This is a genomic window from Streptomyces sp. NPDC006798 (assembly GCF_040635975.1).
Taxonomy (GTDB): Bacteria; Actinomycetota; Actinomycetes; order Streptomycetales; family Streptomycetaceae; genus Streptomyces.
In genome coordinates, this window is record NZ_JBEYIS010000053.1 from 1 (window position 1) to 48727 (window position 48727).

Annotated in this window: 41 protein-coding genes and 1 pseudogene; 23 read left to right on the forward strand and 19 right to left on the reverse strand. The window is 74.0% G+C overall.

Features of this window, described 5'->3' with window-relative positions; genetic code table 11:
* Positions 1 to 91: 91 nt before the first annotated feature.
* A pseudogene (locus ABZ714_RS28200) lies at positions 92 to 673 on the reverse strand (hypothetical protein); the annotation flags it as partial.
* Between the two features lie 230 nt (positions 674 to 903).
* Here ABZ714_RS28200 and ABZ714_RS28205 point away from each other — a divergent pair.
* Positions 904 to 2415 (forward strand): helix-turn-helix transcriptional regulator, encoded by a 1512-nt coding sequence (locus tag ABZ714_RS28205; protein ID WP_358828162.1) that lies wholly within the window; start codon positions 904 to 906, stop codon positions 2413 to 2415.
* Positions 2416 to 2422: 7 nt separating this feature from the next.
* Here ABZ714_RS28205 and ABZ714_RS28210 read toward each other — a convergent pair whose 3' ends face one another.
* Positions 2423 to 2977, reverse strand: a complete 555-nt coding sequence (locus ABZ714_RS28210; protein ID WP_358828163.1) for a GNAT family N-acetyltransferase — start codon at positions 2975 to 2977, stop codon at positions 2423 to 2425.
* 107 nt (positions 2978 to 3084) lie between these two features.
* The gene (locus tag ABZ714_RS28215) at positions 3085 to 4140 is read right to left on the reverse strand and encodes an Rv2578c family radical SAM protein (RefSeq protein WP_358828164.1); all 1056 of its coding nucleotides are present in this window, start codon (positions 4138 to 4140) and stop codon (positions 3085 to 3087) included.
* Positions 4141 to 4355: 215 nt separating this feature from the next.
* On the opposite strand from ABZ714_RS28215, the gene ABZ714_RS28220 reads away from it, so the two are divergent.
* The gene (locus tag ABZ714_RS28220; protein ID WP_358828165.1) at positions 4356 to 4805 is read left to right on the forward strand and encodes an SRPBCC family protein; all 450 of its coding nucleotides are present in this window, start codon (positions 4356 to 4358) and stop codon (positions 4803 to 4805) included.
* 118 nt (positions 4806 to 4923) lie between these two features.
* Here ABZ714_RS28220 and ABZ714_RS28225 read toward each other — a convergent pair whose 3' ends face one another.
* Positions 4924 to 6144: an LLM class flavin-dependent oxidoreductase gene (locus ABZ714_RS28225; protein WP_358828166.1), complete on the reverse strand. Its 1221-nt coding sequence runs from the start codon at positions 6142 to 6144 to the stop codon at positions 4924 to 4926.
* Between the two features lie 277 nt (positions 6145 to 6421).
* Complete coding sequence (locus tag ABZ714_RS28230) at positions 6422 to 7111, reverse strand: type 1 glutamine amidotransferase domain-containing protein (RefSeq protein WP_358828167.1); 690 nt, start codon at positions 7109 to 7111, stop codon at positions 6422 to 6424.
* A gap of 472 nt (positions 7112 to 7583) precedes the next feature.
* Here ABZ714_RS28230 and ABZ714_RS28235 point away from each other — a divergent pair, with 472 nt between their 5' ends.
* The 7 genes from ABZ714_RS28235 (at position 7584) to ABZ714_RS28265 (ending at position 19415) form a co-directional block, all read left to right on the forward strand.
* A complete protein-coding gene (locus tag ABZ714_RS28235; protein WP_358828168.1) occupies positions 7584 to 10055 on the forward strand; it encodes an MFS transporter in 2472 nt (823 codons plus the stop codon).
* 347 nt (positions 10056 to 10402) lie between these two features.
* Positions 10403 to 13078, forward strand: coding sequence for a SpoIIE family protein phosphatase (locus ABZ714_RS28240; RefSeq protein WP_358828169.1), 2676 nt, complete (start codon positions 10403 to 10405; stop codon positions 13076 to 13078).
* Between the two features lie 192 nt (positions 13079 to 13270).
* On the forward strand, positions 13271 to 14110 hold the full coding sequence (locus ABZ714_RS28245; RefSeq protein WP_358828170.1) for a class I SAM-dependent methyltransferase: 840 nt from the start codon (positions 13271 to 13273) through the stop codon (positions 14108 to 14110).
* Positions 14111 to 14220: 110 nt separating this feature from the next.
* Positions 14221 to 15063 (forward strand): M55 family metallopeptidase, encoded by an 843-nt coding sequence (locus tag ABZ714_RS28250; RefSeq protein WP_358828171.1) that lies wholly within the window; start codon positions 14221 to 14223, stop codon positions 15061 to 15063.
* Positions 15056 to 16408, forward strand: coding sequence for a M20/M25/M40 family metallo-hydrolase (locus ABZ714_RS28255; protein ID WP_358828172.1), 1353 nt, complete (start codon positions 15056 to 15058; stop codon positions 16406 to 16408). The genes ABZ714_RS28250 and ABZ714_RS28255 overlap by 8 nt, the downstream gene beginning before the upstream one ends.
* 14 nt (positions 16409 to 16422) lie before the next feature.
* The gene (locus ABZ714_RS28260; RefSeq protein WP_358828173.1) at positions 16423 to 18441 is read left to right on the forward strand and encodes a prolyl oligopeptidase family serine peptidase; all 2019 of its coding nucleotides are present in this window, start codon (positions 16423 to 16425) and stop codon (positions 18439 to 18441) included.
* A complete protein-coding gene (locus ABZ714_RS28265; RefSeq protein ID WP_358828174.1) occupies positions 18438 to 19415 on the forward strand; it encodes an LD-carboxypeptidase in 978 nt (325 codons plus the stop codon). Before ABZ714_RS28260 ends, ABZ714_RS28265 begins: the two co-directional genes overlap by 4 nt.
* 430 nt (positions 19416 to 19845) lie before the next feature.
* Here ABZ714_RS28265 and ABZ714_RS28270 read toward each other — a convergent pair whose 3' ends face one another.
* Both ABZ714_RS28270 and ABZ714_RS28275 read right to left on the reverse strand, forming a co-directional pair.
* Positions 19846 to 20919: an adenosine deaminase gene (locus tag ABZ714_RS28270; protein WP_358828175.1), complete on the reverse strand. Its 1074-nt coding sequence runs from the start codon at positions 20917 to 20919 to the stop codon at positions 19846 to 19848.
* A gap of 88 nt (positions 20920 to 21007) precedes the next feature.
* Positions 21008 to 21754 (reverse strand): GntR family transcriptional regulator, encoded by a 747-nt coding sequence (locus tag ABZ714_RS28275; RefSeq protein ID WP_358828176.1) that lies wholly within the window; start codon positions 21752 to 21754, stop codon positions 21008 to 21010.
* A gap of 145 nt (positions 21755 to 21899) precedes the next feature.
* On the opposite strand from ABZ714_RS28275, the gene ABZ714_RS28280 reads away from it, so the two are divergent.
* From ABZ714_RS28280 to ABZ714_RS28300, 5 genes are all read left to right on the forward strand, one after another.
* Entirely contained in the window at positions 21900 to 22169 is a 270-nt protein-coding gene (locus ABZ714_RS28280) for a LapA family protein (RefSeq protein WP_358828177.1), read from the forward strand.
* A gap of 79 nt (positions 22170 to 22248) precedes the next feature.
* On the forward strand, positions 22249 to 22815 hold the full coding sequence (locus ABZ714_RS28285; RefSeq protein WP_358828178.1) for a GNAT family protein: 567 nt from the start codon (positions 22249 to 22251) through the stop codon (positions 22813 to 22815).
* Positions 22816 to 22969: 154 nt separating this feature from the next.
* Positions 22970 to 23629: a lysophospholipid acyltransferase family protein gene (locus ABZ714_RS28290; RefSeq protein ID WP_358828179.1), complete on the forward strand. Its 660-nt coding sequence runs from the start codon at positions 22970 to 22972 to the stop codon at positions 23627 to 23629.
* Positions 23630 to 23660: 31 nt separating this feature from the next.
* Positions 23661 to 24569 (forward strand): arginase family protein, encoded by a 909-nt coding sequence (locus ABZ714_RS28295; protein ID WP_358828180.1) that lies wholly within the window; start codon positions 23661 to 23663, stop codon positions 24567 to 24569.
* 631 nt (positions 24570 to 25200) lie between these two features.
* On the forward strand, positions 25201 to 27171 hold the full coding sequence (locus ABZ714_RS28300) for a DUF5107 domain-containing protein (protein ID WP_358828181.1): 1971 nt from the start codon (positions 25201 to 25203) through the stop codon (positions 27169 to 27171).
* 102 nt (positions 27172 to 27273) lie between these two features.
* Here ABZ714_RS28300 and ABZ714_RS28305 read toward each other — a convergent pair whose 3' ends face one another.
* The 3 genes from ABZ714_RS28305 to ABZ714_RS28315 form a co-directional block, all read right to left on the reverse strand.
* The gene (locus ABZ714_RS28305) at positions 27274 to 27624 is read right to left on the reverse strand and encodes a VOC family protein (protein WP_358828182.1); all 351 of its coding nucleotides are present in this window, start codon (positions 27622 to 27624) and stop codon (positions 27274 to 27276) included.
* A gap of 130 nt (positions 27625 to 27754) precedes the next feature.
* Positions 27755 to 28561 (reverse strand): methyltransferase domain-containing protein, encoded by an 807-nt coding sequence (locus ABZ714_RS28310; RefSeq protein WP_358828183.1) that lies wholly within the window; start codon positions 28559 to 28561, stop codon positions 27755 to 27757.
* 160 nt (positions 28562 to 28721) lie between these two features.
* Positions 28722 to 30206 carry a phosphatase PAP2 family protein gene (locus tag ABZ714_RS28315; protein WP_358828184.1) on the reverse strand — a complete coding sequence of 495 codons (1485 nt, stop codon included), beginning with the start codon at positions 30204 to 30206 and terminating at the stop codon, positions 28722 to 28724.
* A gap of 447 nt (positions 30207 to 30653) precedes the next feature.
* Between ABZ714_RS28315 and ABZ714_RS28320 the strand changes: the two genes are divergently transcribed.
* Positions 30654 to 31868, forward strand: coding sequence for an aminotransferase class I/II-fold pyridoxal phosphate-dependent enzyme (locus ABZ714_RS28320; RefSeq protein WP_358828185.1), 1215 nt, complete (start codon positions 30654 to 30656; stop codon positions 31866 to 31868).
* 35 nt (positions 31869 to 31903) lie between these two features.
* Here ABZ714_RS28320 and ABZ714_RS28325 read toward each other — a convergent pair whose 3' ends face one another.
* Complete coding sequence (locus ABZ714_RS28325; protein ID WP_358828202.1) at positions 31904 to 32527, reverse strand: VTT domain-containing protein; 624 nt, start codon at positions 32525 to 32527, stop codon at positions 31904 to 31906.
* A gap of 41 nt (positions 32528 to 32568) precedes the next feature.
* Positions 32569 to 33348, reverse strand: coding sequence for an MBL fold metallo-hydrolase (locus ABZ714_RS28330; protein ID WP_358828186.1), 780 nt, complete (start codon positions 33346 to 33348; stop codon positions 32569 to 32571).
* A gap of 448 nt (positions 33349 to 33796) precedes the next feature.
* Here ABZ714_RS28330 and ABZ714_RS28335 point away from each other — a divergent pair, with 448 nt between their 5' ends.
* The 3 genes from ABZ714_RS28335 (at position 33797) to ABZ714_RS28345 (ending at position 37025) form a co-directional block, all read left to right on the forward strand.
* Positions 33797 to 36049: a phage holin family protein gene (locus ABZ714_RS28335; RefSeq protein WP_358828187.1), complete on the forward strand. Its 2253-nt coding sequence runs from the start codon at positions 33797 to 33799 to the stop codon at positions 36047 to 36049.
* A 305-nt stretch (positions 36050 to 36354) separates the two neighbouring features.
* A complete protein-coding gene (locus ABZ714_RS28340; protein ID WP_358828188.1) occupies positions 36355 to 36717 on the forward strand; it encodes a hypothetical protein in 363 nt (120 codons plus the stop codon).
* A gap of 113 nt (positions 36718 to 36830) precedes the next feature.
* The gene (locus tag ABZ714_RS28345) at positions 36831 to 37025 is read left to right on the forward strand and encodes a hypothetical protein (RefSeq protein WP_358828189.1); all 195 of its coding nucleotides are present in this window, start codon (positions 36831 to 36833) and stop codon (positions 37023 to 37025) included.
* Positions 37026 to 37133: 108 nt separating this feature from the next.
* On the opposite strand, the gene ABZ714_RS28350 is transcribed toward ABZ714_RS28345, so the two are convergent.
* A complete protein-coding gene (locus ABZ714_RS28350) occupies positions 37134 to 37616 on the reverse strand; it encodes a peroxiredoxin (protein ID WP_358828190.1) in 483 nt (160 codons plus the stop codon).
* Positions 37617 to 37955: 339 nt separating this feature from the next.
* On the opposite strand from ABZ714_RS28350, the gene ABZ714_RS28355 reads away from it, so the two are divergent.
* Positions 37956 to 38381, forward strand: coding sequence for a hypothetical protein (locus ABZ714_RS28355; RefSeq protein ID WP_358828191.1), 426 nt, complete (start codon positions 37956 to 37958; stop codon positions 38379 to 38381).
* A 108-nt stretch (positions 38382 to 38489) separates the two neighbouring features.
* On the opposite strand, the gene ABZ714_RS28360 is transcribed toward ABZ714_RS28355, so the two are convergent.
* Positions 38490 to 39293 carry a helix-turn-helix transcriptional regulator gene (locus ABZ714_RS28360; RefSeq protein ID WP_358828192.1) on the reverse strand — a complete coding sequence of 268 codons (804 nt, stop codon included), beginning with the start codon at positions 39291 to 39293 and terminating at the stop codon, positions 38490 to 38492.
* Between the two features lie 127 nt (positions 39294 to 39420).
* Positions 39421 to 40047 carry a hypothetical protein gene (locus ABZ714_RS28365; protein ID WP_358828193.1) on the reverse strand — a complete coding sequence of 209 codons (627 nt, stop codon included), beginning with the start codon at positions 40045 to 40047 and terminating at the stop codon, positions 39421 to 39423.
* Between the two features lie 592 nt (positions 40048 to 40639).
* On the opposite strand from ABZ714_RS28365, the gene ABZ714_RS28370 reads away from it, so the two are divergent.
* The gene (locus tag ABZ714_RS28370) at positions 40640 to 42235 is read left to right on the forward strand and encodes an ATP-dependent DNA ligase (RefSeq protein WP_358828194.1); all 1596 of its coding nucleotides are present in this window, start codon (positions 40640 to 40642) and stop codon (positions 42233 to 42235) included.
* A gap of 102 nt (positions 42236 to 42337) precedes the next feature.
* Here ABZ714_RS28370 and ABZ714_RS28375 read toward each other — a convergent pair whose 3' ends face one another.
* Positions 42338 to 43216 carry an NmrA family NAD(P)-binding protein gene (locus ABZ714_RS28375; protein ID WP_358828195.1) on the reverse strand — a complete coding sequence of 293 codons (879 nt, stop codon included), beginning with the start codon at positions 43214 to 43216 and terminating at the stop codon, positions 42338 to 42340.
* Positions 43217 to 43318: 102 nt separating this feature from the next.
* Between ABZ714_RS28375 and ABZ714_RS28380 the strand changes: the two genes are divergently transcribed.
* Positions 43319 to 44335: an AraC family transcriptional regulator gene (locus ABZ714_RS28380; RefSeq protein WP_358828196.1), complete on the forward strand. Its 1017-nt coding sequence runs from the start codon at positions 43319 to 43321 to the stop codon at positions 44333 to 44335.
* Positions 44336 to 44439: 104 nt separating this feature from the next.
* Entirely contained in the window at positions 44440 to 45345 is a 906-nt protein-coding gene (locus tag ABZ714_RS28385; RefSeq protein ID WP_358828197.1) for a class I SAM-dependent methyltransferase, read from the forward strand.
* Positions 45346 to 45614: 269 nt separating this feature from the next.
* Here ABZ714_RS28385 and ABZ714_RS28390 read toward each other — a convergent pair whose 3' ends face one another.
* The 3 genes from ABZ714_RS28390 to ABZ714_RS28400 form a co-directional block, all read right to left on the reverse strand.
* The gene (locus tag ABZ714_RS28390) at positions 45615 to 46067 is read right to left on the reverse strand and encodes an RICIN domain-containing protein (protein ID WP_358828198.1); all 453 of its coding nucleotides are present in this window, start codon (positions 46065 to 46067) and stop codon (positions 45615 to 45617) included.
* 89 nt (positions 46068 to 46156) lie between these two features.
* The gene (locus ABZ714_RS28395; protein WP_358828199.1) at positions 46157 to 46984 is read right to left on the reverse strand and encodes an aldo/keto reductase; all 828 of its coding nucleotides are present in this window, start codon (positions 46982 to 46984) and stop codon (positions 46157 to 46159) included.
* 251 nt (positions 46985 to 47235) lie between these two features.
* Complete coding sequence (locus ABZ714_RS28400; protein ID WP_358828200.1) at positions 47236 to 48285, reverse strand: LLM class flavin-dependent oxidoreductase; 1050 nt, start codon at positions 48283 to 48285, stop codon at positions 47236 to 47238.
* Between the two features lie 182 nt (positions 48286 to 48467).
* Here ABZ714_RS28400 and ABZ714_RS28405 point away from each other — a divergent pair, with 182 nt between their 5' ends.
* The gene (locus tag ABZ714_RS28405; protein WP_358828201.1) at positions 48468 to 48626 is read left to right on the forward strand and encodes an endonuclease/exonuclease/phosphatase family protein; all 159 of its coding nucleotides are present in this window, start codon (positions 48468 to 48470) and stop codon (positions 48624 to 48626) included.
* Positions 48627 to 48727 lie beyond the last annotated feature (101 nt).

Below are 48727 nucleotides of genomic sequence, written 5' to 3' on the forward strand. Positions count from 1 at the left end.
CCTCCGGGTCCGCAGGGGCCGGTTTCGGCCAAGTGTCGATCCGGTCCGATCCGGCCGGAGCGGCGCCGCGCGGGGCCCGGCGATGCTCGCCTCGGTTGACCGCCGTCGTCGTGGTCTTCTGGAACGCCTTGACCGCCGCGTCCGACGCGTCCCCGAGCTGGCCCCAGGCCACCACGGTCACCGTGCGGCCGTCGCGGCCCACGGAGTACAGAGATACGTCGTTCGCGCCGCCCACCGGGTCGAAGGTGTCGATGCTGTAGACATGGGCGCCCTCCTCCACCGGCAGGGCGCCCCAGTAGAACGCCTCGCCGTCGAGGTTCGGGTTCTCCGCCCGCAGCCGGTCGAAGCAGGTCTCGATCCGGTTGCGGAGGTTGGTGACGAGCTGCTTCGCCTTCGCCTCGCTCGCCGCCACGGTGATGGTCTGGCGGGCGTTGGTGTCCAGTTCGGTATGGAACAGGCGGTACTTGCTGGCGGCCTTCGGGGCCGTGTTGCCGGTGCAGAAGTCGTCCGGGACACCGGCCGTCACCGGGCCCGCCGTCCAGGCGGTGAGGGACGGCGGCAGCTGGGACGCGGCGAGGAACGCCGGTCCGGGGGCCGCGCTCGCCCAGGAGAGCGAGGTGAACGTGAGTCCGACGGCCGCGGTGGACACGGCGGCGGAGCGGAGTGTCTTCATCTGATGATCCCCGTTTGCTCGATCGCTGAAGGCGCGAAGGCCCCGCCCGGCCCGGTCGCCGGGCGCCGGTGCGCCGTGGAGTGACCATCAGCTTCGGGAGCGCGGGGGCCCGTTCACAAGTCTCCGCGCCGCTGGAACCGTTCCACCCCCACTGACGTGGGAGAAGACAGAGGGGTGGAACGCCGCCCCGGAACGCGGTAGGCGCTACGCGCGGGGAGGGTGAGGCGCTCGTGGGGACGCCGGACGACCCGGCCGCCGGGGAGCTGGCCCGGCGGCTGCGGGAGCTGCGCGACGGATCGGGGCGGAGCTACGGCTCCCTCGCGCGCCGGATCGGTGTCAGCGCCTCCACCCTGCACCGCTACTGCTCGGGCGCGACGGTCCCCGCGGAGTTCGCCCCGGTCGAACGGCTCGCCCGGTTCAGCGGCTGTACGGGGGCCGAACTGGTCGCCCTCCACCGGGCCTGGGTGCTCGCGGACGAGGAGCGGACCCGCCGCCGGGAGGCGGCGTCCGCCACGCCCCGGGCCGCGGCCTCTCCGGTCGCACCGGCCCCTCCGGAGGAGCCGGAGACCTCCGCCGAAGTCCCCGCCCCCGCCGCCGGGTTCCCCGCCGAAGCCCCCGCCCCCGTCATTACCGTTGTTCAGGGTGATCCGCCCCCGGCCGAGACCCGGCTGTGGGGTGTCGTACGCCGGACCAGGGTCGCCGTCGTCGTGATGGTGCTGGCGGTCGGTCTCGTGGTCGGGCTCGTCGGGTACGGGAACCGGCCCGACGAGCGGTCCGTGGCCGGGGCGGAGCGGGGCGAGGGCGGGCGCGGTGGCCCGGGTCCGGTGCCGGCTCCGTCGGCGGGCCCGTCGAAGTCACCGGCCGCCGGATCGCCGTCCGGAGCCGTCGGCAGCGCCGGTGGCGGTGGTACGAAGAGCGCCCCGGGCACATCGCCGGGCACCGGCCCCGGCACCGGCACGAGCGGCGGCGGCACCGATGACGGGCCCGCCGCCTCCGGAGGGCGTACCCCGGTCGAGGGCGCGCCGTTCACCTGGACGGCCGACCAGCATGTCTGGGCGTACGGCTGCGATCACGCCTATCTCGTGGGCCGGGAGCCCTCGGACGTGCCCCCGCCGCCCGTCGAGGCCGACGCCCCGCAGTGGGCCCGCGCGGCCGGGGCCGTGCACGGCGGGGAGACCCGGGTACGGATCACCCTTCAGGGCACCGACGAACGGGCGGTCGTCCTGCACGGCCTCCAGGTGCGGACGGCGGCGCGGCGCGAGCCGCCGGGTGCGGGCCGGGTGTACCGGATGGGCGGGGGCTGCGGGGGAGTGCTGACGCCCCGTACGTTCGCGGTGGATCTCGACCGGCGGCGGCCCCTGGCCCGTTCCGTGCCGGGACACGGCGAGAACGGCCCGATCCCCGCGGTCTCCCTCCCCTACCGGGTATCGGCGTCCGACCCGGAGATCCTGCTGGTCACGGCTTCGGCACGGGAGTGCGACTGCGACTGGTACCTGGAGCTGGAGTGGTCGAGCGGCGGGCGCCGGGGTGTCGTACGGATCGACGAGGGCGGGCGGCCGTTCCGTACCAGCGGGGTCGCGGGGCGGCCCGTACACGAGTACGACACGGCGGCCCGGCGCTGGATCCCGGCCGGAGGCCAGGACGGCACACCGGATCCGGCGGCCGTCGGACCGTCGGCGGCGGCGGGCCGCCCGGAGGGCCCGGACCCCGATACGGATCCGGCCCGGCGGCCCGGCTCCTGACCGGGGTTCAGGGCGCCCCGGCCGGTGTCGCGGGAGCGGGGGCGAGGTCGCGGACGTACCGCACCTCGGGGATCCGGGCCCCGCTCACCTCGAACGGCTCCTCGGCGCCGTCGGGGCGGAACCCGGCCCGCTGGTAGAAGCGGCGGGCCCGGGCGTTGTCGCGGAGGACCCAGAGCCGTATCGCGGAGTGTCCGGCGGTCTCGGCGCGGGCGGTGAGTTCGGTGAGGAGGGCCCGGCCGACGCCGGTGGAGAGCTGGGCCGGGCGGACGTAGAGCGCGTACAGCTCGGTCTCGCCGGGCGGCGTGTCGTCGTCCCGGGCCGGGCCGGTACAGCCCCAGCCCACCACCGTTCCGTCCCGTTCGGCGACGAGATGGCTGACGGCGGCGCCGGCGCCCGCGACCAGGCCGCGCAGCCGTACGGTCTCCTCGGCGACGTCCATCGAGTCGAGGTAGGGCTGGGGCACCAGACCCGCGTAGGCGTACTGCCAGCCCCGGACCCGGATCTCGGCCACCGCCCCGCAGTCGTCCGGTGTCAGCGCCCTGATCAGGAGGTTCGTACTCATCCCGGCATCCTCGCCCGGACGCGGCCGGGTGAGCCAGTGGATTACGGAGGCCCCGGGGCCGGGACGGGGCACGGGAGCGGGGACCCGGCGCGGGGCGGGCGGCGGTCTCACAGCAGGGTGAGCTGGGTGGGCCCGGAGGGCGCGGCCTCCGGGGCGGGGACCGGCCGCTGCGGCGGGGCGATCCGGCGGGACGCGCCCCGTCCGGCGGGCCCGATGCCGTACTCGGCGGCCAGTTCGTGCACCTGCCGGGTGATCCGCCGCTGGTACCAGGTGGGGGCGTAGGACCCGGAGGCGTACATCCGCTCGTACCGGGGGACCAGACCGGGGTGGTGGCGGGCCAGCCAGGCCATGAACCACTCGCGCGCGCCGGGCCGCAGATGCAGTACCAGCGGGGTCACCGAGACCGCGCCCGCCTCGGCGATCGCCCGGACCGTGGCGCGCAACTGCTCGGGGCGGTCGCCGAGGAACGGGATCACCGGCGCCATCAGCACCCCGCAGCCCAGGCCGCGGGCGGTGAGCGCCCGGACCACGTCCAGCCGGCGCTCGGGGGCCGGGGTGCCGGGCTCGACCGTGCGCCACAGCTCGGCGTCGAGAAAGCCGACGGAGACGGATATCCCGACGTCGGTGACGTCGGCGGCGCGGCGGAGCGCGTCCAGATCGCGGAGGATCAGTGTCCCCTTGGTCAGTACGGAGAAGGGGTTGGCGTGCTCGCGCAGGGCGTCGATGATGCCCGGCATCAGCCGGTACCGGCCCTCCGCCCGCTGGTAGCAGTCGACATTGGTGCCCATGGCGATATGCGCGCCCCGCCACTGGCGGGAGGACAGCTCGCGCCGGAGCAGTTCGGGGGCGTTGACCTTCACCACGATCTGCGAGTCGAAGCCGATCCCGGTGTCGAGGTCGAGATAGCCGTGCGTCTTGCGGGCGAAACAGTACACACACGCGTGCGAGCAGCCCCGGTACGGGTTGACCGTCCATTCGAACGGCATCCGGGACGCCCCGGGCACCCGGTTCACGATCGAACGCGCCCGTACCTCGTGGAAGGTGATCCCCCGGAACTCGGGGGTGTCGAAGGTACGGGTCGTCACCGCGGACGTACCGAACAGGGCGGGGTTCACGGCCCCCGCGGCGGGGGTGGGGTCTTCGGCCAGGTGGTTCCAGCGCATCGGTCGGCCTCCTCGGTGGTGCTCGAACGACACAATAGAACATATGTTCCCATGATCGCCGTGGGGCGGGCCGGGCCCGGGCCGGGGGTACGCCGCCCGGCGCCCGATGGCGCGGCCCCGGCGGGACCCGTCCCGGGACCCCGGATTTGGGCGCGTGGGGGCGAGGTGGTTGGCTAGCGGCACCCCCGGAAGTACCGAAGGCTGGAGGAACGGCAATGGCGCAGGTCGAGGCCACCACGGAACGGATCATCGCGGCGAAGGCGGAGACCGTCTTCGACACCCTGGCCGACTACGAGAACAGCCGCGGCAAGCTTCTGACCGAGCACTTCAGCGAGTACGAGGTCCGGGAGGGCGGCGACGGCGAGGGCACTCTGGTCCACTGGCGGCTCCAGGCGACCAGCAAGCGTGTCCGGGACTGCCTGCTGGAGGTCACCGAGCCCACGGACGGCCGGCTGGTCGAGAAGGACCGCAACTCCTCGATGGTGACGACCTGGACGGTCACCCCGGCGGGCGAGGGCAAGTCGAAGGCCGTCGTCACCTCGGTCTGGAACGGCGCGGGCGGGATCGGCGGCTTCTTCGAGCGCACCTTCGCGCCGAAGGGGCTGGCCCGGATCTACGACGGTGTGCTGGAGCGCCTCGCCGCGGAGGTCGAGTCCGCGTCCTGACCCTCCTCGCCCCCGCGCCCCGGAGCCCCTCGGCCCCGGGGCGCGCCCTTATAGCGGAGCGACCGCCGGGCCGGGTCGACAGCCGGCGGCGACGTCGGAGTTCTGTTCCTGCGGGCCGTCAGGACTCGGGTGACCCCGGGGTGCGATCTCCGAAGCCGGGGCCGGGGCGCCGCGGACCATCAGCCCTGGCCGCCCGCTCGGCGGCATGACGGGCCTTCGCCTCGTCCAGCGCGTCACCCATACGGCTGTACAGTGCCTCCCTGCGCCTGACCGCGAGGGCTCGTGCGGCGTCGAGACGTTCGAGACTGCCTTGAAAGTGCGGGGCGACCTGCTGCGCGAACAGTTCGAAGTGCTGACGGGTGGCGTCCGGCCTCGCCCATTCGTGCGCCATCATGAGGTAGCAGCCGAAGCCGTGGGACTGCCCTTGCAACAGGCGGATGTGCCGGATCGCGTCGTCCGGTGTGCCGATCACACCAATGCCGGACTCGTTGATCCAGTCGATGCGTTCCTCCAGCGTCGTACCGCCGGGCTCGAAGTGCGGCACAGCGGCTTCGTACTGCAGATAGCGGCACCAGTCGTCGAGTCCGTACGCGACGTCCGCATAGGCCTGTTCTTTCGTCTCGGCCAGGTGCATCGGCCCGACCAGTCGCCATGCGGCGCGATCGATGACGGTGCCGAACTGATGGGCCCGTTCTTCCATCACGTTCCAGTGCGCGGCGAGGATATCCAGGTCACCGGTCATGGTCGCACCGATGGACAGCAGCGCCAGCCCGTGCTTGCCCGCGATCCGCGGCCCGGAAGGCGAGGCGATCGCCGCGACGCCGACCTCGAAGCAGGGTGTGGTGTACGGGCGTAACTGGCATCTGGCTTCGACGAGGTGGTAGCGGGCGGTCTTCTTGGTGACGGGCTCGTCCCCGGTGAGCAACCGGATGAGGACGTCGGTGTCCTCTTCCAGCGCGGACCGCTGTGAGACCGGATCGATGCCGATCATCGCCGCGTCCGTCGGGAGGGAGCCGGGGCCGAGACCGAGCATGAACCGGCCCCGGGTGAGGTGATCGAGCAGGATCGCGCGGTCCGCCACCCACAGTGGGTTGTGATACGGCAGAGAGAGCACGCCGGTCCCCAGCTTGATGTGTTTGGTCCGGGCCGCGACATGCGCGATGAAAATCTCCGGACTTGCGATCAGCTCCGAGCCGCCGGAATGGTGTTCACCGATCCAGGCTTCGTCATAGCCGAGCTCGTCGAGCTGCTGAAGGGTGGCCAGGTCCCGTGCGAAAGCGGTCAGGGGATTCTGCCCCTGAGCAGTGTGAAACGGTGCCATGAAGACCCCGAAACGCATCTCATGTCCTTCCGTCAGATCAGAGATCGGCCGGGCGCCCAACCCCGAAGGGCGCCCTCGCGCGCTGCTCGGCCTCCGGGCCGCTACGGGTCCGCCGCTCGATTCGGCGACGGCTGAACCAGCATGTCCCGGGAGTCGGATGGAAAGGTGATTACTGTGCTCAGCTCCTACCCTCCGGAGTTCCGGCAGGATGCTGTCAAGGGATGCCGACGGCCGTTGGCCGGGAAGGTGTCCGCCTCGCCCGCGCCGCGGGAGCACCCGGGTCGGCGGGTGGGCGTCACGCCCCGCCCTCGTCGAGCAGCGCGACCAGGGCATCGGCCGCGGGAGCCGAGGACGCCGGGTTCTGCCCGGTGATCAGCAAGCCGTCCCGCTGGACGTACGGCTCCCAGTCCCCGGCCTTGGAGTACACCCCGCCGAGCGCGGCCAACTCGTCCTCGACCAGGAACGGGACGACGTCGGTGAGCTGGACGGCCTCCTCCTCGGAGTTGGTGAACCCGGTGACCCGCTTGCCCGCGACCAGCGGAGTGCCGTCCTCGTTGACGACGTGCCGCAGGACGCCCGGGGCGTGGCACACCAGCGCCACCGGCCTGCCCGAGCGCAGGGTGGTCTCGATCAGCCGCGCCGAGACCGGGTCCTCGGCCAGGTCCCAGAGCGGACCGTGGCCGCCGGGGTAGAAGACCGCGTCGAAGTCGCCGGCCGGGACCGTGTCGAGGCGCACGGTGTGCGCCAGCGCCCCGGTCGCCTCCGGGTCGGCCTCGAAGCGTCGGGTCAGGTCGGTCCGGGACTGGGGCTCGTTGCTCTTGGGGTCCAACGGCGGCTGCCCGCCTTCGGGGGAGGCGAGCACGATCTGCGCACCGGACTCCTTGAACCGGTAGTACGGCGCGGCCAGCTCTTCCAGCCAGAACCCGGTCTTACGGCCGGTCTCCCCCAGCTCGTCGTGCGAGGTGAGGACGATCAGAATCTTCATGACGCGCTCCTGTGCGAGTGGACCAACACGGCTCGACGTCACCCGTGCGGCCCGGCCGGCCGGGGTGCACGGGTGACGACCATCCATAGGCTCCTCTGTCCGGACCATCCATAGAAGCAACCGGACCAGAGCAATCGCGTGATAGTCGGATCGACGTCGTCCGGGACCGCCGACCGACCGTCGGTGCGCCAGTCGCCCACCACGTCCGGGCAGGCTCTCCGGCGTCCCCGGCCCGAAAGGCCGAGCCGGTCGTGTTCCGGAACACCGCGCGCCCCTCGTTCGGGGGAACTTCCGCGCCGCGCCCTTCTCCCGGGCGAGATTCGAAAGGCCCTGCTCGGCGCCCCGACACATGGACGTCGAACGTGGGGACGGGGGCCGCTCACCCCGTCAACCGCGTGTGACGGCGGCGCCGGGCCCCCGCAGAATGGCGGCCCGCGCAAGCGCAGGCGCGTCGACCGAGGGGAGCGAGGACGTGGGCGGCAGCACTCTGGTGAAGGGCGGGCAGGCCGTACCGCCGGTTCTCTCCGGCGGGCCCGAGCCACCCGCACCACCAGGGCTCGGCGGCCCGGCCGGCGCCCCGGGGCTCAGCCCCCGCCGGATCCGGCTCGTCTTCCTCGGGCTGATGCTCGCCCTGCTGCTCGCGGCACTGGAGCAGATGATCGTCGCCACCGCGTTGCCGAGGATCGTCGGCGATTTGCAGGGTCTGGACCGGATGTCCTGGGCCGTGACGGCCTATCTGCTGACCTCCACCATCACCCTGCCGGTCTACGGCAAGCTGGGCGATCTCTTCGGCCGCAAGGGCGTCTTCCAGTTCGCCATCGTCGTCTTCGTGATCGGCTCGGCGCTGGCCGGCTGGTCCCGCACGATGGACCAGCTGATCGCCTTCCGCGCCCTCCAGGGCGTCGGCGCCGGTGGTCTGATGATCGGTGTACAGGCGATCATCGCCGATATCGTCCCGGCCCGGGACCGGGGCCGGTACATGGGGCTGATCGGCGCCGTGTTCGGAGTGGCGTCCGTCGCGGGTCCGCTGCTCGGCGGCTTCTTCACCGACCATGTCTCCTGGCGCTGGTGCTTCTACTTCAACGTCCCGTTCGGCCTGCTGACCCTGCTCGTCGTCACCGTCGTACTGAAGCTGCCGAAACGGACCGGCCGGGCCCGGCTCGACGTCCTCGGGACCGTACTGCTGGCCGCCGCCTCGACCTGTCTCGTCCTGCTCACCAGCTGGGGCGGTACGGAGTACGCCTGGGGGTCGCCGACCGTCCTGGGTCTGGCCGCCGGGGCCGCCGTAACGACTCTGCTCTTCGTCGTCGTGGAGGCGTACGCCTCCGAACCGATCATCCCGCTGCGGCTGTTCCGGGACTCCGTCTTCAATGTGACCGGTCTGGTCGGCGCGGTGATCGGGATCGCCCTGTTCGGCGCGGGCAGCTATCTGCCGACCTTTCTCCAGATGGTCGACGGCGCGTCCGCCACCGAGTCGGGGCTGCTGATGCTGCCGATGATGGGCGGTCTGGTGGTCGCCTCGATCGTCGCCGGGCAGCTCACCAGCCGTACCGGCCGCTACCGCAAGTACCCCGTACTCGGCGGGCTGATCTCGGCCGCCGGCATGTGGCTGCTGTCCCGGCTGGAGGCCGACACCTCCCGGCTGGAGTACAGCGTCGGGCAGGCCGTACTCGGGATCGGCGTCGGACTGGTGATCCCGGTACTGATCCTGGCCGTCCAGAACTCGGTACGCCCCGCCGACCTCGGCACCGCCACCAGCGCCAATACCTACTTCCGGCAGATCGGCGGCAGTGTCGGGGCCGCCGTCTTCGGCACCCTGTTCGCCGCCCGGCTCACCGACGCCCTCGCCGACCGGCTGCCCGGCGGTACCGGTCTGCCGCCCGGGATCGAACCGGAGTCGGTTACCCCCGAACTGGTCCACGGACTGCCGCCCGGGGTCCGCGACGCGTATATCGCCGCCTACGCCGACGCCATGCCGAGGATCTTCCTCTATCTGGTGCCCGTCCTGCTGCTCGGCCTCCTCATCGCCTGCTTCCTCAAGGAGAAACCACTGGTGTCCCAGAACGTCCCCATCGCCGAGACCACCGAGCCCGCCGCGGCCACCGCGACCACGGCGAGCTATTCGTACGCGCCCTCCGCCGTCGCCGTGCCGCCGGCCCGCAGCGCGCCCGTACCGTCGCCCTCCTTCGGCGTCCCGGTCTGCGGCACCGTCCAGCACCACGACGGCTCCAGCGTGCCCCGCGCGGCGCTGACGCTGATCGACGTCCGCGGGCAGCAGATCGGCCGGGGCGCCTCCGGGGACGACGGGCGGTACGCGCTGAGCGTGCCGGGTCCGGGGTCGTACGTCATGATCGCCGCGGCGGGCGGGCACCAGCCGCAGGCCGTCACCGTCACCGTCGGGGAACGCCCGGTCGACCTCGATGTGGTGCTCGGCGGCGCGGGACGGCTCGCGGGCGCGGTCCGTACCGCCGACGGCATTCCGGTCCGGGACGCCACCGTCACCCTCACCGATGTCCGCGGGGACGTCGTCGCCACCGCGCGCAGCGGACGCGAGGGCGGCTATGTGATGACCGAGCTGGTGGCGGGGGAGTACACCCTGGCCGCCAGCGCCCCGGCGTACCGCCCGGCCGCGCTCATGGTCAGCGTGCAGGCGTCCCGGGAGACCCGGCAGGACGTCGAACTCGCCGGGGGCGCGGTGCTGCGGGGCACCGTGCGCGCCGGGGGCGGCCGGCCCGTCGAGGAGGCCCGGGTCACCCTGCTGGACGCGGCCGGGAATGTGGTCGACACCCTGACGACCGGCCCCGACGGCACATTCCGCTTCGTGGACCTGTCGTCCGGTGAGTACACGGTCATCGCCGCCGGGTACCCACCGGTGGCGACCGTCCTCCAGATGGCGGGCGGCGGCCGGACCGAACGGGATCTCCAACTCGGCCACGCGGACTGACCCGTTCCGGCCCTCTCCCCGACGGCTCACCGGACGGCACCCGGGACGGCACCCGGGCGGTCCCCGGGAACGCTCCGTAACGGCGCTGCGGAGAAGGGCCGGAGAGACGCCGGAGGCGAAGCCCCGCGGTAGACGGCTTGGACCGCCTTCACGACCCCGTCCGGTCACCGGACGGGGTCGTCGCGCGCCCGCCCCCACCCGCGACGACGGATCCGCAAGGGTGCGCCGTCCGCCGGATTCGCGCGGGCGCACGACCTATTCGGCCGTTGCGCCACGCACCGAGTGCCGCGCGCCGTACGGTGGTCACAGGCCGCGTACCCCCGCGGCGGGGAAGGAGCCAGCCAGCCATGGACAGTGGCGTTCCGCCGACAGCGCCGCGGCAGTACGCCGTGGACGGCCGGATTCCGCTGGCCGTGGTCGTCGTGGACGGCGGCGGCCGGGTCTCCCACTGGTCGACCGGCGCGCGGCGGCTGTTCGGGCCCGATCGCGAGGAGGCCGTCGGCAGGCCCGCGACCGATCTCCTGCCGGTCGGCGGGGTGCTGGGGGCGGACGCGTACCGGGACGAGGGGGATCTCTTCCTCGGTGGGGAGTTCGGCGGAACCGGCGCGTCCGGGGCGCGGTCCGGCGGCGGTTCCGAGCGGTTCGCCGTCCGCGACGGCGGTACGGGGCGGGCCGGACCGATCCCCGCCCAGCGCCCCGGCGACGGCGCCCCGGGCGGCATCGGCGGGCCCGGCGCCGCGTACCGTACGGGCACCGACACCACCGACACCGCCATCGGCCCGGACGATCCGGACGGGTCAGACGGCCCCGTCGGTCTCGATGACCTCGACGGTTCCGACGAGATCGGCCCCGGTCTGTACGCGTCCCTGACCGGCCGCACGTCCTACGCCACCGCGGGCCGGGCCCGCCTCTCCGACCAGGGCCGGGACCCCGTCGACGTGCTGTGGTGGGCCTATCCCATGGTCGGCCCCGGCCCCGAACGGATGATCGTCCTGGCCGCCGACGCGGCCCAGTTCACCGAAGACGCCCGCGGCGGTGACGGCGTCGACCGGATCGCCCCCGGATTCGCCCGGCACACCGACTTCCCCGGCGCCGACGAACTCGCCCACCGGCTCCCCGAGATCCTGCCCAGTACGAGCGTCACCGAGGCGACCCGGATCGTCTCCCAGATCCTCGAACTCGGCTATCCCGTCCTGGAGTTCAGCCACCACGACCGGGTGCCCGTCACCCCCGACTGGGGTGTGCCCCGGCGGGCCGAGCGCCGGGCCCGCCGACGGGTCGCCGCGGCGGCCTTCGCCGCGGGCCACAGCCTCGACGCCGACGCCAGGGCCGATCTCGCCGAAGACCTCGAATACGCCGCCGTCCGCGAACGGCTGGAATTCCTCAACGAGGTCAGCGGCCGGATCGGCTCGTCGCTCGATCTGGCCCGGACCATCCACGAGGTCAGCGCCGCCGTCGTACCCCGGTTCACCGACGTCGCGGGCACCTATCTCAGGGAGCAGGTCGTCGCGGGTGAGGGTTTTCCCGACGGTCCGCCCGACGCCACCACCCTCTGGCACCGGGTCGCCGTCGAGCATGTGGACGAACCGGGCCGCTGGGACGACGTCGTCCCCGTCGGCGAGTCCATGCCCTTCCCCGAACACACCCCGTTCTTCCAGTGCATGACCACCGGCCATCCGGTGCTCGTCCCGAGGATCAGCGACCAGATGGGGACGGCCATCGCGTCCCAGTTCGAGAAACGGGACATCCGGCCGCTGATCAACGGCCGGTCGATGCTGGTGGTCCCGCTGAAGGCGCGCAATGTGGTGCTCGGCTTCATGATCCTGCTGCGCCATCCCGAACGGGCCGTCTTCAACGACATGGACCGGGTCACCGGCGCCGAACTCGCCGCCCGGGCCGGTCTCGTGCTCGACAACGCCCGGATGTACACCTATCAGGAGAATGTCGCCGAGACCCTTCAGGACTCGATGCTGCCGCAGGTCCCGGCCCGGCTGGCGGGGTGCGACATCGCCACCCGCTATCTGCCCGGCACCCTTCTCGGCCGGGTCGGCGGCGACTGGTTCGACTCGGTGAAACTCCCCGGCTCCCGGGTCGCCCTCGTCGTCGGCGACGTCATGGGCCACGGGCTGAACTCCGCCGCGATGATGGGCCAGTTGCGGACCGCCGTCCAGACCATGGCCGCCCTCGATCTGCCGCCCTCGCAACTGCTGCGCAATCTGGACGACCTCGCCCAGCGGCTCGGCGAGAACTATCTCGCGACCTGTCTCTACGCCGTCTACGACCCCATCGGCCATGAACTGGTGATCGCCAACGCCGGTCATGTCCCGCCGGTCCTGGTCCGCGCCGCCGACGGCTCCAGCGAGCTGCTGGAGCTGCCCACCGGCGCGCCGATCGGCGTCGGCGGGGTGCCGTTCGAGTCCCGCCGGATCCGCGTGGCGCCCGGAGACCGGCTCGTGATGTGCACCGACGGCCTGGTGGAGGTGCGGGGTGAGGACATCGGTGTCGGACTCGCCACCCTCTGCGAGTCCGCCGCCCATCCCGCCGCGTCCATGGACGACGCCTGCGACACCATCATCCGCGCCCTGAACACCCGGGGCGGCCGGAAGGACGACGTCGCCCTGCTGATGGCCCGGCTCAACGGCGTCCCCGCCGAGTCGGTCGCCGTCTGGGAGCTGGGCCTCGAACCCCGCGAGGCCGCCCGCGCCCGGCGGCTGGTCCGCGGCCAGCTCCGCCACTGGGGGCTCGACGCCGTCACCGAAACCGTCGAACTGCTGGTCGGCGAGGTGGTCGCCAACGCCGTACGGTACGCCTCCGGGCGCCGCGCCGAACTGCGGCTGGTCCGGTCCGGGACCCTGCTGTGCGAACTCTCCGACGAGGACCACACCCTTCCGGCGCTCCGGGACGCCGGTCCCGGCGACGAGACCGGGCGGGGGCTGCGGGTGATCAGCACCCTGGCCCGGGAGTGGGGCGCCAGCCGGACCCGGGACGGCAAGACCGTCTGGTTCGAGACCGGCCTGGGATAGGCGTCCGTTCATCCCGGCCGCCGGCCGCCGCGCCGCTTCATGTCGGAGAAATCGTACGAAAGTGTGGTCTTCGTACTTGCCGTGGCCACTCCGGCGCGATAGACCGATCATGGCGCCGTGTCCCGGCGCCCGGCGGCGCGAGCCGACCGCAGGCCGACCGGTCGACCCGGGAACGACGGGGGGAGCTGTTCGATGGGCGTGACGAGCAGATACAGGGACGCGTGGGAAGGGTTCTGGGCCGAGGTGCCCGGCGAGGAGCCCGGGGAAGTGCTGTGGGACGCCGACCCGGCCCTGACGGCGGGGCAGCACCTCGCCCTGTACGAGCCGCATATCGAGGCCCCCGGGCTCACCCTGGTCGACCTGGGCTGTGGCAACGGGACCCAGACCCGCTATCTCGCCGACCGCTTCCCGCGCGTGCTCGGGGCCGATCTCTCGCCCGCCGCGATCGCCCTGGCGGAGACCGCCCGGACCGCCCGGACCGCCCGGGCCGGTGCCGGGCCCTCCGGTGACGACGACGCCGCCGATCCTTTTGCCGACTCCTCCGCCGAGTCCGCCGGTCGGGACGGCGCCGGTGACGGACCCGCCGGAGAGATCGGATTCCGGGTCCTCGACGCCACCGACCAGGACGCCGTCGCCGCCCTCCGCGCCGAGACCGGCGACTGCAATGTCTATATGCGCGGAGTGCTCCACCAGTCCGACCCGAAGGACCGCCGGGCCCTCGCCGACGGCATCGCCCTGCTCGTCGGCGACCGGGGCCGGGCCTTCGTCGTGGAACTGGCCGAGGCCGCGGGCCGCCGACTGGCCCGGCTCGCCCAGTCCCCGGCCGGACCCCCGCCCAAACTGCGGCCCGTGTTCCGCCACGGCATCGTGCCGGGAGCCGTCGCCGACTCCGATGTCGCCGACTACTTCACGGCCGCCGGGCTGACCGTCCTCGCGGGCGGCGAGCTGCCGCTGACCACCACGGAGTACGAGCCCGACGGCTCCCGGATCGAACTGCCCTCCCTCTGGCTGGTGGTGGGCCGCCCCCGCTGACCCGGCCCCGCCCGAGCACCCGTACGAGCCCCGTACCGGATCCGCACCGGCCGGGGCGCGCCCGGTGGGACCGCTCCACGGGGGTTGACCCCGTGCGGTTAGATTGAGCCATGAAGATCCTCATCAGCGCCGATATGGAAGGCGCCACCGGAGTGACCTGGCCGGCGGACGTACTGCCCGGCACGCCCCAGTGGGAGCGGTGCCGTTCCATGTTCACCTCGGACGTGAACGCCGCGGCGCTCGGATTCTTCGACGGCGGCGCCGACGAGGTCCTCGTCAACGAGGCCCACTGGACCCAGCGGAATCTGCTGCTGGAGCGGCTGGACGAGCGGGTCCAGATGCTCACCGGCCGCCACAAGGCCCTCGCGATGGTCGAGGGCGTCCAGCACGGCGACGTCGACGGCATCGCGTTCATCGGCTACCACACCGGCGCGGGCACCGAGGGCGTCCTCGCCCATACCTATCTCGCCAATTCCATCACCGGGGTCTGGCTCAACGGCGACCGGGCGAGCGAGGGCCGGCTCAACGCCCAGGTCGTCGCCGAGTACGGCGTCCCCGTCGTCCTCGTCACCGGCGACGACCTGACCTGCGTCGACGCCCGGGGCTACGCGCCCGAGGCCCGTTCCGTGGCCGTCAAGGACTACGTCTCCCGGTACGCGGCCGTCTGCCGTACGCCCACCAGGACGGCCGCCGACATCCGGGCCGCCGCCAAGGAGGCCACGGCGCTCGCGGTCCGCCGCGACCCGGTCGCCGCCGGGCCCTTCACCGTCGAGCTGGAGTTCGACGCCGAACATCTCGCGGGCTCCGCGACCGTCGTCCCCGGAGTCGAGCCCAGCGGCGCGCCCGGCGAGCGCAGGGTCGCGTACACCAGTCTGACCATGTACGAGGCCATCCGGACGTTCAAGGCGGTCACGACCGTCGTCTCGGCCGCGACGGAGGAGCAGTATGGCTGACCAGGCCACCACCACCATGACCGCGTCCCCCGTGGACGCCACCGCCTACGACGAGGTGGTGACCTTCACCTCCGAGCTGATCGGGATCGACACCACCAACCGGGGCGGCGGGGACTGCCGCGAGCGGCCCGCCGCCGAGTACGCGGCCGAGCGGCTCGCCGCCGCCGGACTCGAACCCGTACTCCTCGAACGCGTCCCCGGCCGGGCCAATGTCGTCGCCCGGATCGCGGGCAGCGACCCCACGGCCGACGCCCTGCTGGTCCACGGCCATCTCGACGTCGTCCCCGCCGAAGCCGCCGACTGGAGCGTCCATCCCTTCTCCGGCGAGGTCCGCGACGGTGTCGTCTGGGGCCGGGGCGCCGTCGACATGAAGAACATGGACGCGATGATCCTGGCCGTCGTCCGGGCCTGGGCCAGGGCCGGGGTCACCCCCCGCCGGGACATCGTGATCGCCTTCACCGCCGACGAGGAGGCCAGCGCCGTCGACGGCGCCGGATTCCTCGCCGACCGGCACGCCGCCCTCTTCGAGGGCTGTACCGAGGGCATCAGCGAATCGGGCGCCTTCAGCTTCCACGCCGACAACGGCATGACGCTCTACCCGATCGGCGCGGGCGAACGCGGCACCGCCTGGCTGGAACTCACCGCCCACGGCCGCGCCGGACACGGCTCCAAGGTCAACCGGTCCAACGCGGTCAGCAGGCTCGCCGCCGCCGTCGCCCGGATCGGCGAACACGAATGGCCCGTCCGGCTCACCCCGACCGTACGCGCCGCCCTCGCCGAACTCGCCCGGCTCCACGGCATCGACGCCGACCCCCACGCCGACGGCTTCGACCCCGACGAACTGGTCTCCCGGCTCGGCCGGGCCGCCGCCCTCGTGGAACCGACCATCCGCAACAGCGCCAATCCGACGATGCTCTCCGCCGGATACAAGATCAACGTCATCCCGGGGCACGCCACCGCCCATATCGACGGCCGGATGCTGCCCGGCGGCGAGGACGAGTTCGCCGCCACCCTCGACCGGCTCACCGGACCCGACGTCGAATGGCGGTTCCAGCACCGGGAAGTGCCACTGACGGCCCCGGTCGACTCGCCGACCTTCGCCAAGCTGCGCGCCGCCGTCGAACACTTCGACCCCGACGGGCACACCATCCCCTACTGCATGGCGGGCGGCACCGACGCCAAGCAGTTCTCCCGGCTCGGCATCACCGGCTACGGCTTCTCCCCGCTGAAGCTGCCGCCCGGCTTCGACTACCACGCCCTCTTCCACGGCGTCGACGAACGCGTCCCCGTCGAAGCCCTCCACTTCGGCGTCGACGTCCTCGACCACTACCTCCGGTCGGCATGAGGAAGGGGCCCGCCATGACGTCCGTACCCGATACGGCCACCACCGCCCCCTACGGCAGCTGGCCGTCGCCCGTCGGCGCAGCCCTCGCCGCCGCCCACGACGGACGGCCCGAATACCTGGGCGCCGTCGGCGACGAACTCTGGTGGACCGCGCCCCGGCCCGCCGAGGGCGGACGCCGCGCCCTGGTCCGCCGCCGGACCGACGACGGCGGCGAGGAGACCGTCCTCCCCGCCCCGTGGAACGTCCGCACCCGGGTCATCGAGTACGGCGGGCGCCCCTGGGCCGGGACCACCGGACCCGACGGACGGACCGTCGTCGTCTTCGTCCACTACCCCGACCAGCGGCTCTACGCCTACGACCCCGGCACGCCCGGCACCGCGCCGCGCCCCCTCACACCCCTCTCCGGCACCGGCGAAGGACTGCGCTGGGCCGATCCCGTGATCCTGCCCGCCCGGGGCGAGGTCTGGTGCGTCCTGGAGGAGTCCACCGGCGACGCGCCCACCGACGTCCGCCGGACCGTCGCCGCCGTCCCCCTCGACGGCTCCGCCGCCGACGACCGTACGGCCGTCCGCGAACTCACCGGCGACCGGCACCGCTTCACCACCGGACCCCGGCTCTCCCCCGACGGCCGACGGCTGGCCTGGCTCGTCTGGGACCACCCCCGGATGCCGTGGGACGGCACCGAACTCCTCGTCGGCGACATCACCGACGACGGCCGGATCACCGGGATCCGGACCGTCGCCGGAGGCCCCGGGGAATCCGTCTGCCAGGCCGAATGGGCCCCCGACGGAGCCCTGCTGTTCTCCTCCGACAGCGGCGGCTGGTGGCGGCCCCACCGGCTGGACCCCGACGGCGAAGGCCCCGCCACCGCCCTCTGTACCGAACGCGACGAGGAGTTCGGCGGCGCCCTGTGGAAGGTCGGCCTCCGCTGGTTCGCCCCCCTCGACGACGGACTGATCGCCGTCGTCCACGGCCGGGGCACCACCGGACTCGGCATCCTCGACCCCGCCACCGGCGAACTCGCCGAAACCCCCGGACCCTGGACCGAATGGGCCCCCGACCTGGTCGCCTGGGGCGAACGGGTCACCGGCGTCGCCGCCGGACCCGGCCGCGGCTACGAGATCGTCGAACTCGACACCCGTACCGGCCACACCCGGGTCGTCGGCGCCGCCCACCACGACCCGGTCGACCCCGCGTACTACCCCGTCCCCGAAACCCGGACCTTCACCGGACCCGACGGGCGCGAGATCCACGCCGTCGTCCACCCGCCCCGCAACCCCGATCACCGAGGCCCCGACGACGAACGCCCGCCCTACGTCGTACGGGCCCACGGCGGACCCACCGGCCGCTACCCCGTCGCCCTCGACCTCGAAGTCGCCTACCTGACCTCGCGCGGCATCGGCGTCGCCGAGGTCAACTACGGCGGCTCCACCGGCTACGGACGCGCCTACCGCGAACGGCTCCGCTCCTCCTGGGGCCTGGTCGACGTCGCCGACTGCGCCGCCGTCGCCCACGCCCTCTCCGACGAGGGAACCGCCGACGGCGACCGGATCGCCATCAGCGGCGGCAGCGCCGGAGGCTGGACCGCCACCGCCTCCCTCGGCAGGCCCGACGCCTTCCGCTACGCCTGCGCCACCATCTCCTACCCCGTACTCGACCCCGTCGTCTGGCGCACCGGCGGCACCCACGACTTCGAATCCCAGTACCTCGAATCCCTGATCGGACCGTACGACTCCGACCCCGACCGCTACCGCGAACAGTCGCCCCTGCACCGGGCCGACCGGATCACCGCGCCCTTCCTGCTGCTCCAGGGACTGGACGACGCCATCTGCCCCCCGGAACAGTCCGAACGACTGCTGGCCGCGGTCGCCGGACGCGGCGTCCCCCACGCGTACCTCACCTTCCCCGGCGAGAGCCACGGCTTCCGGCGCGCCGAGACCATGATCCGCGCCCTGGAGGCCGAGCTGTCGCTGTACGCCCGGACCTTCGGCTTCGAACGGCCCGACGTCCCCCCGCTGGAGCTGACCCCATGACCGGGCCGAACCCCCACGCCCACCCCGCCGCCGGGCCCGAACTGCGGCCCCTCACCAGAGCCCGGCGGCTGCGGCCCGGCGACCGCGTCGCCATCGTCGCCCCCAGCGGGCCGGTCCCCGACGACGTACTCGACGAGGGCCTCGGCGTACTGCGCGGCTGGGACCTGCTGCCCGTCGTGATGCCGCACGTCCGCGGCAGCCACCGCGACTTCGGCTACCTCTCCGCGACCGACGAACAGCGCGCCGCCGACCTCACCCAGGCATGGTGCGACCCGTCGTACGCCGCCGTGTTCTGCGCCCGCGGCGGCTACGGAGCCCAGCGGATGACCGACCTCGTCGACTGGGCCGCGATCCGGGCCGCCGGGCCCAAGGTCTTCGCCGGATACAGCGACATCACCGCCCTCCACGAGGCGATCGCCGTACGCGCCGGATTCGCCACGCTCCACGGGCCGATGCCCGGCGCGATGACCTTCCTCAAGGACGAGGCCACCCGGGAATCCCTCCGCGCCACCCTCTTCGAACCCGAATCCCGGCTCACCATCGGCCTGCCGACCGCCCGCGCCCTCGTCCCCGGCCGGGGACACGGCATCACCCTCGGCGGCTGCGCCAGCATCCTCGCCGCCGACCTCGGCACCCGGCACGCCCGCCCCGGCGCCGGCGGCGGACTCCTCCTCCTGGAAGACGTCGGCGAGGACGACTACCGGATCGACCGCATCCTCACCCAACTCCTGCGCGGCGGATGGCTCGACGGGGCGACGGGCGTCGCCCTCGGCTCCTGGGCGGAATGCGGCCCCTACGACCACCTCCGGGAACTCCTCCGCGACCGGCTGGGCGGCCTCGGTATCCCGGTGGTCGAGGAACTCGGCTTCGGCCACGGCCCGACGAACCTGACGATCCCCCTCGGAGTCCCCGCCACGCTCTCGGCGGACCCGGAGGCATCCACCTTGACCCTGGACACCCCGGCGCTCCTCTAGCCCGGGGCGCGCTCCCCGAATATACCCGGGTCTCGCCCGGAGACCTGGCGTTGTCGGCGGTCTGCGGACCGCCTGTGGCCTGTCGCGCGGTTCCGCCCCCTATGCCTTCGGCGATGGGGGGACCCCCAGCGCCTTGGCCCTCCGGGTTCCCGGCGCCTACCCGGGCCGCGCCCGGCGGTCTGGTGTCGTTCGCGGTCTGCGGACCGCCCGTGGCTTGTCTCGCAGTTCCCCGAGCCCCTAAATGCTCTCCCCAGCGCCGCTCCTGAAGGGGGCCCGCCTTCTATGAGGGCGTTGAGGAGGGCAACCCAGGTGGCGCTGGGGCTCCCCCATGCCGAAGGCATAGGGGGCGGAACCGCGCGACCAGCCCATCACCGGGGCGCGGGCGGACCGACAGACATCAGGCGGCGCCCCCCGGAGGGACAGGCACCCCTCAGCGGGAGGCGTTCAGTGCCGCGTAGCCCGGGCGGATGACGTCGTCGATCAGTGCGCGGCGCTCCGGGAGCGGAAGGAACGCGGACTCCGCCGCCGCGACCGTGAACTCCTCGAAGACCTCGGGGCCGTAGCCGAACGCCGTCACCAGGTGGGCGAACTCGTCGCTCATCGTGGTCCCGGAGACCAGCCGGTTGTCCGTGTTGAGGGTGACCCGGAAGCCCGCCCGGCGCAGGAGGTCGATCGGGTGGGTGGCGTAGTCCTTGGCCGCGCCGGTCTGGAGGTTGGACGTGGGGCAGATCTCCAGGGCGATGCGGTTGTCGCGGACGTACGCCGCGAGCGCGCCGAGGGCCGCCGTACCGTCGTCGTGGACGGTGATGTCGTCGGTGATCCGTACCCCGTGTCCGATCCGCTCCGCACCGCAGATCTGCACCGCCTCGTGGATGGATTCCGCGCCCACGGCCTCACCGGCGTGGATGGTGTAGTGGCAGTTGTGCCGCCGCAGGTGCTGGAACGCGGGGAGGTGCCGCGCGGGCGGGTTGCCGATCTCGCCGCCCGCGATGTCGAAGCCCGCGACGCCCCGGTCGCGGTGGGCGACGGTGAGTTCGGCGATCTCCAGCGACCGGTCGGTGTGGCGCATGCCGGTGAGCAGGGCCCGGACGGTGATCCGGCCGCCGGTGCGGCGCTCGCCCTCGCGGAAGCCCGCGTTCACCGCGTCGACGACCTCGTCGAGGGTGAGTCCGGCTTCCTGGTGCTGTTCGGGGGCGTAGCGGATCTCCGCGTAGACGACGCCGTCGGCGGCCAGGTCCTCGGCGCACTCGGTCGCGATCCGCTCCAGGGCGGCCCGGGTCTGCATCACCGCACAGGTGTGGGCGAAGGTCTCCAGGTAGCGCTCCAAGGAGCCGGAGTCCGCGGCGTCGCGGAACCAGACCGCCAGTTCGGCGGGGTCCTCGGTGGGCAGCTCGCGGTAGCCGCACTCCCGGGCCAGCTCGATGATCGTGGCGGGGCGCAGGCCGCCGTCGAGGTGGTCGTGGAGTACCACCTTGGGGGCGCGGAGGATGTCAGACAAGTGCATGCGGTGGGAGTGTACGCGACCCGGACCGCAGGCGCCCCGGCGTACGTCACACCGGCCGGAGCGCCCCACCGCCGCGCCGCGCCACGGCTCAGCCGGACTGGAGTACGGGCAGCGCCGGGGACCCGGTCGGCAGCATGTGTTTGGCCGCGAGCACGGGGACGTCACCGGCCCGGACGACCTGGGTCACCAGGACCGCCGGGGTCTGCGCCGGGCGGTCGAGCTGTTCGCCCCTGCGCTCGCCGAGGAGGGTCGCCGTCACCCCGCTGTGCCCCGTCAGCGGAGTCTCGCGGGATGCGGCCAGCAGGGTCGCGAGCATCGATCCCTCGGGTGCCGACGGTTCGCGCAGCGCGCGGGCGAAGGCGGGGTGCGCCGACTCCAGAACGCTGTCGGGGGCCGCCCACTCCTGGCTGAGCGCCGCCGATACCCCCTCCGCGACCAGCACCGATTCCCAGAATCGCAGTTCCGTTCCGGCCGGGGCGTGCAGATGCTGGGTGGAGAAGTCGGTGGGTTCCTCCTCGGTCCTGGCGACCGGGCGGACCCGGAGCGCCGTACCGGGGGTGAGCAGTTCCTCCAGTGGCTGGAGGTGTTCGTAGCCGCGCCGGGGCGGCGCGTCGTTCACCGTACGGCCCACTCCGCGCCGTACCGACAGCAGTCCGTCCTCCTGCAACAGCAGCAGCGCCTCCCGCAGGGCGGGGCGGCTGACGCCCAGCTCGGCCGCGAGCCGGGGTTCGGAGGGGAGGGTGGAGCCGGGCGGCCAGACTCCCTGGTTGATCGCCTCCGCGATCCGCTCGTACAGGACGACGACGGGGCGGCGCTGCCGTCGGCTGCTCGTCACGCTGTTCCTCCTCGGCCGGCAATGATGGCAGCCGCCAGCTTGTCAGACAGCGATCGGTTGGAGGGGGAAGTGTCGCAATCCGGCGTGTCACCCGTTCGGACTCCGCCGGCGCGTCCCCGGGGCGGCTCGCGGCCATTCTGGTGCCATGAATCCCAAGGACGCGCCCCGCACCCGGGGCAGGGGCAGGAGCGGCGGCAGGAGCGGCCGGGTCGGCGACTGGTTCACCCCCGCGCGGACCGCCGTCGTCGTCCTTCTGGTCCTCGCGATCGTCTTCATGGCCGAGAACACCGAGCAGGTCCGGATCCGGCTGATCATCCCGCTGGTGACCATGCCCCTGTATCTGGCGCTGCTGCTGATGTTCGTGATCGGGGCGCTCTGCGGGGCGCTCTTCTTCCGCCGGCGCTCACCCCGGTGACCGCCGGTCCCGTGCCGCCGCCCGGCTCCGCCCCTGATTCCGGTTGACCGGCGCCGGGCGCGGGCCGCAGGGTGGCCCGATGTCCCCTCTCGCCACCGGCCCCCGGGTCTCGCTCCACCCGTTCGCCGCGTCGGACGCCGACGAGTTCACGGCGGCGGCCCGTGCCTCCGCCGGTCTCCACCACCCCTGGCTCTTCCCGCCGCGCACCCCGGAGGAGTACGCGCGGTACGCGGCCCGGTTCACCGAGGAGCCCGGCCGGGCGGGATTCCTGGTCCGCGAGACCGCCGCGGGCGCCGACGGCGGGGCCGCCACCGGCGGGCGGATCGCGGGTTTCATCACCGTCAACAACATCGTCGGCGGCGCGTTCCGCAGCGGAGCGCTGGGGTACGGCGCCTTCGCGCACGCCGCCGGGCGCGGGCTGATGCGGGAGGCCCTCGGCCTCGTCCTCGCGTACGCCTTCGGCCCGGCGATGGACCTCCACCGGCTGGAGGCCAATGTCCAGCCCGGCAACACCGCGTCCATCGCCCTGGTGCGCGGGGCCGGTTTCCGGCTGGAGGGCTATTCGCCCGACTTCCTCCTCATCGACGGCGCGTGGCGCGACCACGAGCGCTGGGCGATCACCGCGGAGATGCTTCCGCCCCGCTGAGGGTCTCGCGGCGGCCGGAGAGGGCGGACGAGGCGGATTGAGTACGCGCACTCAGGCGCGGCGCCGGTCGGCAGCCCGAGGATGAGGGACGTCACCGCAGGCCGTTTCCGGCGCCGTCGTCGGCCGGATCCCGGAAGTCCCGGAAGGACTCCTCATGCTCAGTCGGTTCGCGGGCGCCCTGATACCCGCCGTCGGACGGCTGTCCGTGACGACGGACCCGGGCGCCGTCGTCGCCCCCGGGAGCCTTGTCGTCGCCAACCACACCTCACTCGCCGACCCGGCCGTGGTCCTCGCGGCCCTGCGGGGCCGGGGTGTCGAACCCGTGGTCATGGCCGCCGCCGGGCTGTGGCGGATCCCCGTCCTGGGGGCCGTGCTCACCCGGGGCGGCCATATCCGCGTCTACCGGCACGACCGGCGCGCGGCCCGGGCCGTGGACGACGCGGCGGCGGTCCTGGCGAGCGGCCGGGTGGTGCTGGTATACGCGGAGGGCGGCATCGCGGACCGGCCCGACTCGGGGGAGCTGCCACCCGGCCCGTTCCGCTCGGGCCCGGCTCGCCTGGCGGCCCTCACCGGGGCGCCGGTCGTCCCCGTCGGCCAGGCGGGCGCCCGCCGGGTGACGTCCGGTACGGTCCCCAAACAGGTCGCGGGCCTGCTCACGGCGCCGGTACGGCGCCCCCGGCTGCATGTCCACATCGGTACGCCGCTACGGCTCTCGGCCGATACGAAGGCGGCCACGGCGGAGGCCCACGCGGCGGTCACCCGGGCCTGGCGCACGGCGGCCGATCACGCGGCCCGATCTCCGCGACCGGCTTGAGCCGGGCGCCCGCGCGGACGAGGATGGCCCGATGGACGACATCGTGGTCATCGACGCCCCCTCCAACCTCGGTCTCCGCCCGCCCGCGCCGGGAGTCGTCCCCGGCTGCTACAAGCTCGCCGGGGCGCTCCGCGACCGGGGGATCGTCCGGCGGATCGGCGCCACCGACGGCGGGGTCGTCGTCCCGCCCCGCTACGACCTGGGCGACTGGCGGCCCGGTGACGGAGTGTTCAACGCCGCGGCCGTCGCCGAGTACACCCCCCGCCTCGCCGACCGGATCGAACAGCACATCCGCGGCGGCCGGTTCCCCCTCGTCCTCGGCGGTGACTGCTCGATCCAGCTCGGCGCGTCCCTCGCGCTGCGCCGGGTCGGCCGCTACGGACTCGTCGCCGTCGACGCCTCCGCGGACTTCCGGCACCTGGGCAACTCGCCCGCCGACGCCATCGGCGCGTCCGGCGGCGAGGAGGTCGCCATCGCCACCGGGCGCGGCCAGGACGACCTCGCCGACCTGGAGGGCCGCAAACCCTATCTGCGGGACGAGGACATCCGGTTCATCGGCATCAGGGACGGCGACGAGGACCTGGCGGAGTTCGCGGAGCTGAAGATCCCGTCGCTGACCGTCGGCGAACTGCGCCGACTGGGCCCGGCCGACGCCGCGAACGCCGTGGCGACGAGCCTGGGGACTGCGGCCGTCGACGGCTTCTGGCTCCACCTCGACGCCGATGTCCTCGACCCGGCGGTGATGCCCGCGGTGGACAGCGCCGACCCGGACGGGCTGCTGCCGGACGAACTGACCTCCGTACTGCGGGCGCTGCTGGCGTCGCCGCACTGTGTGGGCATGAACGTGACGATCTACGACCCGGACCGCGATCCGGACGGCACGGCGGGAGACGTCCTGACGGACGCGGTGGTCGACGGGTTCGGCGCGTCGGATCGGTGACGCGCTGTGCCGCCCGGGGTCCCCGTGCCCCGGGCCGCCGTCTGCCGTGAAATGTTGTCGGCCGACTGCGGCCCGTCGGTGGTTGCTCGCGCAGTCCCCGCGCCCCTAAACGCTCTCCCTCGCACCGCCCCTGAAGAAGGGGCCCGCTCCCGGTAGGAGGGACCCGCCTCTTTACGAGGGGGCGAGGAGGGCAACCCAGGGGCGCGGGGAACTGCGCGACGAGCCCACGGCGGCGCGCGGTCGCCCGACGACTCCGGCCCGGCCGGGCGGGTGGCGTGGGCCTCACCCGGAGGGCCGAGGCGCTGGGGGTCCCCCCGTCGCCGAAGGCCCAGGGGCGAGGTGAGCCGCGTGACCGGCCCCCACGGTCCGCAGGCCGTGAACGAGGAACAGCCGCCGGGGCGAGGCCGGTACTCGGAGTCCGGCGTCACGGTCTCTCCGTGCGTACGAGGCGGCCTCATGAGGAGGATCGGGGCGCGGGCCGCCGGGAAGCGCCGCGGTTTGACGAAGATCTGGGGCGCGAGGGATCTGGTCCGCTCGCGCCCGAGGCTGTTCGATGGTCGCCAACAGCGGCAGCGCTACGCCCCGGCCGGTGCCCGCTGCCGCGTACGACCCCGAACGAAACGAGGTTGCCTTGGCCACGACCGTGCGGCGCACCGTACTGACCCTGCCCGCGGCTCCCGTGGGTCCCGCCAATCCGCTGCCGGCGCTCCGGCCGCTGGACGAGACCCATACGGTCGACGAACGCACCCGGCGGGAGCTGCCGCGCGAGATGGCCCGGCAGGTCGGGTACGAGCCGCTGCGTACCCTGCTGCCGGTCCGGATCATGGACGGCTACGGACGGGACCGTACCCCCGCCGACCTCGACGCGATCGTGATCGAGAACGACCGGCTGCGGGCGACGGTCCTGCCCGGGTTCGGCGGCCGGGTGCACTCCCTGCACCACAAGCCGACCGGCCGTGAGCTGGTCTACCGCAATCCCGTCTTCCAGCCCGCGGACTTCGCCCTCAACGGCGCCTGGTTCTCCGGCGGCATCGAGTGGAACATCGGCGCCACCGGCCATTCGGCGCTCTCCTGCGCGCCGGTGCACGCCGCGGTCGTCCCGGCGCCCGACGGCGGGGAGATGCTGCGGCTGTGGGAATGGGAGCGGCTGCGCGATCTGCCGTTCCAGGTCGATCTGTGGCTGCCCGCAGACTCCGGCTTCCTGCGGGTCGGCGTCCGGATCCGCAATCCGCACGAGCGCGCGGTCCCGGTCTACTGGTGGTCCAACATCGCCGTCGAGGAGCATCCCAGGACCCGGGTCCTCGCCCCCGCCGACGAGGCCTGGTACTACGGCTACGAGCGGGCCCTGCGCCGGATCCCCGTACCCGAGTACCGGGACGAGGACCGTACGTATCCGCTGCGCGGCGAGCATCCCGCCGACTACTTCTACGAGGTGCCGACGGCGGCCCGGAAGTGGATCACGGCCCTGGACGAGGACGGGCACGGCCTGGTCCAGACGTCCACGGACACCCTGCGGGGCCGCAAGCTGTTCGTCTGGGGCGCGGGCCGGGGCGGGCGGCGCTGGCAGCGCTGGCTGACGGAGCCGGAGACCGCGGGCTACGCGGAGATCCAGGCGGGGCTGGCCCGTACCCAGCTCGAACACGTCCGTCTCGAGGCGGGCGCGGAGTTCAGCTGGCTGGAGGCTTACGGGCCGCTGGCCGCCGACGCCGGGACCGTACACGGCGACAACTGGGCCGCCGCCGTCGCCGAGGTCGAACGGCGGCTGGAGGGGGCGCTGCCGAGGGCGGCCGTCGACACGGCGTACGAGGAGTGGCTGACGGCCGCCGACACCGAACCCGTCCGAACCCTGGCCACCGGCTCCGGCTGGGGCGCGCTGGAGACCCTGCGGACGGGGACGAAGCTGCCCGGGACGCCCTTCGACGAGTCGACCATCGGCGACGAGCAGGCGCCCTGGCGGGAGCTGCTCACCACCGGCGCCCTGCCGCAGCCGCGCCGGGTCGCCCCGCCCGGCCCGTCGCTCACCGCACCGGCCTGGCGGGACATGCTGGAGACCGCGCCCGCCGACCCGCTGACGGAGTATCACCTCGGGGTGGCGCAGTGGCAGGCCGACGACCGGGCGCAGGCGGTACGGAGCTGGGAGCGCGGCCTCGAACTCGCCCCGTCGCGCTGGCCGCTGCTGCGCTGTCTCGCCGTCGCCGACCAGGAGGGCGGCCATCCGCTGCGGGCCGCCGACCGCTGGCTGGAGGCGTTCGACGATCTCTGCCAGGAGCGCCGTGACAGCGGCGAGAGCTGGACGGCGGCCACCGCCGCGCTCGGCCGGGAGGCGATCCAGGCGCTGCTCGCCGTGGACCGGGTCGCGGACGCCAGGTCGGTCTGGGCCCGGCTGACGCCCGCAGTCCGGGGGCGCGGCCGGTTCCGGCTGATCCACGCCCGGCTGCTGGTCGCCGAGGGGCTGCTCGACGAGGCGCGGGCCATCTTCGACGAGGGCTTCGAGGTGGCGGATCTGCGGGAGGGCTCGGAGGAGCTGAACGAGGTGTGGGCCCGGCTGAGCGACGAGCCGCTGCCGGACGCGTACGAGTACCGGATGCGGCCGGGCGGCTGACCGCCCGGGGACCGGCGGCCGGGGCCGGGTGGGGTGCGGTGCCGGGCGGCGGGTCGTCCGGCCCTGGTGCTGTACCACGCCCGCCGCCTCGCCCGCCGTCGGTCAGCCCGGCTTGCGGTCCGCGTACTCGAAGATCGAGCCGTCCGGGTGGACGGCGAGCAGATTACGGCCCACGGGTGTGGCCACCGGCCCCGCCAGGACCTGGGCGCCGACCTCGGAGAGGGTGGCGTACGTCTGGTCCACGTCGTCCACCGCGATCGTGGCCGTCACCTTCCGCAACACCTCCAGCTCCCGCTCCGGACCGCTCATCAGCAGAAAGCAGCCCACGGCCGCCGCCGACACCCCGCCCCGGTCGAAGCGCTGCGGGGTGGCGCCCGTCAGCCGGGCGTAGAAGGTGGTCGCGGTGTCGAGGTCGTCGACGCAGATACGGAGGGTCGTTCCCAGAATTTCCATACGGGGGAGGGTAGTTCGCGGCCGGGCGCGGCGGGAACGGTACACCCCGGGCGGTGGGAACGGCACACCCGCCGTCCGGCCCGGTGCCCTTCGCCGGGGCGGGCGACGGACCCGGCGAGGCGCACCGGGGTCACACCCGGCAGAGCAGTTCGCCGTGGAGGACGGAGAACCAGGCGTCGTCCGCCGCGCCCCAGGCGCGCCAGCCGTCCGCGACGGCCGCCAGCCCCTCCGGGGTCGTATGCCCGCCGTCGACCGCGATCCGCGCGTACCCGGAGTCGGTCGTACGATCCGCCCACAGCCCGCTCCACCAGGCACGGTCCTCCGGCTCGGCGAAACACCAGACGCCCGCGGACGGCCGGATGCCGGTGAAACCGGCCGCCCGGGCCCAGGAGAGCAGTCGGCGGCCCGCGTCGGGCTCGCCGCCGTTCGCGCGGGCCACCCGCCGGTAGAGCGTCTGCCAGTCGTCGAGCGCCGGGATCTCGGGGAACCAGGTGAAGGCGGCGTAGTCGCTGTCGCGGACGGCCACCAGACCACCGGGGCGGCAGACCCGGCGCATCTCGCGCAGGGCGCCGACCGGATCGCCCAGATGCTGGAGCACCTGATGGGCGTGGACCACGTCGAAGGAGCCGTCGGGATAGTCGAGCGCGTTGACGTCGGCGACGGCGAAGTCCGTGTTCCCCAGCCCGCGTCCGGCGGCGTACTCCCGGGCCCGGTCCACGACCCCGGCCGCCAGATCGACACCGGTGACCCGGCCTTCGGGGACCAGTTCGGCCAGATCGGCGGTGATGGTGCCGGGGCCGCAGCCGATGTCGAGGACCCGTGCGCCGGGTGTCAGCTCGGCGACGAGGTAGGCGGCGGAGTTGGCGGCCGTGCGCCAGGAGTGCGAGCGCAGTACGGACTCGTGATGGCCATGGGTGTAGACGGCGGTTTCCCGCATACGGACCTCCGGGGCTGGAGCTTTCGGTGCTCCAACCCTAGGGCGCGCGTATCGCATTGCGGGATACCCGTCTTGATATATGGACTTGTTCGGTGTCGGGCCGGGTGGGTGGCGGTCCGGGTCGGTCAGGTCGGGTCAGGCCAGGTCAGGTCAGGTCAGGTCAGGTCAGTGTGCCGGGCCGGTAGACCGTGAGGACTTGCGGCACCTTGTCGATCAGCAGCTCCTCCGGGGCCTCGGTGACCTCGCCGTCGTACGCCAGCGGGGTCCCCGGAGCGAGACCCGCGATCCGGACCCGGCGGCGCTGCTGCGCCGCATGGACCGGGGACCGGCTCAGCGGGCCCGCGAGCGCGGCGGCGACCAGCCGCAGCCCCGGATGGGCGCCCCCGTGCACGATCCGGACGTCCAGCAGACCGTCCGCCAGGTTCTGCCGGTTGCCGGGCGCGGGCCCCGAACGCTGATAGATGCCGTTGCCCGCGAAGAGCAGCCACAGCGGACGGCGACGGCCCGCCACCTCCGCCTCCAGCGGCCGGCCGTGCCGCAGGACCTTCCCCGCGGCGAGTACTTGTGCCGTCCAGCCGCCGACCCGCGGCGACCAGCGCTCCCGGAACGTCACCAGCTCCGGATAGACCCCCAGACTGAAGGTGTTCAGGAAGTACCCCCACGGCGCCCGGACACCCTCCGGGGTGACCGGACCCGGGGTGAACCGGCCCAGATCCACCTTGACCGCGTCACCGGCCGCCAGCGCCCGGCACGTGTCGTCGACGGACTCGATACCGAGATCCAGGGCGAAGTGATTGAGCGTGCCGCCGGGAAACACGGCCAGCGGCAGACTGTGCGCCACCGCGACGGTCGCCGCGGCGTTGATCGTGCCGTCGCCGCCGTAGACCCCGAGCACCCGGGCCCGGCCCGCGGCCTTCTCCAACTCCCGGACCACATCGCCCGGCTCGCACTCCACCACCTCCGCCCGCGGCAGCGCCGCGCCCACCAGGCCTACCAGGGCCGACGAGCCCGCACGGCGATTGGCGACCACCACCAGACCGTCGCCGTCCGGCAGGACCGGCGGCCGGACCGGCCGGGCCACCGGCGGCACGAGCTGCGACCGGGCCGGAACGATTCCCCGGACCGCGAGCGCGGCACCGACCCCGAGCGCCGCGCCCGCCACCACATCACCCGGGTAGTGGACACCCGTATAGATCCTGGAGAAGGCCACCGAGAACGCGACCGGAGCGACGACCGCGCCCCAGCCCTTCGACTCCATCGCCACCCCCGTCGCGAAAGCGGCGGCCGACGCGGAATGCCCCGACGGGAACGACGAGGTGATCGGCTGCCTGCGCAACCTGCGGACCTGGGGGACGGCATCCAGGATCGGCCGGGTCCGGCGGACGCTCCGCTTGCCCACGGTATTGATCAGCGCCGACGCCACGGCGAGCGACGCCACCCCCCGGGCCGCGGCCCGGCGGGCCCGCGCGTCCCGCCCCACCAGCGCTATGCCCGCGGCCGTCGCGAACCACAGCACACCGTGGTCGGCGGCCCGGCTGAGCCTCGGCAACACGGGCTCGGCGGCGGGCCAGGCCCGGTCCGCGACGGCATGAAACACCCGCCGGTCCAGTCGGCCGGCCCAGGATCTCCGCGTCTCGTCACTCATTCCACGCGGTTACCCCGGAGGGCGCCCTTTCACGCGTGGTCGCCTCCCGCTGTGGGTCCCGCCACCTTGTCGCCCCTCGCCGCCACGCCTCCGGCACGGAGGGACCCGAGCGCCTTGGCTGTCCGGGCCGCGCCCGGCGACCCGATGTGGTTCGCGGCCCGCGGACCGTGCGTGGCCGTTCGCGCAGTTCCCCGCGCCCCTGGTTGCCCTCCTGACCGCCCCTTCCAGGAGGAGGGCCTTCAAGGCCGGGACCCCTTCCAGGACGGTGCCGGGGAGAGCATTGAGGGGCGCGGGGAACTGCGCGGGCAACCCACAACGGCGCGCGGACCGCGAACAAGTCAAGGCCGCCGGGCGCGGCCCGGACAGCCAAGAGCCCGGGGGCGGCCCAGGTGGCGGGAGCGGGGGGTCCGTACAAAAGTGGGGAACCCCAGGGTGAGGAGGATCTCCGTGAGGGATCACGCAGCTCCGGACGGCCCGGGGACCGTGCGGCACAGCCCGCACGCGCCCGACGCCGCCCTCCCCGTGCTTCCCGAGCTCCGTGCCGCCGCCGTCGCGGCCTCGGAGCGGTCGGTCGGCGGCCCGACCGGCGGTTCGGCGGTGCTGCGGGAGGCCGCCGCCGGGTACTGGACCCGCCGAGGGCTCCGAACCGGCGCCGCCGACGCCGTGGCCGCGCCCGGCGCCCCCGCCCTGCTGTGCGCCCTGATCGCCGCGCACGACGGCGATGTGCTGATGCCCCGGCCGAGCCCCGCCTGGTGGACCCCGCAGGCGCGGATGCTGCGCCGGGGGGCGTACCACGTACCGACTCCGGCGGAGAGCGGCGGCGTACCGGATCCGTACGCCCTGCTGGAGACGGTGCGCCGGGTCCGCGCGGAGGGCGGCGTGCCCCGGTTGCTGCTGCTGTCGGTCGCCGACGATCCGACCGCGACCGTCGCGCCGCCGGAGCTGGTCCTGGAGGCGTGCGAGGCGGCCGTGGCGGAGGGTCTGCACATCGTCAGCGACGAGACCTGGCGCGACACCCTGCACAGACCGCGGGAGACCGTGCTGGTCAGCCCGGCGGAGATGTGCCCGGACGCGGTGACGGTGGTACAGGATCTCGCGGGTGCCCTGCTGCCGTCGGCCTGGCCCGCCGCCGTCGCCAGATTCCCGGCGGCACAGGGCCCCCACCGGGCCAGGGCGCTCGATGTGCTGACGGCGCTCGGCGCGGCCGTCGCCGAGCCGGTCGCGGCGGCCGCCGCGACCGCGCTGGACGAGCCCGCGCCGGTCACGGCCCGCGCGGAGGCCGCCGCCGCGATGTACGGACGCCTCGCCGAGGCCGCCCATCTCGCGGTGCTCGCGGCGGGCGCGCTGGCCCGGCCGCCCCGGGCGGGGCGCCATGTGTACGCGGACCTGGGCCCGCTGCGGGCCGGGCTCGCGGCCCGGGGCGTGAACGACTCGATGGATCTCGAGGAGTATCTGACGGGCCGCCTGGGGGTCTCCGTACCCGGCGGTCACCGGTTCGGCGACGAACTCGGCGCGCTCCGGGCCCGGCTGCCGGTCGCGCCGCTCGCCGGGCCCGACCCGGAGGCCCGGCTGGAGTCACTCGCCTCGCCCGCGCCCCTGGAACTGCCGCAGGTCGCGACGGCTCTGGCGACCCTGGCGACGGTCTTCGACGAGCTGCGGTGACCGCCGGGTACGGGCCCGGCCCCGTACCCGCGGCGTCAGGCCCGGCCGCCCGCCGAGTCCGGCCGGCCGCGCCGCAGCCGCCGCCAGAGCACCGGTGCCGCGCTGATCACCACCGTCAGTGCCACGGCGAGCGCCACGCCCTGCCATGCCTCGTCGAAGAGGGAGCCGCCGAGGACGCCGATGAGCTGGTACGTCGCCGCCCACGCCAGGCACGCCGGTACGTCGCCCCGGACGAAGGCCCGCATCGGCATCCTGGCCAGCAGACAGGCCAGCATCACCGGGATCCGCCCGGCGGGCACCAGCCGGGACAGCACGAGGACCGTGACGCCGTGCTCCGCCAGCTTCTCCTGGGCCTGGGCGATCCGTTCCGGGGCGGCCCGGGACTTGAGTTCGGCCAGCCAGCGTGAGCCGTTGCGGGACCGTACGCCCCGCTGCCCCAGCCAGTAGAGGGTGATGTCGCCGAGGAACGCGGCGAGCGACGCCACCACGAAGACGTGCAGGAGGGCCAGCGGCGCGGTCTGGTGGAGGGCGACGACGGCCGCCGAGCTGACGAGCGCGCCGGTCGGGATCACCGGGACCAGCGCGCCCAGGGTCACCAGCAGGAAGAGGGACGGATAGCCGACGGCCTGCTGGGTGGATTCGGACGGCAGCCGGGCCATCGTCTCGGTGACGGGCCCGAGGACGTCCGGGAAGCGGATGGTCACCGGCCGTCCTCCGGGGCACCGGGTCTGAGGTGTTCCCCGTGGCCGAGGCGGTGTACGGAGACTCCGGGCGCCAGCCGGGCCGAGTGCCGGACGAACTCGTCGCCGGGGGAGTGGAACTCGTGCGGGCGGATGTGGTCGAGGCCGATGGGCCAGTACGTGCCGTAGTGGACGGGGACGGCGAAACGGGGCCGGAGCGCGGCCAGCGCCTGCGCCGCCCGGCCGGCGTCGAGATGGCCGTGGCCCAGGAACGGGCCCCAGCCGCCGACCGGCAACAGTGCCACGTCGACCGGGCCGACCTCGTCGGCCATGCTCTCGAAGAGACCCGTATCGCCCGCGAAGTAGGTCCTGGCCTCGCCTTCGACCACATAGCCGAGTGCGGGGGAGCGATGAGGGCCGACGGGCAGTCGGCGGCCGTCGTGGAGGGCGGGGACGGCCCGCACGGCCAACTCGCCCACGGTCGTCGTGTCGCCGGGCCCGACCTCGGTGATCCGCAGCCCGAGCCGGGCCAGCGCCGGAACCGCGCGGGTCGCGCCGCGCGGGACCACCAGCGCCGTCCCCGGGGCCAGCCGGGACAGGGACGGCAGATGGAGGTGGTCGGAGTGGAGATGCGAGACGAGGACGGCGTCGGCGACGGCGGCCTCGGGCGGCGGTACCGCACCGCGCCTGCGGCGCAGATGGGCGAGGCGCCGGACGAAGAGGGGATCGGTGAGGACGCGCGTACCGGAGTCCTCGACGGTACAGGTGGCATGCCCCCACCAGGTGACTTCCACCATCACACGCCCCTCCTCCGCGCCCGCCGTCCCCCGCCGTTCTCCGTCCGGCGGTCGCGGAGCGGTCGGCGCGAGGCTCCCGGCCGCCCCGCGCCCACGCCGCCGCGCGCGGGCTTCCCGCCCCACATTACTGCGATCACCTCGGGGGTCCGCCCGCGTCCCGGGGACCGGGGCCGGGCCGGGCGGAGGCGGGACGGTCCGCATTCGGCGCGCGCGGGCTCGAAGGCGGTCGCCGTGCGGTGGTACGGGCCGCGCCGCCCCGGCCCGGTGTCGGCGGGGGTGTTCGCCGACGACCTGTGGTGACGGGGAGTTGTCCACAGGCAGCCGGGGCCGGGGCCGGGTCTGTGCGAGTCTGGAGGCCCGGCGTGGGGCCGGGGCCGTAGTCGGAGGGCCGCGGGGCGGTCCGCGCGCCCGGCGTACGGACAGCACGGCACGAGTACGGGGTGAACAGGGCGTGACCGAAGGCCGATGGCACAGGGCGGGTGGCGCCCTGCTGAGGGTGATCGTGGTGTGGGGGGTGTCCACCCTCACCATGCTGGCGCTGGCCGGTGCCCTGCCCGACTTCCGGCTCCAGGCCCCCGACGGCGACAGCCTCACCCGGACGGCTCTCACGGCCGCCTGGGGCGCGGGCGCCTTCGGTCTGCTGTCGGCCCTGGTGTGGCCGCTGCTGGTGCGGGCCCTGCTGCTCGTCCCGGCGCTCGTCCTCGGCCTGCTGGTGTTCTTCCTCAACGGCTCGCTGCTGCTGGTGGCGCTGTGGCTGATCCCCGACGGCCGGGGCGACGTGAGCCCGGAGACCGCGGTCGTGGTGGCCGCGGTGATGTCCGCCGTGGCGTCCGCGACCTCCACCGCGCTCGCCGTCCGCGACGACAACGCCTACCGGCGGCGGCTGTCCCGGCTGGCGACCCGGCGCAGACGCCGCGGTGGCGAGGTGTGCGACGACTGCCACGGCATGGTCTTCCTCCAACTGGACGGCGTCGGCCACGAGGTACTGCTGCGCGCGGCCAAGGACGGGCTGATGCCGACGGTCGCCAAGTGGCTGGACGACGGCCACCGGCTCACCCCCTGGCGCACCGACTGGTCCAGCCAGACCGGCGCGAGCCAGCTGGGCATCCTGCACGGCACCACCTTCGACGTGCCCGCCTTCCGGTGGTACGAGAAGGACACCGGCCGGCTGATGGTCTCCAACCGGCCCGGGAGCGCCGTCGAGCTCCAGCGCCGGGCGGTCGAGCGGACCGGGGACGCCGGGCTGCTCGCCAGGGACGGCGCGAGCCGGGGCAATCTGTTCAGCGGCGGCGCCGACCAGGTGGCCCTGGTGCTCTCCGTCGCCGCCCGGCGGGGCCGGGCCAACCGCTCCCGCGCGGGGTACTTCGCCTACTTCTCCGACCCGGCGAACGCGGTACGCACCGCCGGTTCGTTCTTCGCCGAGGCCGGCCGGGAGATCGGGCAGTCCACCCGGGCCCGGCTGCGGGGCGACCGGCCCCGGGTGAAGCGGGGCGGGCTCTATCCGCTGATCCGCGCCTTCGCCACGGTGGTGGAGCGGGACGTCGTGGTCGCCGCGGTGATCGGTGACATGTTCGCGGGCCGGACCGCGGTCTACGCCGACCTGGTCGCCTACGACGAGGTGGCGCACCACTCGGGGCCGCACAGCCGGGACGCGGCCCGGGTGCTGGAGCGGCTGGACCGGTCCCTGGCCCTGATCGCCAAGGTCGCCGAGCACGCGCCCCGCCCGTACCACATCACGCTCCTCTCGGATCACGGCCAGAGCCCCGGTGAGACCTTCGAGGGGGCCTACGGGCTGACGCTGCGGGACCTCGTCCGGGCCGGCTGCGGACTGCCCGTGTCCCGGCGCGCCGAGCGCTCCCGGAGCGGCGCCGAGGCCCGGGAGGCCGCCCGGGTCGCGCTCCGGGCCGCCCTCCACCGGGACCCGGTGGACGGCGCCGACGAGCAGCGGCCCGGGCCCGGCTCGGAACCCGTGGTGCTGGCATCGGGCAATCTGGCGCTGGTCTCGTTCTGCGACACGCCCGAGCGGCTGACCAAGGAGGAGATCGACGCCCGTCACCCGGCGCTGCTGAGCACCCTGGCCAACCATCCCGGCATCGGCTTTCTGCTGGTGCGGAGCGAACGGCACGGCTCGGTGGTCCTCGGACCCGCCGGGGCGGAGGTCCCGGTCGCCGAGCTGACCGACGACAGCGGCCCGCTCGCCGTCTTCGGCCGGGGCGCGGCGGACGCCGTACGGCGTACGGACGGCTTTCCGCATGTCGCCGACATCATGATCAACTCGATGTTCGATCCCGAGACGGGCCGGGTGCACGCCTTCGAGGCGCAGATCGGCTCCCACGGCGGTCTCGGCGGGGAGCAGTCCCAGCCGTTCCTGCTCTCCCCCGCCGAGCTGTCGCCCCCGGTGGCGGACGGCACCGAACTGGTCGGCGCGGAGCAGGTGCACGCCGTACTGCGCCGCTGGCTGGCGGAGTCCACCGAGCCGCGGATACCGGTCGACACACCCGGCCCGGGCGAGGACCCGGGCCCGGGACCGGGCCACGACCCCCGTCAGGACTCGGAGTCCGGGGCGGGCCCGGCGTCGGACCGGGAGCCGGGGTCCGGTCCGGGTGCCCGCTCGGGGGAGGGGCCGGTTCAGGGTCCGGCCTCGGAGCCGGGTACACGGGCCGAGCCGGAACCTCACCCGGAGCCCGGCCGGAGTCGGAGCTGAATCCGGGGCCGGACCGCGGTCGACCCGGCTCAGCAGCCGGAGCCGGATCGGGATGATTCCGGCGCCCCCGGTGCCGGAGTCCGGGGCTGTCCTCTTCGGGCAGGCGGTATCCGGTGCGGCGGGTTCGGGGCCGGGGCGTAGCGCCGTCGGGCTGTGCGGTTCGGGGCGTTCGGGTGGTGACGGTGCGTCCGGCACGACGGGAATCGGGCTAATGCCTGTCCTCCGGACGGGGGGATCCGGCTTCAGTGTCGGCGCGCGGCGGCCGATAGCGGGCACTGGACGCATGTTCAGGAGGTCGCGCCGCCATGAAGAATCCCCCGGTCGTGCCGCCCTGCCGCGCGGTCGGTGTCGTCGCTTGGCGCGGCGCGCTGACCGTGGTGGTCGCGCTGCTCGCGCTGCTGGGGACGTCCGTGGCGGCGGGGGCGCAGTCGGCGGAGGCCGCCGAGGCGAGGATCCCCGTCTCGGCCACCGGTGACGGAGCGGCTTCCTCGGCGCAGGCCGAGGAGGCGGTGGGGAACCCTGCACCGGGCTCCCGGGCCAGGTCCGCCCGGGGCCGCCGGGGCAGGACGTCCCGGCCCGGTGCGGTCCGGCCGAGGCCGGTCCCCCGGCGGGCCCCCGCCGCGCTGTCCGGGCTGTCCGCCGCCCGGGGTGTGGTGCTGCGCTGCTGACGGGGCCGTACGGCCGGGCCAGTTACTCCGGCCGTCTCAGCCGACCGTCGGCCGTTTCCCGCCGCCAGACGACGAGAACGCCGCCCCCTTCCCACCCCCCGAGGTGTACCGCCATGCCCATCGACCCATTCGCCGCCCTGAACGCCATGCTGCGCGCCGAGGCGGCCCGAGCCGCCGAGGCCGCCGAGGAACGGGATTCCCGCCGGCGGCCCCCGGCGGCCCCCGACGCCGCCGAGCCGAAGGAATCCGGGCCCCGGACCGAGCCCGCCCCGGTCCTGGCCCGGGCCAAGGACGACGGCACGGTCTGACCCGTGCGGGTCGGCCGGCCCCGGGCCGGCCGGCCCACCGGTCACCTACGCCGCCGAGCCGTTCCCGGGTTCCGGGACGGGACGCGTTCGACGGTGTGTCCCGGCCGGTCAGGAGGCGAACTCGGCCAGCCGCGCCGCGAGTTTCTCCGTCGACTGGAACGTCGCGCCCAGAAGCGTCGTGTGCTTCCAGTGGAGCGTGCCGTCGGGGGCGACGACGAAGACCGCGCGCCGCAGCCCGATCCCGGGGGCCGCGATGCCGTACGCCCTGGCCACCGCGCGGTCCCGGTCGGCCAGCAGCGGCATCCGCAGACCGTGTTTCCGGGCGAACGCCTCATGGCTGTCGACGCCCTGGGGGCTGATGCCCCACACCTCGGCCCCGCAGTCGGTGAAGGCTTCCAGACCGCTGGAGTACGAGCAGAGCTGCTTGGTGCAGACGGGGGTGTCGTCGCCCGGGTAGAAGGCCAGCACCAGCGGACGGCCCGGCGCGCCGTCCAGGGTGTAGTCCGCCGGGCGGAACTCCCCGTCGGCCAGGACCCCTCCCGGGAGCGTGAAGCCGGGGGCAGGGCGGCCGGTTTCGGGGGCGGGACTCATCGGCGGGCTCCTTCGGTACGGCGCCGGGAGGTCGGCCCGGCAGTGCGGACGACCGTACCGTGCCCCGTACCGCCCGCACCGCACCGCGGGGGTACCGCCCCGCCTGAATCCGTACCGCCCCGCGCGGCTCTTTCCACCCGCCCCGGCGCTGTGCTCCCACGGTCCCGACCGGCGCCGTCCCACCGCGCCCGCCGGGCATTACCTGTCGAGTAATCGACCAGGCCGGGCCCGCACCGGCAGTCTTCTGCCATCGGATCCCGGGCGGCGCACTCCACCCGGGGTCCGGCCCCCCGACCGCAGGCCCGACGGCCGACCACCGCCTGATGGAGGCTGATTCCCATGACCGCAACCGCTCTGCTCGCCACGGTCGCCCGTACCGACGACCGGACCGAGATCCTGCGTCGATTCCTCGCCCTCGACGCCGTCGTCACCGGGGTCAACGGACTGGTCTACGTGGCCGCGTCCGGCCCCGTGGGACGGCTGCTCGGGATCGACAGCGGGCTGCTGTTCGGCCTCGGGGCCTTCCTCGTCGTCTTCGCCGTCGGTGTCGGCCTGACCGGCTCCCGGCCGGTACCGTCCCCGGCCGCCGTGAAGGCCATCGTCGACGCCAACGCCGTATGGGCCCTGCTCAGTGTGGTCTCGGTGGTCCTCTGGTTCGACGCCACCGTCGCGGGCGCCGTGTGGATCCCGGCCCAGGCCATGACGGTCGGCGGATTCGCCGTCCTCCAGTGGTCGGCGCTGCGGTCCCTCGCCACCGCCCGCTGAGTACGGGCCGGGCCGCGGGGCCCGGTCCGCCCCCCACCGGCGGGTCCCGCACCACTCCTTCGTGAGCGGCGCGGGACCCGCCGGTTCTCTGCCGCCCGAAGACGGGCGTCAGGCGAAGGAGCGGAGATAGGCGACCGTCTCCGGGTCGGCCGGGAGGAACGTCTCGATGGCCAGCTCCGAGACCGTCACGTCCATCGGGGTGTTGAACGTGGAGATGGACGAGATCAGCGACAGCACCCGCCCGTCGTGCTCCAGCACCATCGGCAGCGCCAGGAAGGGGTACGCCGACGGCTCGTCGCCCTCGGAGCCCGCGGCGTCCTCCGGCAGCGGATAGGCCGACACCTCCTCGTACAGCTCCCGCAGGGCGTCCGAACGGACCAGGGCGAGCTGGCGGTCCATCTGGTGGAGCAGGTGGTGCCGCCACTCCCGCAGATTGCGGATCCGCGGCGCCAGCCCCTCCGGGTGGAGCGTGACGCGCATCCCGTTCAGCGGCGGCGCCAGCAGATGCGGCGCGACGCCCTCCAGCAGCCGGGTCATGCCGAGGTTGGCCGCCACCACGTTGTACAGCCCGTCCACGACGACCGCCGGATAGGGGTCGTAGCCGTGCAGCAACTGCCGCAGCCCCTCCAGCAGCGCCTCCATCGACGGATCGTCGAGCGGCGTCTCGGGGAAGCGGGGCGCGTAACCGCCCGCGAGGAGCAGCGCGTTCCGCTCGCGTACGGGGACGTCGAGCTGGTCCGCGAGCCGGAGGATCATCTCCTCACTGGGGCGGGACCGTCCGGTCTCGATAAAGCTGATATGGCGGGACGACGAGTCGGCGCGCAGGGCCAGATCGAGCTGGCTGACGCCGCGACGCTCCCGCCAGCCGCGCAGCAGGGGGCCGACGCCCGGGGCGGTCACCAGAGTTGTCATACCCCAGAAGGTAATACGACGGACGGGTGATGCGCGCCGGGGATTCCGTCGCAGGTCCGCCCGGGCCCGGGGGTGTCCGTACGGATCGGCCCGTGTTCGTACGGGGCGGCGCGGGGCGGACCCGGGGTCAGCCGGTCCGGTGCTTTCCCAGGGACGTCTCGATCCGCCGGGCCAGCGCGCTGCGCGGCGCGGACCTGCGCGGGCCGTCCAGCCAGCCGCGCAGATGGGCGCCGAGTTCCAGTCCGAAGGTCTCGGCCTCGGTCTCCTGCCGCTGCCGGAAGTCGGTCCTGGCGGCCAGGCTCTGGACGGCGGTGGTCATCCCCTCGGGACGGCCGGCCGGGGACCCGTGGCCGGCCGTGCGGCCGGACCCGGGGCCCCGCTGCGACGGCACCGCCCCGGCCGGGGCTCCGGAGCCCCCGTCGGGCCGGGTGTCGCGGCCGTCGGCCGGGCGCCCGCCGTGGCCCGCCATCATGTGCCAGACCTCGTGACCGAAGATCACCAACTGGTGGGAGGGGTGGGTGTTCGACTGGACGCAGATGACATCACGGTCGGTCATATCGAGGTAGAGCCCGCTGGCCGTCCCCGGCGGGAACTCCACCAGACGCAGCACCACCGGCCGCCCCCGCCGCTCGCTCAGCCGGTCGCAGAGGGCCGCGAACACCTGCTGGTGGCCCTCGGGCCGGGCCAGTTCGAGCGCGCTCCGCAGATCGTCGCGCAGCTCGCGCATCGCACTCCGGGTGCTCTTGCCGCCCACTCGGCTCCTTCCTGCCCGGTGACCGCCGCCGAACGCGGCCGTCCGTCGTGGAGTCCGCCGCGGCCCGTAGCCGCGGGTTCGCGACCACACGGTACCCACGGTTTCGCACACACGTACCCGATCCCCCCGGGGTTCCGAGTTTTTTGGACAAGGTTCTTGCACAATCTCCAGCTCGTTTCCCGGCGGTCCACCCCCGCGCCACCTGCCGTTTCCGCCACCGTCACCCCATCGCCGCCCGGCCACGGCCCGGCCCCGGCCAGGTCCGGGGCGTGTCCCGTAGAGCCCCCGCCCGGTCAGCGACGCCCGGCCCGCGCACTCTCCCCCGTGGCCCTTCGGGCAGGGGAAGGGGCCGCCGGGCCCGACGTCGTCGGGATTTCCCGAGTGTCCGGTACGAGGGAACCCCTGACTCCGCCGGGCCTCACCGCCCTTGCGAATGGCCCGCACCGGCCCCGCCTTCCGGGCGGACGGCGCTGTTGAGAGGGCGTGGCCCGGCCGGGAGACCTTCCCGCCCGGCGCCGCCCGCGGGCCCCGTTCCGCCGGTGGGTCCGGCGCCGAGGGTGCGGCCCGGGCCCGGCCGGGGCACCATGGCCGCATGCTGCTGGCACGGCTCGCCGAGGTGTCCCGCGCGGTGGCCGACGCCTCCGCCAGATCCCGTAAGACCGAACTGCTCGCCGGACTCCTCACGGACACCGCGCCCGACGAGGCAGCCCCGGTGATCGCCTATCTCTCCGGACGGCTGCCCCAGGGCCGGATCGGGATCGGCTGGAGCGCTCTGAAGGACCCCCCGCCGCCCGCCGCCGCGCCGACTCTCACGGTCGCCGCCGCCGATGCCGCGCTGACCCGGCTCGCCGCGATCACCGGGCCCGGCTCCCGGGCCGCCCGGGCCCGCGCGCTGAACGGGCTGCTGGCCGCCGCGACCGCCCCCGAGCAGGAGTTCCTGACCCGGCTGCTGCTGGGGGAGGTACGACAGGGCGCGCTCGACGCCGTCGCCCTGGAGGCGGTCGCGAGGGCCGCCGGGGCCGCGCCCGGAGCGGTACGCCGGGCCGTGATGCTGGACGGTTCGCCGACCCGGGTCGCCGCCGCGCTGCTCGCCGAAGGGCCCGCCGCCCTCGGCCGGTTCCGGCTCCGGGTCGGCCGCCCCGTACTGCCGATGCTGGCGCACACCGCGGCCTCCGTCACCGAGGCGATCACGACCCTGGGCACCGCCTGTGTGGTCGAGGAGAAGCTTGACGGAATCCGGGTCCAGGTACACCGGGACGGGCGTACCGTACGCGTCTTCACCCGGTCGCTGGACGAGATCACGGACCGGCTGCCGGAGGTGGTGGCGGCGGCGCTCGGCGCGTCCGGGGACCGGTTCGCCGTCGACGGCGAGGTGATCGCCCTGGATCCGGCGGGCCGCCCGGTGCCGTTCCAGCGGATCGCCGCCCGGGTCGGCTCACGGGCCGATGTCGCGGCCGCCCGGGCCGCCCTGCCCCTCACCCCGGTCTTCTTCGACGTACTCGCCGCCGACGGCGAGGAGACCCTCGATCTGCCGGGATCCGAGCGCCGTACCGTACTGGCCGGGCTCTTCCCGGAGTCGGCCCGGGTCCGGGGGCTGGCCGTCGCCGACCCCGCCGACCCCGGCGAACGGTCGGCCGCCGAGGACTTCCTCACCGACACCCTGGCCCGCGGCCACGAGGGAGTCCTGGTCAAAGCGGCCGACGCGCCCTACGTCGCGGGCCGCCGGGGCCGGTCCTGGCTCAAGGTGAAACCCGTCCACACCCTCGATCTGGTGGTACTCGCCGCCGAATGGGGCCACGGCCGCAGGACCGGGCTGCTCTCCAACCTCCATCTCGGCGCGCGGGCCCCCGACGGCTCCTTCGTGATGCTCGGGAAGACCTTCAAGGGCCTCACGGACGAGACGCTGCGCGAGCAGACCCGCCGGCTGGGCGAGCTGGCCGTATCCGACGACGGATTCACCGTACGGGTACGGCCCGAGCTGGTCGTGGAGATCGCGTACGACGGAGTCCAGCGGTCGACCCGCTACCCGGCGGGCGTCACCCTCCGATTCGCCCGGGTCGTCCGCTACCGCCCCGACAAGCGGGCGGCCGAAGCCGACCCCGTGGAACGGGTCCTCGACGCCCTCGGACCGGAGGGGCGGCCGGAGCCCCCCGACGGCTTGAACGGACCGGCAGGGCCGGACGGCTGACGCGGCGGCGGTACGCGCCCGGGCGCCCCCGCCGGATCTCCGCGCCCCGCCCGCCCGCGACCGCGGGCCCAGCCGCCATCCGCCGCCCGGCATCCCCGTCCGTCAGTTCCCGCCGCCCCACTCCCGGTCGGCGAACTCGGTGAAGTCGCGCGGCTCCCGGCCGAGCACCTCCCGCACCCCGTCCGTCGTGCTCGCGTTGTGCCCGTCCAGCAGCGTCACGAACAGTTCGGCCACCCAGGCCGCGTCCTCGTCCGGATACCCGGCCTGCCGGAGCGCCGCCGCGTACGCCTCGCCCGGTACCGCGACATAGGCGATCTCGCGCCCCGAGGCCCGGGAGATCTCCGCCGCCACCTCCGCGAAGGTGAGCAGCCGGGGCCCGGTGACCTCGTACGTCCGCCCGGTGTGTCCGTCCTCGGTGAGCGCCGTGACCAGGACGTCCGCGAGATCGTCGGCGTCGATGAACGGCTCCGCCGTCTCCCCGGCCGGGAAGACGATCTCGCCCCGGTCCAGGCCCTCGGCCATCGGCCCCTCACTGAAGTTCTGGGCGAAGAACGCCGCCCGCACCACGGTCAGCGGTACGCCCGCCTGCCGCAGGGCCTCCTCCGACGCCACCGCCTCCGGCTCGCCCCGGCCCGAGAGCAGTACCAGCCGCCGCACCCCGGCGTCGGCCGCCGCCCGGCCGAAGGCCCGCAGTGCCTCGGACGCGCCGGGCGCCGCCAGGTCCGGGAAGTAGTTCACATACGCGAGATCGGCGTCCTTGAGGGCCGGGGCCCAGGTCGCGGGGTCCGTCCAGTCGAAGACGGTCTCCCCGGTCCGGGATCCGGCCCGGACGGTGTGGCCCGCCGCCGACAGCCGCTCCGCCACCCGGCGGCCGGTCTTGCCCGTCGCCGCCGTCACCAGGACCGTGGTCCCCGCGCCGGTGTTCCCCGTGCCGTTGTCCCGCTGGGCGTGCCGCTCGGTGTGCTGGATGTTCTGTGTCATGCCCCAAGCCTCCCGGCCCGGGGCGCCGGAGGACATGCGCGGGCGGCTCAACCCCATACGCGTCCGGCTCAGCCGCCGGGCCGCTGCCTCTACGCTGAGGTCATGGACGTACTCGCCGGACTGCTGGACGGGCCCAGGGCCCGGGGCGCCTTCCTGCTGCGGATGGTGATGGAACCGCCGTGGTCGGTCCGGGTCGAGGACCGGGCGCCGCTGTCGCTGCTGTGCCCGACGGACGGCGAGGCGTGGATCGTGCCCGACGGGGGCGAGCCCGTGCTGGTACGCCCCGGCGATGTGGCGATCCTCCGGGGCCCGGACCCGTATACGGTCGCCGACCACCCCGACACCCCGCCCGGCGCGCTGGTCGGTCCGGGCGGCGCCTGCCGTTCGCCGTGGGGCGAACCGCTCCACGAGACCCTGGCGATGGGCGTACGGACCTGGGGCAACGCCCCCGACGGCCGGGACGTCGTACAGATCGGGACGTACCCCCTGGAAGGCGAGGTCGGCGGACGGCTGCTGGCCGCCCTCCCGCCGCTGGTCCATCTGCGGGCGGGCGAATGGGCCTGTCCGCTGCTGCCGGTCCTGGAGGACGAGATCGCCAGGGACGAGCCGGGGCAGAGTGTGATGCTGGACCGGATGCTCGATCTGCTGCTGGTGGTGGCGCTGCGGGCCTGGTTCTCCCGGCCGGAGGCCCGTGCGCCCGGCTGGTACCGGGCCATGGCCGACCCCGTCACCGGCCGCGCCCTGCGGCTGATCCAGGACGATCCGGCCCGTCCGTGGACGGTGGCATCGCTCGCCGAGAAGAGCGGGGTGTCCCGCGCGGGCCTCACCCGGCGCTTCCACGAGCTGGTCGGGGAGCCCCCGATGGCCCATCTCACCCGCCGAAGGCTCGATCTCGCGGCCGAGCTGCTGCGGCAGTCGGACGCCACCGTCGACACGATCGCCCGGAAGGTCGGCTACAGCGGCTCCTTCGCCCTGAGCGCAGCCTTCAAACGGGTCCGCGGCGTCAGCCCCCAGGAGTACCGCACCGGCGGCGCCCCGGCCGCCGCGGGAGCCGTCCTCGGCCGGCCGGCCGCCGGATCCGCCCCCGGCCGACCCGTGTCCCGGGCCGTTTCCGGCTGAGCCGATCTGAACTGAACTGAGCTGAGCTGACCCGGTCTGAGCCAGGGTTTGCCGAATCGGCAACAAAGTTCGCCGGAACGGCCACAGCGGTCCACCCTGTCAGCATGAGCCGAAACGATCACCACGGCCCGGGCCACGGCCAGGGACACGGACACCACCACGACAGCACCGACATCGACTGGAATGTGATGGCACCCCTGCTGGAGCAGGGCGCCGAGCTGAACGGGCCCCTCTACCGGGAGGCCACCGGCTGGCTGGCCGGACAGATCCCGGCGGGCGCGGTCCGCCGGGTACTGGACGTCGGCAGCGGACCCGGCGTACTGACCGCGCTGCTCGCCGAGGTCTTCCCGTACGCCGAGGTCGTCGCCGTCGACGCCACCCCCGAACTGCTGGACCGGGCCGCCGAGCGGGCCGTCCGATCGGGCTACTCCGACCGCTTCCGCGCCGTACACGCCGAACTCCCCGGCGACCTCGCCGCCCTGGGCACGGCCGACGTGGTCTGGGCGGGCGACTCCCTGCACCACATCGGCGACCAGCGGGCGGCCGTCGCCGGACTGGCCGGACTGCTGCGGACCGGCGGACTGCTGGCCGTCGTCGAGGGCGGTCTGACGGCCCGCCATCTGCCCCGGGACATCGGCATCGGACGGCCCGGACTGGAAGCCAGGCTCGAAGGCGCGCACAGTCTCTGGTTCGCCGAGATGCGGGACGCCCTGCCCGGCGCGAAGGACGAGCCGGAGGACTGGCGGGAGATGCTGGCGGGTGCCGGGCTGACCGGCGGCGGCACCAAGTCCTTCCTGCTGGACCTGCCCGCGCCGCTGCCGGAGGCGGCCCGGGAGCATGTGGCGCTGGCCCTGTCCCGGCGGCGCGAGTCGGCCGATCGATGGCTGGACGAGGACGACCTCAAGGTGATCGACCGGCTGCTGGACCCGGACGATCCGCAGGGCCTCGCGACCCGGCCGGACGTCTTCCTGCTGGCGGCCCGGACCGTGCACACGGCCCGCCGGGGCTGAGCCCGCCCGCCGCGGGCTACGCCGGGTATCCGCGTCGCGCCCGGCGTGTGTCCCCGGCCTCGGCCGCTCCCGGGCGCCGCCCCGCTACCCGGGGTGCGCCCGGCGGCCGGCCCTTGTTCGCGGTCCGCACCCCGGTGGCGGGCTGTTCGCGCAGTTCCGCCCCTATGCCTTCGGCCATGGGGGACCCCCAGCGCCACCTGGGTGGCTCTCCCGACCGTCCTCGCGGAGGGACGGGTCCCCGTTCGGGGCCGCGGGCCACCGGACTCGGGTCAGCGGGGTTCGAGCCGCCACTGCTGGTGCGGACCGTCGGTGTCCTCCCACTGCTGGATCCGCGCCCCGGCCTCCGTACTGCCGTCGGCGACCTCCAGCAGCAGTCCGCTGACAAAGCTGACCACGGCATACGTCCCCGGCGTCTCCACCAGGGACTCGATGATCCACTCCTGGGCGCCGAAGTTGTTCGGCCGCCACTGCTGGATCCGGGCCCCGTTCTCGGTGGAGGCGTCGGCGACGTCCAGCCGCTTGCCGCTGGCCGTGTTGACGAAGTGGTGGAGACCGCTGCCGTTGGGCACCGGCTCGATCAGCCACTGCTGTACCGGCTCCCCGGTCTCCACCGCCTGCTGGACGACGGCCCCGCTGCCCCTGGAGCCGCCGTACACCTCCAGGACAAGACCACTGCCGACATTGCGCACCAGATGGCGGCCCGGTGTGAAAGCCCCGCTCAACGTCCCGTACCCCTCGTTCGTGATGTGATCACCGATCGTACGAGACGCCCGGCGCGCCGAACCGCCCGAGCCCGGAGGGAGTTGTCCCTTCAGCCGAATTCCGCCGGGTCCGGGCCCAGCCGCCGCCCCTCGTCCAGCGCCGCGAAGGCCGCGAGGTCGTCGTCGTCCAGCTCGAAGCCGAAGATGTCGATGTTCTCCCGGATCCGGGACGGGGTCACCGACTTGGGAATGGCGACATGCCCCGACTGGAGGTGCCAGCGCAGCACCACCTGGGCCGGGGTGCGGTCGTGCTTGCGCGCCACCGCGGCCACCGCCGGGACCGTCAGCAGGCCCTTGCCCTGGCCCAGCGGGGACCATGCCTCGGTCACCACACCGAGCCGCCGGTGCGCGGCGCGCGACTCGGCCTGCTGGAGCTGCGGATGCAGCTCGATCTGGTTGACCGCCGGGACCACCGACGTCTCGTCGGCCAGCCGGTCCAGATGCGCGGGCAGGAAATTCGACACCCCGATCGCCCGGGCCCGGCCCTCGGAGAGGATCTTCTCCAGAGCGCGCCAGGTGTCCACATAGGTGTCACGCCGGGGGACCGGCCAGTGGATCAGATACAGATCCACGTAGTCGGTGCCGAGCCGGGCGAGGGACGCGTCGAAGGCGCGGAGCGCGCTGTCGTAGCCGTGGTCGTTGTTCCAGAGCTTGGTGGTGAGGAACAGCTCCTCACGGGGTACGCCGGAGGCGGCGACGGCCTGCCCGGTGCCGGTCTCGTTCTCGTACGCCGCCGCCGTGTCGATACTGCGGTAGCCGGCCTCGACGGCCGTCGTCACCGCCCGTACCGCCTCCTCGTCGGAGACCTGCCAGACACCGAAGCCCAGTCTCGGCATCTCGACACCGTTGTTCAGGGTGATGGTGGGGATCTTGCTCACGGGGGACGAACCCTTCTCTGCTGGGACGGCGCCGGGACGACGGGCGGACGACGGGGCGGATGCCGGGACCGCCGCCGGGGCGTCCGGCGGCGGGGCGTGGATCTTCCTGCCTTCATGGAACGGGACGGGCCCCCGGTCGGCACTCCGGCCCGCCTCCGATCAGCCCCGACCCTCCCACGGATACGACCCCGGCCCGGCGCCGGGGTCGCCCTCCCGGGCCGGGCCGGTACGCGCCCCGCCGCTGCCGCCGGTCAGGTGAACGCGGGCATGATCCGGTCGTGGATCAGCCGGAGCTGCTCCCGCGCCCCGGGCACCTCGGGCAGATCCCGGTCCGCGAACGCCTTCACCAGCGTCCGGTCCGTCACACCGCAGACCACATGGTTCACCCCGGCCACCGCGATCTCGTCCCGGATCTTCGCCACGCACTCCTCCGGCGTCCCCGACACCGACAGCCGCTCGGTCACCTCCGGCGACGTCAGCTCGATACCCCGGGCCAGGTCCCCGGCCCGGATCGCGTCCACCACCGGCTTCAGCTCCGCCGGATCCACCCCGTTGCGCCGCAGCTGCTCGTCCGACATCGCCGAGGCGTAGATCCCGACCATGCTGCGGGCCGCCTCGCGGGCCGCGGCCGAGTCCTCCGCCGTGGCGAAGACCACCCAGGCGCCGATGTCCAGGGACGTCACGTCCTTGCCCGCCCGTTCGGCGCCGATCCGCAGATGGTCGACCATGTAGGCATACGCCTCACGGGTATAGCTCAGCGCGTGGTGGCAGCCGTCGGAGAACTCCCCGGCGACCTCGAAGGTACGCGGCCCCTTCATCCCGCCCAGCTTCAGCGGCACCCGCTCCTGCACCGGCCGGGCGAAGGTGAACAGCCCGTCGTAGGAGTAGAACTCGCCCTCGAAGGTGATCGTCCCCTCGTCCAGCAGGGTCCGCACCACCTGGAGCGCCTCCTTGGTCCGCGACAGCGGCCGCAGCCGGGCGGGGTCGATCCGGTACTGCTCCAGCAGCCCGGTGTTCCCGCTGGACAGCACCGCCTCGGCCCGGCCGCCCGACAGTTCGTCCAGCGTCGCCAGCGCCTGCGCCACATGGGTCGGTTCCCGCAGCAGCATGGGCGAGACACTGGGGCCCAGCCGGATCGAACGGGTCCGGCCCGCCGCCGCCGCGAACAGGATCCACAGGTCCTTGTGCCAGGTCTCGTCCGCCGCGTAGCAGGCGTGGAACCCCAGCTCGTCGGCGAGTTCGATGGTCTCCAGGGCGTCCGACAGAGCGTGGTCGGGCAGCAACGCGTAGCTGAATTTCATGCGGGCATTCTGGGAGCGGCGTTACGGCCCCGCTACCGGCATCGGCGCTTTCCGGCCGGTTTTCGTCGTTCCTCCCGCCCCACCCGTTTCCTCAGTCTCAGTGGCCGCGGCGATCCGGGGCAGGGGGGCGGGGACAGGGGCGGCCGGGCGGGTCCGGCAGACTGGCGGCCGTGGTGAGAATCGTGACGTGGAACGTGTGGTGGCGCTTCGAGGACCCGAAACGGCGCCGGGAGGCCGTACTCGCCGTACTGCGGGAGCTGAAGCCCGATGTGGTGGCCCTCCAGGAGGCGTGGTCCGACGGCGGTGACGACTGCCTGGCCCGCGGGCTAGGGCGTGTCTGACGGATCTTGCCGGGCTCGCGTGCCCTGGCACCGCGCCTCGCCGCGTTGTCGTCGGTCGCCTACGGCCCCCTGCGCCTGGCGGCGCGGGTGGGGGCACCTCC

What these genes read in the sequence shown, in the direction of transcription:
- ABZ714_RS28210 (WP_358828163.1), bottom strand. Translation starts at nt 2,977, where the DNA reads ATGAGTACGAACCTCCTGATCAGGGCGCTGACACCGGACGACTGCGGG.
- ABZ714_RS28215 (WP_358828164.1), bottom strand. Translation starts at nt 4,140, where the DNA reads ATGCGCTGGAACCACCTGGCCGAAGACCCCACCCCCGCCGCGGGGGCC.
- ABZ714_RS28220 (WP_358828165.1), top strand. Translation starts at nt 4,356, where the DNA reads ATGGCGCAGGTCGAGGCCACCACGGAACGGATCATCGCGGCGAAGGCG.
- ABZ714_RS28225 (WP_358828166.1), bottom strand. Translation starts at nt 6,144, where the DNA reads ATGCGTTTCGGGGTCTTCATGGCACCGTTTCACACTGCTCAGGGGCAG.
- ABZ714_RS28230 (WP_358828167.1), bottom strand. Translation starts at nt 7,111, where the DNA reads ATGAAGATTCTGATCGTCCTCACCTCGCACGACGAGCTGGGGGAGACC.
- ABZ714_RS28240 (WP_358828169.1), top strand. Translation starts at nt 10,403, where the DNA reads ATGGACAGTGGCGTTCCGCCGACAGCGCCGCGGCAGTACGCCGTGGAC.
- ABZ714_RS28245 (WP_358828170.1), top strand. Translation starts at nt 13,271, where the DNA reads ATGGGCGTGACGAGCAGATACAGGGACGCGTGGGAAGGGTTCTGGGCC.
- ABZ714_RS28250 (WP_358828171.1), top strand. Translation starts at nt 14,221, where the DNA reads ATGAAGATCCTCATCAGCGCCGATATGGAAGGCGCCACCGGAGTGACC.
- ABZ714_RS28255 (WP_358828172.1), top strand. Translation starts at nt 15,056, where the DNA reads ATGGCTGACCAGGCCACCACCACCATGACCGCGTCCCCCGTGGACGCC.
- ABZ714_RS28260 (WP_358828173.1), top strand. Translation starts at nt 16,423, where the DNA reads ATGACGTCCGTACCCGATACGGCCACCACCGCCCCCTACGGCAGCTGG.
- ABZ714_RS28265 (WP_358828174.1), top strand. Translation starts at nt 18,438, where the DNA reads ATGACCGGGCCGAACCCCCACGCCCACCCCGCCGCCGGGCCCGAACTG.
- ABZ714_RS28270 (WP_358828175.1), bottom strand. Translation starts at nt 20,919, where the DNA reads ATGCACTTGTCTGACATCCTCCGCGCCCCCAAGGTGGTACTCCACGAC.
- ABZ714_RS28280 (WP_358828177.1), top strand. Translation starts at nt 21,900, where the DNA reads ATGAATCCCAAGGACGCGCCCCGCACCCGGGGCAGGGGCAGGAGCGGC.
- ABZ714_RS28285 (WP_358828178.1), top strand. Translation starts at nt 22,249, where the DNA reads ATGTCCCCTCTCGCCACCGGCCCCCGGGTCTCGCTCCACCCGTTCGCC.
- ABZ714_RS28290 (WP_358828179.1), top strand. Translation starts at nt 22,970, where the DNA reads ATGCTCAGTCGGTTCGCGGGCGCCCTGATACCCGCCGTCGGACGGCTG.
- ABZ714_RS28295 (WP_358828180.1), top strand. Translation starts at nt 23,661, where the DNA reads ATGGACGACATCGTGGTCATCGACGCCCCCTCCAACCTCGGTCTCCGC.
- ABZ714_RS28305 (WP_358828182.1), bottom strand. Translation starts at nt 27,624, where the DNA reads ATGGAAATTCTGGGAACGACCCTCCGTATCTGCGTCGACGACCTCGAC.
- ABZ714_RS28310 (WP_358828183.1), bottom strand. Translation starts at nt 28,561, where the DNA reads ATGCGGGAAACCGCCGTCTACACCCATGGCCATCACGAGTCCGTACTG.
- ABZ714_RS28315 (WP_358828184.1), bottom strand. Translation starts at nt 30,206, where the DNA reads ATGAGTGACGAGACGCGGAGATCCTGGGCCGGCCGACTGGACCGGCGG.
- ABZ714_RS28325 (WP_358828202.1), bottom strand. Translation starts at nt 32,527, where the DNA reads ATGGCCCGGCTGCCGTCCGAATCCACCCAGCAGGCCGTCGGCTATCCG.
- ABZ714_RS28340 (WP_358828188.1), top strand. Translation starts at nt 36,355, where the DNA reads ATGAAGAATCCCCCGGTCGTGCCGCCCTGCCGCGCGGTCGGTGTCGTC.
- ABZ714_RS28345 (WP_358828189.1), top strand. Translation starts at nt 36,831, where the DNA reads ATGCCCATCGACCCATTCGCCGCCCTGAACGCCATGCTGCGCGCCGAG.
- ABZ714_RS28350 (WP_358828190.1), bottom strand. Translation starts at nt 37,616, where the DNA reads ATGAGTCCCGCCCCCGAAACCGGCCGCCCTGCCCCCGGCTTCACGCTC.
- ABZ714_RS28355 (WP_358828191.1), top strand. Translation starts at nt 37,956, where the DNA reads ATGACCGCAACCGCTCTGCTCGCCACGGTCGCCCGTACCGACGACCGG.
- ABZ714_RS28360 (WP_358828192.1), bottom strand. Translation starts at nt 39,293, where the DNA reads ATGACAACTCTGGTGACCGCCCCGGGCGTCGGCCCCCTGCTGCGCGGC.
- ABZ714_RS28370 (WP_358828194.1), top strand. Translation starts at nt 40,640, where the DNA reads ATGCTGCTGGCACGGCTCGCCGAGGTGTCCCGCGCGGTGGCCGACGCC.
- ABZ714_RS28375 (WP_358828195.1), bottom strand. Translation starts at nt 43,216, where the DNA reads ATGACACAGAACATCCAGCACACCGAGCGGCACGCCCAGCGGGACAAC.
- ABZ714_RS28380 (WP_358828196.1), top strand. Translation starts at nt 43,319, where the DNA reads ATGGACGTACTCGCCGGACTGCTGGACGGGCCCAGGGCCCGGGGCGCC.
- ABZ714_RS28385 (WP_358828197.1), top strand. Translation starts at nt 44,440, where the DNA reads ATGAGCCGAAACGATCACCACGGCCCGGGCCACGGCCAGGGACACGGA.
- ABZ714_RS28400 (WP_358828200.1), bottom strand. Translation starts at nt 48,285, where the DNA reads ATGAAATTCAGCTACGCGTTGCTGCCCGACCACGCTCTGTCGGACGCC.